This is a genomic window from Sphingopyxis soli (assembly GCF_018682675.1).
Lineage (GTDB): Bacteria > Pseudomonadota > Alphaproteobacteria > Sphingomonadales > Sphingomonadaceae > Sphingopyxis > Sphingopyxis soli.
On sequence record NZ_JAFMTR010000060.1, the window covers coordinates 1 to 57671 of the forward strand.

The window sequence follows — 57671 nt, forward strand, 5'->3', positions numbered from 1 at the left end:
CCCATGGATGCTGAAACGAGTTCAGCATGACGAGAATTGAAAGGCTGGAATCCACCCCAAAGCGGACGCCGCAGATAAATAACCCTTTCCTTCATTATCCCGCTGTGCCAGCCGTCATCCGGCTTTTCCATCTGGTCGATCAACTCCATCTGGTCGATCAACGCGGCGAGGCGGGCAAGAAAAGCGGGTTTTCCGACCAGAACAGCCCCTCTCGCCGCCCCGCCGCGCCACCGACCTCGCCGCCTTTTCCGACAAACCCAAATCCGCGTCTTTTCAGCCTTTCGTTCGCCGAACTTCATTTGACTTTCGCGCATCGTCAATGCGATGAACGTTGCCACACGGTCGATACGGGTTGCAGACGACCGGCACGGAGACAGTAATGGCAGATGAAGAGGTCGCCGCGCAGGGCGAACTGGCGATCACGCGCACCGGCGACAAGCTCCGCCTCGCGCGCGAGAAGGCGGGCCTGTCGCTCGCCGACGTCGCGACGCGCACGCGCATCACGCAGCGCCATCTCGAAGCCATCGAAAAGTCCGACTTCACAGAGCTTCCCGGCCGCACCTATGTGACCGGATTCGCGCGCGCCTACGCCCGCGCCGTCGACCTGCCCGAGGCCGAGATCGGCGCCGGCATCCGCCGCGAGCTGGAAGAGGACGCCTATGGGTCGCGTCCGCTCTACGAAGCCTATGAACCCACCGATCCTGCCCGCCTGCCCACCGCGCGCCTGACCTGGACGCTGGTGATCGTCGCGCTCCTGCTCGTGTCGGCCTATGGCGTGTGGCGCTTCCTGTCGGTCGAACCCGACGAGGCGCTGGTCGCTGCACAGAACCAGGCTGCCGACGATTCGGAAGCCCCCGCAACCAAGGCCGCGGCGCCCGCCCCGGCAAAGGCCGGGGCGGCGATCGCCGCCAATGCTCCCGTCGTGCTGACCGGCATTTCCGAAGTCTGGATCGGCTTCGACGACGCCACGGGCAAGACCGAGAATTGGCGCACCCTCGACGCTGGCGAAACCTATGAGGTGCCGCCCGCCTATATCGAGCAGTTCACGCTGCGTACCAGCATCCCGCAGGCGCTCAAGGTCACTGTCGGCGGCCGCGACGTCGGCCCGATCGGTCCCGCCGACACGCTGGTGAAGGGCATATCGCTGAAGCCCGCCGACCTCGTCGCGCGCGCCGAAGGCAGCCCGGCGGCGCCTGCCGCGGCGCCCAGGACCGGGGGCTGATCGCGCGCCGGATCGCCTCGTTCCGGCGACAACGCGCGACATCGCGCCGAAATGGGTTTGCGCGCCCGCGCTTTGCGGCGTTATGAATGGCTCCGCAGAATAGTTAATATCTCTTGGGGGCCAATCGGCACATGACGAAGCATCACATCACCCTTGCCGGCGCGGCCGCGATCGCGATCGCCGTGGCGGCGCCCGTCGCGCTGGCGCAGGACGCGACGGTTGCGAAGCGCGTCGACAAGCTCGAAAAGGAAATGCGCGCCGTCCAGCGGCAGGTGTTCCCGGGCGGTGCCCCGGCCTTCTTCGAGGGCGAGATCGCACCCGACGCGACGCCGGGTCAGGTCGTGAAGAGCAATTCGCCGGTCGCCGACCTCACCGCGCGCGTCGATGCGCTCGAATCGCAGCTTCGGGCGCTCACCGGCCAGACCGAACAAAATGCCTTCCAGCTCCGCGAGCTCGAAAAGCAGTTCGCCGCCTATAAGGCCGAAATGGACAAGCGCGTGCCGCCCGCGGCTGCCGGCGAGCCGGCCGCGACGCCCGCCAGCCTGCCGGTGGTCGCCGCGCCCAGGCCAGCCGCGCCGACGCCCGCCCCGGCGGCGACCGCCACGCCGCCGAAAAAGCCCGCGACGCCGCCCGCCGCCAGCGCCGGAAAGCCCGACGCAGCCCGCCTCGCGCTTGTGAAGAAGGTCGAAATCCCGTCGTCGGGCAACGAGCAGCAGGACGCCTATGATTATGGCTTCCGCCTCTGGTCGGCAAAACTCTATCCGGAGGCGCAGGCCCAGCTCAAGACGGTCGTCGCCAAATGGCCGAAGAGCAGCCAGGCGAGCTATGCGCAGAACCTGCTCGGCCGCGCCTATCTCGACGACGGCAAGCCCAGCCTCGCCGCGGTGGCCTTCTACAATAATTACAAGGATCGCCCCGACGGCCCGCGCGCCCCGCACAGCCTGATGTACATGGGGATCGCGCTCGACAAGCTCGGGCGCAAGGCCGACGCATGCAAGGCGTTCCGCGAACTCGACGAAGTCTATGGGACAAAAGCGCCGCAGGATGTCCGCACCGATGCAGCCGCCGCAAAAGCAAAAGCAGGCTGTTGACAGCGGCGACGCGGTCGAGCGCCTCGGCCGCGATCTCGCCGCGCTCGCCGGTCCCGACTGGCAGCGCCTCCATTATGGCGTCGCGGTGTCGGGCGGCCCCGACAGCATGGCCCTCCTCTGGCTGATGGCGACGCTGCTGCCCGGACAGGTCCGGGCGGTCACCGTCGACCACGGCCTGCGGAGGGAATCGGCCGAGGAAGCGCGCATGGTCGCGGGTTTCTGCGCGCGCGAGCATATCGCGCACGCGACCTTGACGCCCCCGGTGCCGCTTCGCGGCTCGCTGCAGGCCGCGGCGCGCAGCGAGCGTTATCGCCTCATGGAGGACTGGCGCGCGGCGCACGGCCTTGCGCACCTGCTCACCGCGCACCACGCCGACGACCAGCTCGAAACGATCGTCATGCGCCTCAACCGCAGCAGCGGGGTCGGCGGCCTGGCCGCGATCCGCGCGCGCTACCGGCTCGTCCTGCGCCCGCTGCTCGGGTGGCGCCACGCCGAACTGCTGCGCATCGCGCTCGATCACGACATTCCCTTCGTCGACGACCCCTCGAACAGCGACGACCGCTTCGACCGCGCGCGGCTGCGCCACGCCCTCGCCTCGCAGACCGCGATCGACGTGGGGGCGGCGGCGCGCTCGGCGGGCTGGCTGGCCGAGGCCGACGAGGCGATCGACTGGGCGGTCGAACGGCTGATCGCGAACTGGCCCGACGCCTCCGACATCGCGGTCATTCGCGACGAAGGCTATCCGGCCGAGATTTTCCGCCGCGTCGTCACCCAGCGCCTGCGCGCGAACGACGGTCAGCTTCGCCTGCGCGGCGCCTCGCTCGACGGGGTGATCGCGGCGATGAAGGGCGGCCGCCGCGCGATGGTCGGCGCGCTGCTGATCGACGCCGTGCCGGGGCTTCAGGGCACGATCTGGCGCATTTCCGCCGCACCGCGCCGAAAAGCCCGAAAATAGGACAATCTGGCTCATTGTCATTTAACCCAATTATCCTACATTATCGGGATTGAAGCGCGAACGTGCGCGAAGTTTGGAAAGTTTCCGATGCAGGACGACAAGGAACCGCAGGGCAATCCCTGGATGAAGAGCGTGATGATCTGGAGCGGCATCCTGCTCGCCATGCTCCTCGTCGCCTCGATGTTCGGCGGCGCCACCCAGCCCACCGGAGCGCCCCTCGCCTATTCCGAGTTCCGGCAGAAGGTTCAGGAAGGCGCGGTCAAGGAGGTCGTGCTGTCGGAGGATCGCGTAACCGGCAAGCTCGACAATGGCGAAAGCTTCACCGCGAACATCGTCCGCGACCCCGACCTGTTGAAGATGCTCAACGACAATAACGTCAAATATGACGGCAAGCCGACCGAGGTCCCCAATTTCTGGATGTATCTGCTCGTCCAGTCGCTGCCGTTCCTGCTGATTCTGGGCATCGCCTTCTTCGTCTTTCGCCAGGTGCAGAAGAACAACGGTTCGGGCGCGATGGGCTTTGGCAAGAGCCGCGCCAAGATGCTTACCGAAAAGCAGGGCCGCGTGACCTTCGACGATGTCGCCGGCATCGACGAGGCGCGCGAGGAACTTCAGGAAATCGTCGAGTTCCTGAAAGACCCCAGCAAATTCTCGAAACTCGGCGGCCAGATCCCGAAGGGCGCACTGCTCGTCGGCTCGCCCGGCACCGGCAAGACTCTGCTCGCCCGCGCGATCGCGGGTGAGGCGGGGGTTCCCTTCTTCACCATTTCGGGTTCGGACTTTGTCGAGATGTTCGTCGGTGTCGGCGCCAGCCGCGTCCGCGACATGTTCGAACAGGCCAAGCGCAATGCGCCGTGCATCGTCTTCATCGACGAAATCGACGCCGTCGGCCGCCATCGCGGTGCCGGGCTCGGCAACGGCAACGACGAGCGCGAGCAGACGCTGAACCAACTGCTCGTCGAGATGGACGGCTTCGAGGCGAACGAAGGCATCATCATCGTCGCGGCAACCAACCGCCCCGACGTGCTCGACCCCGCCCTGCTCCGCCCGGGCCGCTTCGACCGTCAGGTCGTCGTGCCGCGCCCCGACATCGAAGGCCGCCAGAAGATCCTCGAGGTCCACACGCGCAAGAAACCGCTTGCGCCCGACGTCGACTTGCGCCGGATCGCGCGCGGCACGCCGGGCTTCTCGGGCGCCGACCTGGCAAACCTTGCCAACGAGGCGGCGCTGCTCGCGGCGCGCAAGGGCAAGCGTCTGATCGCCTCGAACGAGTTCGAGGAAGCCAAGGACAAGGTGTTGATGGGCGCCGAGCGCCGCTCGATGGTGATGACCGAGGACGAGAAGAAGGCGACCGCCTATCACGAGGCCGGCCACGCGCTCGTCTCGATTCACGTCGAGGGCAATGATCCGCTCCACAAGGTCACGATCATCCCGCGCGGCCGCGCGCTGGGCGTGACGTGGAACCTGCCCGAACGCGACCGCTATTCGATGAACATGAAGCAAATGAAGGCGCGCCTCGCGCTCTGCTTCGGCGGCCGCATCGCCGAACAGCTCATCTATGGCAAGGACGAGCTCAACACCGGCGCGTCGAACGACATCCAGCAGGCGACCGACTCGGCGCGCGCAATGGTCATGGAATATGGCATGTCCGAAAAGCTCGGCTGGCTGCGTTACCGCGACAATCAGGACGAGGTCTTCCTCGGCCACAGCGTATCGCGCGCGCAGAACATGTCCGAAGAGACCGCCAGGCTGATCGACGCCGAAGTCCGCCGTCTGGTCGAGGAAGGTGAAAAGACCGCCCGCAAGGTGCTCACCGAGCATCTCGACGAGCTCCACCTGCTCGCAGGCGCGCTGCTCGAATATGAGACGCTGTCGGGCGAGGAAGCGCGCCGTGCGATCAAGGGTGAAGACATCGGCCGCGAGAACGACCAGGACAGGTCGGGTACGCCCGTATCGGGCCACGCCGGCGGCCTGCCGCAGATCAAGCGCAAGCCCCGCCCCTTCGGCGACGCCAACCCGCAAGGCGTCTGATTCAGACCTTGTTCAGTGATTTGAAGCGATTCCGGGCCGCATGACCAGCAGGGACATGCGGCCCGGATTGGCTTTGGCCGCGCTCGGCGCGGGCGTCATGCTGTGCGGCATGGCGCCCGGCGACATGAGCGTCGCCACCTTTCTCCAGCGCGCGAGCCTGCTCGAACGGCTGGGCCCGCTCGCCATCGCCACACCGGAAGCGCAACTGCTGAAAGGCGAGGTTATCGCCGCTGGCAGGCGCTACAAGGCGCGGATCGATGCCGACCGCAAGGCCGGTCGCAAAACGGCAAGCTGCCCGCCCGAAAGCGGCACGCTGACCCCGGAACAATGGCTTGCGCACCTGCGCAGCTACCCCGCCCAGTCGCGCAAAATGATCTCGATCTATTCGGCATTCGACGGGCTGATGCGGAAACGCTATCCCTGCCCGGCGCAATAGAATGGCTTCGAGGAGAGACGCATGAGGTCTTGCGGATCAGCGCTGCTTGCGGCCGCGCTCGTGCCGGGCGCATATCCTGTTGCAGCGCAAGGCACGCTGACATCGGGCGCTTGCTGTTCCGGTCGCGGGCGCCGCGCCGCTGGCCGCAACCGCCAGCGACGTAACCCACGTCCGCTGGTTGTGGAGCACCCCGGTTTCCCCCGGCACCTCGCGCGCCGTCGCCTTCTTCGGCAAAGTGAAGTGACCGGCACGGATCTGCGCGCGCGATGACCATCTATTGCGACGAATCCGGGGGGCTCAACGCCGGGGCGATGGCCTTCGCGGCGGCGATGCTGTCATCGGAGGCCGCGGCGGTCATTCACGCGCGCTTCCGCGCCGTCACCGGCTTGCGCGGCGAACTCAAGGGCAGCCGGATCAGCCTCACCGAGCGCGCCTATCTGCTCGAGCTGTTCGACCGCGCCGGTGGACGTGCCTGGGTTGCGGTCGCGAGGCGCGAGACGCTGGCGCCGCCCTCCGACGGCAAGCCGCCGAGCGACCTCGCGCTTTACACCGCCCTCCTCGATTTGGCGGTGAGCAGTTGGCTACCCGAAACCGGCGGCGTATGTACCGACGTGGTGATCGACGATGGGCGCTATGATCCGGCGATTCTCGCGGGCGTGCGCCAAACGATCCAGGCGGGGCTCGCGGGATGGGGGCAGGCCTCTCTCGCCGACAGCCGCCGTTCCGAGGGGGTCCAGATTGCCGATGTGATCGCCAACAGCCTGTTCAACGTCACGATCGGTTCGCCGCGCGCACAGCGCATCGGCGTGATCATCGAACCGCTGCTCGCCTCGCGCGCGATCCGCATCGCCGAACTGAATCGGCTTCGCTGACAGCAATGCGCGCCTGCCAACAAGAAGGGCCGCGGTTTCCCGCGGCCCCTTTGGCGATCGCCGTCGCTTCGCTTATTCGAAGTCGACGCCGCCACCCGCCGGGCTGCGCGGCGGCGCAGCGGCGGTCAGGCGAAGCGCTTCGGCCGAACGCGCGATCGAGCTGATTTCATCGGGCGTGTCGTCATCGTCGACGACGACCTTCTGCAGCGTGCCGACGAGCGCATCCTTGAGCTCGACCGGACGGATCGTCTGTTCGGCGATTTCGCGCAGCGCGACGACGGGGTTCTTGTCGCGGTCGCGATCGACCGTCAGCTCCGATCCGCCCGAGATTTCGCGGGCACGGTGCGCCGAGAGCAGCACCAGGTCGAAACGGTTGGGAACCTTGTCGACGCAATCTTCGACGGTAACGCGGGCCATGTTGTTTCCTTAAAAGTCGGAGAGGCCAGCCAATGGCATGGCGGCAAGCGCTGCGCGCTAGCAGGGGGCCATGCGAATGTCAATCAAACCGGCCTGCCGCAACCGCGCGCTTGCGGCCCTCGACGCGCCCGGCCTATGAGCAGGAGATGACCGATGCCGCCGTTCCCGTCAGCGAGCCCTCCGCGAGCGCGGGCGACGGGATGAAGGCAGAGGTTGGCGGCCACCGGCTCGAACTGATTTTCGACGGCGACCGGCGCCTCGAACGCCTGCTTGCGTTGATCAACGGCGCGATCCGCAGCATCGATCTCATCATGTACATCTTCGAGCATGACGGCGCGGGCACCCGCGTGCTGGACGCGATGACTGCCGCCGCGCGGCGCGGCGTGCGCGTGCGCGCGGTGATCGACAGCTTCGGCTCGGGCGATGTGGCCGACAGCGTCTTCGTGCCGCTGCGCGAGGCGGGGGGCACGGTGACCTTCTTCTCGCGCCGCTGGCGATCGAGCTACCTCGTCCGCAACCACCAGAAGTTGATCCTGATCGACGGGCATGTCGCGGTCACCGGCGGCTTCAATATCGCCGATGACTATCTGAGCAAGCCACGCGGCGACTGCTGGTTCGACCTCGGACTTGTGGTCGCTGGCCCGACCGTCGCGCGCGCGGTTCAATGGTTCGATACGATCCACCACTATACCGCCCACGACGACGGCAAGCTGCTGATGCTGCGGCGGCTGGTTCGCGAATGGAATATCGGCACGGGGCCGGTGCAGTGGCTGGTCGGCGGACCGACCGAGCGGCTGTCGCCCTGGGCGCGGGCCGTGCGGGCGGACCTCGACCGCGGCCGCCGCCTTGATATGGTGATGGCCTATTTTTCGCCCGGCCAGGGCATGTTGCGACGGATTGGGCGGCTGGCGCGCCGCGGCAAGGCGCGCTTCATCATGGCGGCGAAGTCGGACAATCCGGCAACGATCGGCGCCTCGCGCCTTCTCTACGGCTTCCTGCTGCGCCGCGGCGCAGACATCCGGGAATATCGGCCGTGCAAATTGCACATGAAGCTGATCGTCATCGACGACGTCACCTATATCGGAACCGCCAATTTCGACATGCGGAGCCTGTTCATCAATGTCGAGTTGATGGTGCGGATCACCGATGCCGCCTTTGCCGAAGGACTGCGCGATTTCGTCGCAGGCCTTGAGCCGCAATGCGACGTCGTCACCGTCGAATCGCACAAGAAGCGCGGAACCTGGCTGACCCGCCTGCGCTGGTTTCTTGCCTGGTTCGTCGTGGGTTTCGCCGACTACACCGTCACACGCCGGTTGAACTTCGGGCTCACCGAACACGACCCGCGCGTCGATGCGCTGCCTTAGGGTCAGGACCCGTGAATTGCTCGCTCAAGGCTTGAAGCGGTTTGGCTCAGGGCGAGGATCCGTGACCATTTCTATGGCCCTCCGGCGAAACCGTCGTCAGTGTCGGCTGAGTTCGTCGCGGCCGACGACCATGTAATGCACCTCGTCGGGACCGTCGGCGAAGCGCAGATGGCGCACGTCGGCATAGAGCTCGGCGAGAGGGGTCCAGTGGGAGATGCCGGTCGCGCCGTGGATCTGGATCGCCTGGTCGATGATCTGGCACGCGCGTTCGGGGATCATCGCCTTCGCCATGCTCACCCAGACCCGCGCCTCGCGGTTGCCGAGCAGGTCCATCGCCTTCGCGGCCTTGAGCACGATCAGGCGCATCGCCTCGATATCGCAGCGCGCGCGCGCGATGACCTCCAGATTCTTGCCGAGCTGCGACAGCGGCTTGCCGAAGGCGGTGCGCGAGTTGCCGCGCTTTACCATGAGATCCAGCGCGACCTCGGCCTTGCCGATGGTGCGCATGCAGTGATGGATACGGCCCGGCCCGAGGCGCATCTGCGAAATCTCGAACCCCCGGCCCTCGCCGAGCAGAATATTCTCGCGCGGCACGCGGACATTGTCGAACCGCATGTGCATATGGCCCTGCGGCGCATGATCGGCGCCGAACACGCGCATCGGACCGAGCACCTGCACGCCCGGCGTGTCCATCGGCACGAGGATCTGCGAATGCTGGCCCTTGCGCGATGCTTCGGGGTTGGTCTTGAGCATACAGATCAGGATCTTGCAGCGCGGATCGCCGGCGCCGCTGATGAAATATTTCTCGCCGTTTATCACCCATTCGTCGCCGTCGAGTACCGCGCTCGTTTCCAGATTGCTGGCATCCGACGAGGCGACGCCGGGCTCGGTCATCACATAGGCCGAGCGGATTTCGCCGTTGAGCAGCGGCTTCAGCCAGTGCTCCTTCTGCTCGGGCGTGCCGACCATTTCGAGCACTTCCATATTCCCCGTGTCGGGCGCCGAGCAGTTCAGCGATTCCGATGCGAGCGGCGACTTGCCGAGTTCGGCAGCGATATAGGCGTAATCGAGGTTGCTGAGCGGCGTTCCCGTGTCGCCGTGGGGCAGGAAGAAGTTCCACAGGCCAGCAGCCTTCGCCTTGTTCTTCGCGCCTTCGAGCAGCTCGAGCTGGCCCGGCGCCCAGCTCCAGCGATCGGCGCGGTTTTCGCCGAGCCGGAAGAATTCCTCGGTAATCGGGTCGACGTTCTCCGCAATGTGGCGCTTCACCGCGTCGAAGAGCGGCTGCGCCCCCTTCGACATGCGCAGGTCGTTAAGTTCGGCTTGAAGTTCGATTTCGGTCATGGACGGCGCTCCGCTGCAACTGGTGCGACGCTAGCCGCGCTCCGTCATCAAGCAAAATGATAGGGCGGAATATATGGAATTCATCTGGCGAATGATCAGTCGGGCTTGGACATTTCGTCGATGATGATCCTGCGAAGCCATTCGAGCGCCGGGTCGGCCTGCGCCGCCTGATGCCAGTAGAGGTAGGTTCCGCCGCGATCGACCGGCAGCGGCAGGTCGAGAAGTTGCATCGGCCACACCGCGTTAAGCACCTCGGCATGCGAGCGCGGCAGCGAAAAGAGCATGTCGGATTCGGCGATGATCTGCCACGCGGTAATCGCATGCTGGCAGCGCACCGCCGCGCGGCGGCCGAGCCCCATCCGTTCCAACGCCATATCCTCGATCCCCGGGCCGTGAGGACGCGCCGTCGCGACGACATGATCGAGCGCCAGATAGGTATCGAGGTCGATCGCCCCATCGACGCGCGGATGCCCCTTGCGGGCGACGACGACGAGCGGCTCCGTTCCGAGAAAATGGCGGCACAACCGCGCGTCGGAGGGAAGCGCAACATCGAGCGCAAGGTCGAGATCACCGTTCGCAAGCGCCGTCACCAGGTCGCGGCGGCGGAAGGTCACGCTGGCCAGCGCGACATGCGGCGCATCGTGCCGGACGCGGCCGACCAGCGACGAGAAGCGCGGCATTTCGCCCGACAAGCGGACGCCGATGCGGAACTCGCGCGTCGACTGCACCGGATCGAAGGATGCCGCCGCGTCGAGCGCCGCATCGAGCCCGCGCAGCGCCTCGCGCACCGGCCCGGCGATCGCACGCGCCGCGGGGGTGGGCACCAGCTTGTTCCCCTGGCGCACGAACAGCGGGTCGTCGAAGGCGTCGCGCAGTTTGGCGAGCGCATGGCTGATCGCGGGCTGCGACAGGTTCAGGTGCCGCGCTGCCGCCGACACCCCGCCTTTGGAATGGATCGCGTCGAATATCTGCAACAGGTTTAGGTCGAAGCGCGCCAGCCGCCGCATTATTTCACCTGCCGTTTCTCGAGCTTCCGCGCCAATGTGCGACGATGCATCCCCAGCCGCCGCGCGGCCTCCGAAATGTTGAAATTGGTTTCGACGAGCGTCTGGTGGATATGCTCCCACTCGACGGTCTTGATCGACGACGGCCGCGCGTCGAGAGGTGCGTCGACATTGCCCTCGGCGCGCTCGAACGCCGCTTCGATATCGTCGGTGTTCGATGGCTTGGCGAGATAGTAGGACGCCCCCAATTTGATCGCCTCGACGGCGGTCGCGATGCTGGCAAAGCCGGTCAGCACCACGATGCGCATTGCGGGATCGACAGCGCGCAGCATCTGGACGCAGGCGAGCCCCGAAGCATTGCCGAGCTTGAGATCGACGACCGCGAAACCGGGTTGCCACTCGCCCAGCAACCCCTCCGCCTCCTCGGGACTGGACGCGACCCGCACCGCATAGTCGCGCTTTTCGAACGAACGCCTCAGCGTTCGCGCGAAGACATCGTCATCCTCGACGATCAGCAATTGCCGCTGGCCGCTCACACCGACTCTCCGTCGGCGGCGACCGCCGACAGCGGCAGGACCACGCGCACCACCGCGCCGCCGGCATCGCGGTTGGCGACGCTGGCGCTGCCGCCAAGCTTGCGCAGCACGTTGACGAGCAGGAACAGCCCCAACCCGCCGCCCGGACGCCCCTTGGTCGAGCTGTAGGGTTGGCCGAAGCGCTCGATCATCTCGTCGCTGAAGCCCGGCCCGCGATCCGCAATCTCGATCACCGCCATACCGCCGTCGCGCGACGCGGTGAGGGCGATCCATTCGGGCGAGACTTCGGAGGCATTGTCCAGCACGTTACCGATCACCTGCCGCAAGGCAGGGTCCGAGATGATCGCGAGGTCGGCACCGAACAGGTCGTTGAATTCGACCGTCCCCGGCATTCGCCCCGCCCGCGCCTCCTCGACGAGGGCGGTCAGAAAGGCGCGCATTGTCGTGACCTGCGGGGCTTCGCCGCGCGCCTCGCCGGCCGACATCAATATGCCGCTGACGATCGCCTTGCAGCGCCGCACCGCCGCATCCATGTCGGCGAGATCCTGTTGCAATTCGGTATCGCGGGCGATCGCCGGAGCCGTCTTCCAGTCACCGATCAGCACCGACAAGGTCGACAGCGGGGTACCGAGTTCATGCGCCGCGCCCGAGGCGAGCAATCCCATGCGCACGATATGGTCCTCCTCCACCGCGCGCTGGCGGCTCGCGGCGAGCGCGGCGTCGCGCTCGCGCAAATTGCGGCTGATCCGCGTCACGAAGGCGACGAGCAGCACCGCGATCAGCAGGAAACAGACGAGGCTGCCCTTGAGGTAGAGCCCCATCGGATCGGCGGCATAGGGAGGCGGCAGGACGAGCGGCGTCGGGTCGACCGCAAGCACCCCGATGGCCGCAAGCGCCGCGGCGACAATCGCCCACGACGATGCCGGGGTCAGCAAAATCGCGCCGATCACGACCTGCAACAGGAACAGCGAGGCGAAGGGATTGGCGAGACCACCGCTGTGATGGAGTTGCCATCCAAGCGCGGCGACATCGAAGAGCAGCACGGCCGTCAGTTCGGCGTTGGTCACCGCGCGCCCGCGGCGGAGCAGGGCGAGACTGGCGAAATTGATCGCGATCAGGACAAGGACTGCAGCGAGCAGCGGCGCCCGCTGAAGCGAAATTCCCATCGGCCCGGTCACGATACCGATCGTCGCGAGTTGCCCGCCCACGGCGAGCCAGCGGAGCTGGATCAGCAGCGCCATGTTGCGGCGGCCGGCATTCGCTTCGGCGGGAGCCTCGGCAGCCACGGTCGGCAGGGTTGCGGGAATGGTCATCAATCCCGGATACGCCACAGCCGCCACGCAAAAAAGAGGCTGAGCGCGCAGAGCGCGAACCATGTCAGCGCGTAGACGAGGTGATTGTCGGGAAAGCGGACGATGGTAAGCCCGCCAACCGGGTAGCCGCCGCGGTTCGGCGTGCTATCGGCGTCGACGAAATAGGGCGCGGTCTCCCCAAGCCCCCTCGCCTTCGCGATCGCGGCGACGTCGCGCGAATACCAGCGGTTCGCGGCGGGATCGTTCGTGCGCAGGAAGGCGCCACCCGGTTCGGTGACGCGGAGCAATCCGGTAACCTCGACCTCGCCGGGCGGATTGCCTGTCGCCCGCGTCGCAGTTGCCTTGCGGTCCTTCGGTACAAAGCCGCGATTGACGATCAGGATGAAGTCCGGCGTCTTCAGCGGCGTCAGCACCCAATAGCCCGCGCCGCGTTCCGTAACGGCCTGTACCAGGGTTTCGCGGTCGTGAAGGAAGCGCCCCTTCGTACTCACGCGCCGATAGGCGTCGTCCTTCGCATTGATCGTCGGCCATCGGTCTGGACCGGGTGCCGCAACCGGCGGTGCATGAATGCGCGCCCCGACTGCCGCGACCAGTTCATGCTTCCACGCCCGCCGTTCGACCTGCCAGATGCCGAGCGCCGCAAGGACCGCCGCCACGATAAGCGCCGTGGCGACGAAGGCCGCCCGGCGGGCGCGCGTCACGGCAATTGGCTCACATCGTGCGGCGGCATCATGTTGGTGTTGAGATGGTGCATCACCCACAGCGAGCCCGCAAGCATGATCACCACGACGATGATCGTGAAGGTCAGCGAAGTGATCGACCAGCCGCCCTCGGCCTTTGGCGACATATGGAGGAAGAAAATCATGTGCACGACGATCTGCACCGCCGCGAAGGCCATGATGATCGCCGCGGTCGCTCCCTCGGAGAAGGGCCGCTCCATCACCAGCCAGAAGGGGACGGCGGTCAGGATCACCGACAGGACGAAGCCGATCACATAGTCGCGCATCGACGCGTGCGGCAACTCGATCTCGTCGTGGCCGACGGCGTAGGGATCGGCGCTCATCGCAGCACTCCCATCAGATAGACAATGGTGAAAACGCCGATCCAGACGACGTCGAGGAAATGCCAGAACATGCTGAGGCACATGACGCGGCGCTTGTTCGCAGCGATCAGACCATGCTTGCCGAGCTGGACCATCAGCACGAGCAGCCAGACGATGCCGAAGGTAACGTGCAGCCCGTGCGTGCCGACCAAGGTGAAGAAGCTCGACAGGAAGGCGCTGCGCTGCGGCGTCGCGCCGATCTCGATCAGATGATGGAACTCGTAAAGCTCGATGCCAAGGAACGCGAGGCCGAACAGGCCGGTGATCGCGAGCCAGAGCTGGACGCCCTTCACCTTGCCCTGCTGCATCTGCAGTACCGCGAAACCGTAGGTGATCGACGAGAAGAGCAGCATCGCGGTGTTGAGCGCGACCAGCGGCAGGTCGAACAGATCCTTTGGCGCCGGGCCGGCGGCATAATTGCCGCCGAGCACCGCAAAGCAGGCGAACAGGATCGCGAAGATGAGGCAGTCGCTCATCAGATAGATCCAGAAGCCCAGCATCGTGCTGTGCCCCTCGGGATGGGCGTGCTCGTCGAGATCGTAGAACTGGACGGGATCGCCCGCAGTGACGGTGTTTGCGCTCATCGGATCAGGCTCCGGCCGCCAGCTGGCGGGTGCGCGCCGCTTCGACTGCGGCGACCGTGGCCGCCGGAATGTCGAAGTCGCGCTTGTAGTTGAAGGTGTGGAAAATCGCATAGGCGATGGTCGCGGCGAAGCTGGCGATCACCAGCCACCAGATATGCCAGACCAGCGCAAAGCCCATCGCCAGGCAGAAACCGGCAAGGATGATCCCCGTCCCCGTATTGCTCGGCATATGGATATCGCGGAAGCCGTCGACCGGCCGCTCGTGCCCGCGCGTCTTCATGTCGTACCACGCGTCGAGATTGTGGATCACCGGCGTGAAGGCGAAATTATAGTCGGGCGGCGGCGAGCTGGTCGCCCATTCGAGCGTGCGGCCGTGCCAGGGATCGCCGCTCTCGTCGGCCAGTTCCTTGCGCTTCCAGATGCTCACGCCGAACTGGATCAGCATCGCGGCGATACCGCAGGCGATCACCCCCGCACCGATCGCGGCAATGACGAACCATATCTGCAGGCTCGGGTCGTCGAACACGCGCATCCGCCGCGTCACCCCCATCAGGCCGAGGATGTAGAGCGGCATGAATGCGAGCCAGAAACCGACCACCCAGCACCAGAAGCTGATCTTGCCCCAGACGACGTCGAGCTTGAACCCGAACGCCTTGGGCCACCAATAGTTGATCGCCGCGAACAGCCCGAACAGCACGCCGCCGATAATCACGTTGTGGAAATGCGCGATCAGGAACAGCGAATTGTGCAGCACGAAGTCGGCGGGCGGGACAGCGAGCAGCACGCCGGTCATGCCGCCGACGACGAAAGTCAGCATGAAGGCGATCGTCCACATCATCGGCAGTTCGAAGCGGATGCGGCCGCGGTACATGGTAAAAAGCCAGTTGAAGAGCTTCGCGCCCGTCGGGATCGAGATCACCATCGTCGTGATGCCGAAGAAGCTGTTGACGCTTGCGCCCGACCCCATGGTGAAGAAATGGTGCAGCCAGACAAGGTAGGACAGGATGGTGATGCACACCGTCGCATAGACCATCGACGTATAGCCGAAGAGCTTCTTGCCCGAGAAGGTCGAGGTCACTTCGCTGAACACGCCGAACAGCGGCAGGATCAGGATATAGACCTCGGGGTGTCCCCAGATCCAGATCAGGTTCACATACATCATCGGCGAGCCGCCGAGATCGTTGGTGAAGAAGTTCGTGCCCGCGTAGCGGTCGAGGCTGAGCAGCGCGAGCGTCGCGGTCAGGATCGGGAAGCTCGCCACGATCAGGATGTTCGAACAGAGCGAGGTCCAGGTGAAGACCGGCATCTTCATCAGCCCCATGCCGGGCGCGCGCAGCTTCAGGATCGTGACGATCAGGTTGATGCCCGACAAGGTCGTACCGACCCCCGCTATCTGTAGCCCCCAGATATAGTAATCGACGCCGACATTGGGGCTGTAGGCGATCCCCGACAGCGGCGGATAGGCAAGCCAGCCGGTCTGCGCATATTCGCCGACGAACAGCGAAATCATCGTCAGCGCGGCGCCCGCGGCGGTCATCCAGAAGCTGAAATTGTTGAGGAACGGAAAGCTGACGTCGCGCGCGCCGATCTGCAGCGGGACGATATAGTTCATCAGGCCGGTGATGAACGGCATCGCCACGAAGAAGATCATGATCACGCCGTGCGCGGTGAACACCTGGTCATAATGGTGGGCGGGCAGATAGCCCTCGGACCCGCCGAACGCCATCGCCTGCTGCAGGCGCATCATGATCGCGTCGGCGAAGCCGCGCAGGAACATGATGAGGCCAAGGATCATGTACATGATCCCGATGCGCTTGTGGTCGACGGTGGTGAACCATTCCTTCCACAAATAGCCCCACAGGCGATATCTGGTGATCAGGCCGAGGACGACGAGGCCGCCGACGGCGACGCCGAGGAAGGTGACGATCAGGATCGGTTCGTGCAGCGGCAGCGCCGCGAGCGACAGCTTGCCGAAGATTGGGTCGGTTGCAGGAAGCGGGGTCGGGGTCATGACAATCTCGGCTGCCTTCAGGACATCGGTCGGGGGGTGGAGGTATTCAGGGCCGTGCGCTCGGCTTCGCCCGGACGCGAGAGCCCCTCGCCCTTCAGCGGCGCCGGGTTCACCGGCCTGGCGTCGGGGCGGTCGGCCGACTTCATCTGCTGGCTGCACAGCGCCGCGACATAGCGCACGCTCCAGCCCGCGAGGCTGCCGGTGCCGCGCGCGGCAAACTTGTCGTAGGCGACCGAGCGGACATTCTGGATGCCGGCAATGCCCGCGCCGCCCCGGGCGTCGATCGCCATCATGTCGTGCATGCACATCTTGCCGGGCTCGACGCACATGTTGACCACCGCGTCGAATAGCTGCGGGTCGACGGTAGCGAAATGGCGCACCGGCTCCTTCTCGCTCGGCACCTCGAGCTTGAGATAGGTCGCGCGATCAAGGCCGCCATCGGTCGACGCCTTGGCATCGGCGACCCATTTGTCGAAATCGGCGGCCGGCAGGCTCTTCACCGCGAAGCGCATGTGCGAGAAACCGGCGCCCGAATAATTGGCGGAAAAGCCTTCATACTCGCCGGTCTTGTCGAAAATTCCGTGCAGCTTCGTTTCCATGCCCGGCATGGCATAGATCTGCCCCGCGAGCGCCGGGATGTAGAAACTGTTCATCACCGACGAGGCCGAGATGCGGAAACGCACCGGACGATCGACCGGCAGCGCCAGTTCGTTGACCGTCGCGACGCCCTGTTCGGGGTAGATGAACAGCCACTTCCAGTCGAGCGCGACCACATTGACGTCGAGCGGCTTCGCATTGGCCGCGACGACCTGTTCGGGCGTCGTCGCAAGCGGGCGATAGGGGTCGAGCAGGTGCGTCGCGACCCAGGTCAGCGCGCCGAGGCAGATGATGATCAGAAGCGGCGCCGACCAGATGACCAGCTCGAGCTGGGTCGAATGGTCCCAGTCGGGCTTGTAGGTCGCTTCCTTGTTGCTCGCCCGGTAGCGCCACGCGAAAAAAATCGTCAGCGCCATGACCGGAACGATGATCAGCAGCATCAGCACGGTCGAAATGACGATCAGATTGCCCTGCTGGCGCGCGATGTCGCCCGCGGGATCGAGGACGACCAGACCGCAGCCCGAGAGCAGCGGCAGCGCGGCGAACGGCGCAAGCCGCCGGATCCGGGCGAAGGAACGAGGGAGATTGCTTGGCATGACGCGCGCCTAGGCCTCCTTTGTTGCACTGCACATAGGACATTTTGTCCAATCCCGCGAGCGCCGATCATCGCGCAGGGGCAATTTCATACTGGGCGCTTTTGCCCTATGATCGACTCGCGCCGCAAACCGGCGCCAGCAGCAGGACGCCAACTATGTCTGCCGAAACCGCGCCTTCGACGACCCCGGCCGAACGCGATGCCCGCGCGCTTCACACCGACGGCCATCCGATTTCTCCCGCCGAAATCGCCATCGGCGTCATCATAGGCCGGACGTCGGAATTTTTCGACTTCTTCGTTTATGCGATCGCGTCGGTTCTGGTGTTTCCCAAGCTGGTGTTCCCGCATCTCGACCCGCTGGAAGGCACGCTCTGGTCGTTCGCCATCTTCGCGCTCGCCTTCCTGGCGCGGCCGGTCGGCACCTTCATCTTTTCGTGGATCGACCGGACTTATGGCCGCGGCGCCAAGCTGACGATCGCGCTCTTCCTGCTCGGCGGGTCGACCGCAGCGATCGCTTTCGTGCCGAGCTATCATTCGGCAGGCATCGGCGCGGCGCTGCTGCTCGCGCTGTTCCGCATGGGTCAGGGCGTCGCGCTCGGCGGATCGTGGGACGGCCTCGCCTCGTTGCTCGCGGTCAACGCGCCCGAAGGCAAGCGCGGCTGGTATGCGATGATCCCGCAGTTGGGCGCACCGCTCGGCCTGATCGTCGCGAGCCTGCTTTTCATGTTCCTGATCGCCGCCCTGCCTGCCGAGGATTTTCTCGACTGGGGCTGGCGCTATCCCTTCTTCGTCGCCTTCGCGATCAACGTCGTCGCGCTGTTCGCGCGGCTGCGCATCGTCGTGACGCCGGAATATGCCGAACTGTTCGAGGATCGCGAACTCGAACCGGCGACGATCACCGACACCGTGAGATCCGAATGGCGCGTCATCGCAGTGGGCGCCTTCGCGCCGCTCGCCAGCTTCGCGATGTTCCATATGGTGACGGTGTTCCCGCTGTCGTGGGTCTTCCTGTTTACCGAGGAGACGCCGATCCGCTTCCTGATGATCGAGGCGATTGCCGCGGTGGTCGGCGTACTGTCGATCGTCGCCTCGGGCTATCTCGCCGACCGTATTGGCCGCCGCACGCTTCTGGGCGGCACGGCGGCGGCGATCGCGGCGTTCAGCGGGTTCGCACCGCAACTGCTGGCGGCGGGCGAGGCCGGCGAAGCGGCATTCATGATCCTCGGCTTCCTGATCCTCGGCCTGTCCTTCGGCCAGTCGTCGGGGGCGCTGTCGTCGAACTTCTCGCCGCGCCATCGCTATACGGGCTCGTCACTGACCTCGGACCTCGCGTGGCTGTTCGGCGCGGGGTTCGCGCCGATGGTCGCGCTGTGGCTATCGAGCGAGTTCGGTCTGCTTGCGGCGGGCGGCTATCTGCTCTCGGGCGCGATCGGCACGCTCGTCGCGCTGTGGCTCAACCGCGAGCTGGCGCGCACGATTGACTGACGGGACCGGGACACGAACCGCCGGCGTCGTCCTCGCCGGCGGCCGGTCGGAACGCTTCGGCAGCGACAAGGCGGCGGCGCTGTGGCGCGGACGCCAGCTTGTCGAATGGTCGGTCGCGGCGTTGGCGCCCTATTGCGATATCATCTTCATTTCGGGACGCGATCATCCCGCATACGTCCGCGTGTCCGATCGGCCGGGACCTGACCTCGGCCCGCTCGGCGGCCTGGCCGGAGCGTTGTTCGCGGCGAAGGAACAGGGCCGCGACCGCATCCTGTCGCTTCCCTGCGACACGCCCGAACTACCGGCCGGACTGCTTGCCATACTCTGCGCGCAGGACGGTGCGGCTTTCGTCGAGTCCTGCCCCGTCATCGGCGTCTGGCCCGTCGCCGATGGCGCGCGGCTCGAAAGCTGGCTGGCGTCCGGGAAGCCGCGTGCAATGCGCGCCTGGACCGATGAAATCGGCGCCATCGCCATCCGCGCAGATAGCCCGATTCCGAACATCAACCACCCCGCCGATCTCGCGCATCTCGATCGCCGCTGACCGGTTGCCAAGCCCGCGGGCGCCCGATAGGGGCTGGTGCAGTGAACAGCAGCATCGAAATCGGAATCGACGAACGGGGAACCGCGGTTCACGTCAACGTGCAGGAACTGCTCGCGACGCGCCTGCTCGTGCAGGGCAATTCGGGGTCGGGCAAGTCGCACTTGCTGCGCCGCCTGCTCGAAGAGAGCGCGGGGCTGGTCCAGCAGGTCGTGATCGATCCCGAGGGCGATTTCGTGACCCTCGCCGACCGCTACAGCCACATCGTCGTCAACGCGGGCGACTATAGCGAGCGCGAGATCGCGGCGATGGGCGCGCGCATCCGCGAGCATCGCGCATCGGTGATCCTCGCGCTCGATACCCTCGATATCGAGGCGCAGATGAGCTGCGCCGCGATCTTCCTGAACGCGCTGTTCGACGCCCCGCGCGAGCATTGGTTTCCGGCGCTGGTCGTCGTCGACGAAGCGCAGATGTTCGCACCCAGTGCGTCGGGCGACGTGTCCGACACGGTCCGCCGCGCGAGCCTTGCCGCAATGACCAACCTGATGTGCCGCGGACGCAAGCGCGGCCTCGCCGGCGCGATCGCGACGCAGCGGCTCGCCAAGCTCGCAAAGAATGTCGCGGCCGAGGCAAGCAATTTCCTGATGGGCCGCACCTTCCTCGACATCGACATGGCGCGCGCCGCCGATCTGCTCGGCATGGAGCGGCGACAGGCCGAGGCGATCCGCGACCTTGAGCGTGGGCACTTCCTCGGGCTCGGCCCGGCGATTTCGCGGCGCCCGGTTGCGGTCAGGATCGGATCGACGCAGACTTCGACCCGCGCCGGAACGCACGGCCTGCTCCCGCTGCCGAGCGCCGAGCCGCAGGATATGCGCACGATGCTGTTCGCCGAGTTGGAGACGCAGCCGCTGCCGGCCCCGGCTGTTGCGCCGCAACCCGTTGCGGCGCAGGACCTGATCCGCCAATTTGCCGAACGGGAGGGCGACGACGAAGCGTCCGTGGCCGCGCCCACATTGTTTCCCGAGGTCGAGGCGCTCGACGCCGAGCCCGCGATCATCGCCGCGCTCGAGGAAATGCTCGCCGATCCCGACTGCGCCTTTCATCCCGAATCCTTCCTCTACCAGGATTTCTCGGTGCGTTGCCGGATGCAGCGGCTCGGCCGCGTGCCGCTCGACCTGCCGCAATTCCGGCGGCGCTTCGCGCTCGCCAAGGGCGGCGTGTTCGATCCGGCCGACGCCAAGTGGCGCGAGCTACTCGAGGCCGCAGCGCGGCTGCCCGACGACATGCTCGCGCCCTTCGTCCAGATCGCGCGCGCGGCGATGGAGGGCAGTCCCTGCCCCGACGACGACGCGCTCGGCCGCGCCTATGGCACCCGCTCTCCGGGGAGGATCCGGCGGCTCGTCGAATATATGGAAAAGCAAGGCGCGATCGTCGTCCGCTCCGATTTCGGCGGGCGGCGTTCGATCGGCATCCCCGAACTGGGGCTGAGCACCGAGGCCGAGTGATCGAGACGGCGGCCACCGCGAAGGGTCAGCCGATCCAACCCGCCGTCTGCGCCAGCACCCAAAGGCCGATCACCAGAAACAGGGCCGCCGCCGCGATCCGCACCTTCGCGAGATCGACGCGTTTCAGCAAGGCGTTGCCCAGGAATACCGCCGGTACATTGGCGATCATCATCCCCAGCGTGGTACCCGCCGTCACCAACGCCACATTGTGATACTGCGCGCCAAGCGCGACGGTCGCGATCTGCGTCTTGTCGCCCATCTCGACCAGAAAGAAGGCGACAAGCGTCGTCAGGAACGCCCCGAAACGCGGCTTTGGCGCGTCCTCATCCTCGAACGTGTCGGGGATCAGCGTCCACGCCGCCATCGCCACGAACGACAGGCCGACCGCATAGCGAAAAACCGGGCTATCGAGGAAAGCCGCCGCCTGCGCGCCCAGCAGTGCGGCAAGCGCATGGTTGGCAAGCGTCGCGACCAAGATGCCCAGGATGATCGGCAGCGGACGGTTGAACCGCGTCGCGAGTAGCATCGCGAGCAACTGCGTCTTGTCGCCGACTTCGGCGAGAGCGACGATCGCGGTCGAGGTGAACAGGGCTTCCATGAACAGACTCCGGGGCCGGGCGGCAGGCAATTCCAACGGACATCGTTCCCCGCCGCCCGGCCCGGACGGAAGGTTCGATGCCATTGGTCTCGCCCAAGCGGTGATCCGCTTCCTCCGCACCACGGCCTCTCGACCGAGCATGTTGACGCGGTGGCCCGTCCGATGCCGGACGGCTGGCTACTCCCCAGATGACGGGCGCGCGTTAGACGGCTTTGCCGCGTCTGGCAAGGCTTGCGGTGTTTCGTCGGCCGCGGCGGCCGCTTTGTCTGCCTCGGCGATATCGGCGTCCATCTGCTTCGCCCGCGCCTCGACCTCCTTCGCGGCCTTGTCATAGCGCTCGTCGAAGCTCGGCTCGTCATGGCACGCCGCCAGCAGGAGCATTGGCAGAAGGACGAGCCCCCGCATCAATAATCCTTCCGGTAGCGGATGCTGACGTTCGTCTGCCCCGAGCCGCCTGCCTGGCTGAGCAGCGACAGCGCGCGCGTCAGGCTGATCTCGAGCTGCGTCGCGGTATAGCCGCGCGCGTCGGTGATCACCTCCAGATAGATATCCTTGGTGATGTACTGCCCAGCGGCAAGCGCGGTCCCGCGTCCCGTCACATCGTCGGGGCCGAGCACGCGCAACCGGTCAATTCCCGCCGCCGATTGCAGCGCGCCGAGCGGGCTGAGCCCCCCGCCCCCGCTGCTCAGCGCATTGAGCGATGCCGCGAGCTGCACCGCCTGCAGCGGCGACAGCGACGTTATCGAATCGCCGAACAGGATGCGCGAAACGATCTCGTCCTGCGGCAGACCCGGCACGCTGGAAAAGGCGACCTGCGGATTGCTCGCGCGGCCGGTGACCGCGACGGTCACGGTCACATTGTCGAAGGTGTCGCTCGCGAGCAGGCGCAGCGCGGGGTCGAAGGCGTCACCGGTCGGGAAGGTCACGCGCCCTTCCTCCAGCTCGAACGAGCGCCCTGCGAAATCGAGCGTCCCGCGCACCAGTTCGATCTCGCCGTTGACGCGCGGCGCGACCGTCGTGCCGCCGAGCTGGACGTCGGCCTGCCATTCGGATTCGAGCCCCATGCCCTTGACATAGATCTGGTCCTTGGCGCGCATCCGGATATCGAGCCGGATCAGGTCGAACAGGCTGCCGCCGACCGCTGCGAGCCCGTCGCCGCTGATCCGCCGGCGCCCGGTCGGCAGCTTCCGCCGCACGCCGGTCAGCACCGGCACGCTCGCCGCGCCTTCGCGGACGATCCGGTAGCGCGTCTCGGGAAGGCGCAGATCGCCCGAGAGCAGCGCGGCCTGCCCCGCGACCTTTTCGAGACGCAGCGTCCCGTTTGCGCGCGCGGCGATATTCTCGCTCTTCGCGAGCCGTGCATTGTCGAGCGTCGCGCTGATATCCATCGGGTAACCGTCGGCCTGCGACAGGCTGACATATCCTTTCGCCTGCACCGTCCCTTCGCCTGCCTTCGCGGTCAATTGCTCGATTTCCAGCCGGTTGCCGGTGAACCGGCCGTTGACGACCATGTCGGTCAGGCGCGTGCCATAGGTCTGGTTTTCATAGACCATCCCGTTGCCGCGCACGACGCCCTGCAAGCAGGGATCGCTGAGCTGGCAGCTGAAATCGGCGGCGACCGCGACCGGCCCCGATACGCCCTGGTTGGCCGGGCCGGCGAATGAATAGAGCGTATCGGCAGGGCCATTGTAGCGCAGCCCGCCGCTCAGCGGCGCGGCGCGCAGCCGGGTCAACCAGTCGCCGGCGCCGGGTCCGAGTGGACGCAGCGACGCCTGCAAGCGGCCGATCACGCTGCCGCGCTTGCGCACGACCGCGCGCGCTTCGCCGCCGTCGCTCAGCAGCTTGCCCGCGAAATTGATATCGACCGGCTGGCTGACCGAGGCGGCGGTTGTGCGTGTGAAGCCGGTGACGGTCAGCCGCGCATCGGCGCGCGGGAACGCGTCGGTGTGCGCCTGTTCGAAATCGATGCTCCCCGTCGCGCGGCCGCCGAGCCCGAGACCGGGATAGATGGCGTTGACGATCGCCATATTCGCGCGGTCGAGACGGCTCTGGATCATGATCCCCTCACCGAAGCGGCCGGCGATGCGCGCGCTGCTGCCGCGTTCGAGCGCGACCGTCGTCGGCAGAAGTTCGTAATAGTCGCGATGCGGAACGATGCGCGCGGGCGAGGTGGTGCGAAAATCGACGCCCGTCGCGCGGCCGACGACCGACGCGCGCCACAATTCAGGCTGGAGATCGGCGTTGGCGGCGATGCGGAACGGCACCCCGCTCTCGCCCTCGACCAGCGCCTGCGCCTGCCCGCGCCCGTCGCGGTAATCGATCTTCACGCGCCCGACCGCGATGTCATATTGGCGGATCTGCGTGTCGGCGAGCCGGATGTCGGCGACGATATGCGGCTTGTCGTAGAGGACGATATCGGCGTCGACGACCGCCGAACCGACCGCGAGATTTGCGGCACCCGGCAGGACGACGTCGTTCGCGCGAACATTGACGGCGGCCGCCTGATATCGCCCCTGCCCGCTCAGCCGGACAAGGCCGCCAAGCCCCTGTCCCGACGCGTCGAGCCGCCCGACGAACGGCCCCGCCGCGCTCTTTTCCAGCCGCCCGCTGAATCCGATGCCCGACAGATCGCCGCGTTCGATATCGATCGCCAGCGGTCCCGCCGCCGTGAGCAGCACGACGTCCGCCGACAGTGGACCATAGTCGGTCTCCCCCGTCGCGGCGAGGCGATATCCGTTCGGCGCGCCGGTGATCCGCGCGACCAGCTTCGCGAGCCCGATGCCCAGACCCGGCCGGTCCGCGGTCACGACCGCTCGCGGATCGCTGACTGTCCCGGCGAGCTGGACCCCGACCGGTCCATAGTCGGTCGAATGCGCCCGCGCCGCGAGCTGGATCCGGCCACCCGGCGCATAGGTCCCCTGCCCGCCCGTCACGCGGAGCTTCGGCGCCGAAAGCCGCAAATTGGCGAAGCGAACGATCCCGTCGGTGCCATAGCGGACGTCACCCGACGCAGTCGCATTGCCACCGACGAAATCGCGTACTCCGGAATTGAAGAGCTTGGTCGAACGCGCCCGGACGCGGCCGGCAATCTCGAACCCGCCGCGCGGCGCGGTCTTGAGGTCGGCGTCGGTGTCGATGTCGAAGAGGCCGACGCTCTCGATCCGATAGTCGTTCACCCGCCCGTCGATCGCGCCGGTGTAGAACCCCTTGTTCAGATCGGCGATGACGATCGCTTTCGCGTCGATGCGCGGCGAGCGCAGGCGCAGATTGTCGCTGAGGATACGGCCGTCCTTGTAGGCAAGGTCGCCGTCCAGCCGCACCTGCACCAGCGTGCCGCCCGCCACCGTGTCGAGCCCGCGGATGCGCGCCGCGCGCCCCGCCACGGGCACGAAAATCTGGTCGGCATCGACGCGCGCCTTGCCGGCAAGGCTCAGCGTTTCGACGACGATGTCGTTGAACGCGAGACTGTTGGCATTCGCCTGATACGCCACCGTCGGCAGCGCGAAGGCGCCGTCAAGCGCAGCGGTCGCGCGTAGCCCGGTGCCACGCACCGATTTCGCGAGCGCATCGGGGCGCAGGATATTGAGCGCGAGCCGCAGATCCTCGTACCGGTTGTCACCCAGATCGACGCCCCCGCTGACGCCGAGCCGGAAAGCATTCGAAGACAGCCGTCCGTCGATGTCGGCCTTTCGTTTATCGAGCCGCGCGGTCAGGTCGACCGCGGTCTCGGGGCCCAGCAGTGCCGCGGTCTGCCCGGCGAACAGCCGCGACGCCTGTGTCACGCCTTTCATCGCCACCGTCCCGTCGCGCGCCGAGAGCGCGAGGTTGGCGAGCGGCCCGGCGCCGAGATTGGCGGTCAGCGCACCGTCCCAGCGCTTCCAGTCGCCGCGCCCGTCGAGCTTCGCGGTCAGCGTCTCCTTGAACCCGCCCATCGCCGCGAGCACGCCGCCCGCCGGAGCATGGAGGTCGAGTGTCATCGCCAGCCGGTTCTTGTCGGGCACGGCATCGAGAACGAGCGCGAGCTTGTCGCCCTTTGCCGTCCGGCCGATGGTCTCTGCGTTCGCCGTCACCTGCGCGCGGCGATCGGCGATTGCGATCTTGCCATCGAGCGTCGCGACCTGCCGCTCGCCGGTGATCGCCGGCTCGAACACGAGCCGGTCGACGCGCACCTTCCGCACGTCGATATCGATGTCGGGCAGCAGTGGCTCGCCGGTGTCGGGGACCGGCTTGAACGCGGGCAATCGCTCGACCACCAGCGTCTGTGCGGTCGCCGAGCGGAGGTCGATATGATTCTTCAGATATTTGAACGGCCGCCAGTCGATCCGCACTTCGGGCGAGCGGAGGAATATGCCCTTGGGATCGCCGAGGGTGAAGTCGCGGATGACCATCTCGCCGAACAGCGATCCGTCGAGCCGGCCGATGCCGATCTTCATCCCGTTCTCGAACCGATATTTCTCGACCTGGTTCGCGACGAAACGCCGCCCCGCATCGCTGTTCAGCCCGGCGAGGAACAGGCCGACAAGCGCAACCAGCCCGAGCAATGTCAGGCCAATCCATTTGGCGATCCACAGCGGCCAGGACAGGGTCGCCGTCTTGGGCGCCGACTCCTCGACCGCGATGATCGCCTCGTCGCCCATCAGAACGCCTGCCCGATCGAGACATAGACGGTGATCCGCGCTTCACCCGGACGCCGGTTGATCGGCGTTGCGAGGTCGAGCCGCATCGGCCCGAAATTGGTATAGAAGCGCCCGCCGATCCCGGCGCCGAAGCGCAGGTTCGAAAAATCGGGGGTGGAGCCACGATAGACCTGCCCGGCGTCGAGGAAGCCGACGACGCCCCAATTGCCGAAGCGATAGCGCGCCTCGACCGCCGCCTCGTTCAGGCTGCGCCCGCCGATCGGATCGTCGTTGGGATCCTTGGGACCAAGCTGCAGATAGCCATAGCCGCGCACCGACCCGCCGCCGCCGGCATAGAAACGGCGCGAAGGCGCCAGCCGCTCGCGCGCCGCGCCGATGATCGACGCGACACGAACGCGGCCAGCCAGGACTATGCTGCCGGTCACCGGATAATAGGCGCTGCCATCGATTTGCGTTCGCGCATAAGGCGAGAAGCGCCCGGCGAGCGAGCCTTCGGGCTGGACGAGCGCGGTCAGGCGAAACCCCTTCGTGGGATCGAGCAGGCTGTTGCTGCGGTCTATGCCGACCTGCCCGCTGACCCCGAAGATCGTGTAGAAATCATTGTCGCGCACGCCGCGGGTAAAATCATAATCGTCCTCGCGCGTCGCGATCAGTTCGGCGCCGAGGGCATAGGTCAGCTTCTTCTGCCAGATCGGTGTCGAGTCATAGCTCATGCGCGCCGCAACGCGCCCGGTGATTGCGTTGAACGCGTTATAACGGCTGCGCGTCGCTTCGGTGATCAGTTCGAAGGTCCGGTCGCGCCTGCCCGCGTTCGAGCGCCGCAACGTGACGCCGACGCCCTGCTCCTTGGTCCCGAGCAGCCCGCGCGCGATCAGCGCGCCCTCGGGCGGGAACAGGTTGCGATGCGTCCAGCTTCCCTCCAGCCGGATACCCTCGCCCGTCCCATAGCCCGCTGTCGCGGAAATGGTGCGCGGCGGCCCCTTCTCCTGCGTGACCAGCATCGTCACATATTCGGTGCCGTCGCCCGCGCTTTCGCCGGTCGGCTCCGGTTCGACCGAAACCGCCGCGAACAGGCCGGTTGCGACGAGCGCCTGCCGCAAATCGTCGGCCATCCGGCTGTCGTAGAGGTCGCCGCGTTTGAAGCGCGCCAGCACCCCGACATGGTCGGCATCGAAGGCAAGCTTGCCCGTCGTCTTGATCCCGCCGAAGCGACCGCGTGCGCCGACATCGACCGGCAGCGTGTAAAGCCCCTGCCCGGTGTCGCCGTCGAGCAGGATGTCGCGCTGTCCGACCTTCGCGAACGGATAGCCTTCCTGCGGAAGCTTGAGCGCGATCGCCGCCTCTGCGCCCTGCACGCGCTGCGCGACGATCGGCTCGCCGATCGCGAGCGGGAAATTATCCTCGATCAGCTTCGGCGGGATGGTGGGCTGGGCATCGATGACGATATCCGAGAAGCTGTAGCGAACCCCCGGTTTGACGTCGACGATCGCGGTGATCGGCTGGATCCGCGCCTTCGCCACTGCATCGGGGTCGTTCCGGTCGGGCCGGTCGCCGCGGTCGATCCGCGTCTCGACGACGGCGTCATAATAGCCTTCCGACGCCAGGATGCGCGACATCAGTTCGGCGTCGGCGGACAGCCGCGCGCGCAGCATCGCGATATTGTCGGCCTTTCCGTCGCCGTCGTAGAGAGCGGACAGGTCGCCGAACAGGTCGGCAAGGTCGGCGTCGGTGCTGTCATCGGGCGCCTCGAGCCCGGTGACCTTCACCGCATAGGCGATGCTGCGGCTTTCAATAGTGTCTTCGGGCTCGGCAAATTCGACCGGGGTGACGTCGAAACTGTCGAGCGGCGGCAGAGGCGCCGCCAGTTCGGCGTCGCTGATCGCGGCATCACCGATCGCCTCGACGCCGTCTCCGTCGGCAAGCGCGGGCACCGGGGTGCCATCGACCTTCGGCGCGTCGCCTTCGTCCGCAGCCGCCTTATCCGTGCCCTCGCGCGCTTTCGCGGCTTCGGCTTGCCGCCGTTCGAACTCGGCGATCGATTCGAGCGGCCTGTCGAGTTCGGGATCGTCCTCGGCGCTGATCGGCGGGATCGACGCCTTGAACTCCTCGTCCGAAATGATCGGCGCGACCTCCGGCAGCGCGACATCGGCGGGCGGCGGGGTCGGTGCTGCAATGTCGGGAACCGAAGGTTTGTCCTCAACCTTTTCCGCCGCAGGCTGCGCCGCTGCGGTCGTTTCCGCCTGCTGCGCATTCGCCGCATTCGCCGCGGCGACGCAAAGAAGCGGCGCCGACAGGATCAGGAGCCGCCGGGCCGCCACGGTCGAAGATGCGCCATATTCGCGAGGGTTTTCAATCTGTGGCATCTGTTCCCGGCCGATGCCGACTTTTGGCTTGCGTGATGTGGCTGCGCAACCCAATTCTCCCCTTCTGCACAGCCAACGCTCCGCTTATGGGACAGTTCCGGCGAAGCCTATCGCTTCACCGCAAATTGCGACGGGATTTCAGGAGTCTGCGCCAAAGAGGTCGCGGCTATAGACCTTGTCCTCCACATCGGCGAGGTCGCTCGTCACGCGGTTGGCGATGATCACGTCGGCCTCGGCCTTGAAGGCGTCGAGGTCGCGGATGACGCGCGAGTTGAACAGCCGGTCCTCCTCGATCAACGGCTCATAGACGATGACCTCGATCCCCTTCGCCTTGACCCGCTTCATCACGCCCAGGATGCTGCTTGCCCGAAAATTGTCCGACCCGGCCTTCATCGCGAGGCGGTGAATGCCGACGACGCGCGGTTGCCGCTTGATGATTTCCGATGCGATGAAATCCTTGCGCGTCGTGTTCGACGACACGATCGCCGCGATCAGATTTTGCGGCACGTCCTTGTAGTTCGCCAGCATCTGTTTCGTGTCCTTGGGCAGGCAATAGCCGCCATAGCCGAAGGACGGGTTGTTGTAGAAGCTGCCGATACGCGGGTCGAGGCACACGCCCTCGATCACCTGCCGCGAATCGACGCCGTGGGTCGCGGCATAGGTGTCGAGTTCGTTGAAGAAGGCGACGCGCATCGCAAGATAGGTGTTGGCGAAGAGCTTGATCGCCTCGGCCTCCGTATTGCCGGTCTGGAGGAGCGGCGTCGCGGGTTCGAGCGAGGCGTCGAGCAGCAGCCGGGCGAATGCTCCCGCGCGCGGATGCGTGTCGCCGACGATGATCCGCGACGGATGGAGATTGTCGTACAGCGCGCGACCTTCGCGCAGGAATTCTGGCGAAAAGACGATCGCATCGCTGCCGAGTTCGGCGCGCATCCGGTCCGTGAAACCGACCGGAATCGTCGACTTGATCACGATCAACGCCTGCGGCGCGAATTTCAGCGCGTCGGCGATCACCGCCTCGACCGTGCTGGTGTTGAAATAATTGGTGTCGGGATCATAGTCGGTGGGGGTCGCGACAAGGACGAAATTGGCGCCCGCATAAGCCTCTTCGCGATCGGTCGTCGCCACCAGGTCGAGCGGCCGGGTCGCCAGATACGCCTCGATCTCGGGGTCGGCGATCGGCGAGGTCTTTGCATTGATCATCGCGACCTTGCGCGCATCAATGTCGAGCGCGACGACGCGGTTGCGCTGCGCCAGCAGCACGGCGTTGGAAATTCCGACATATCCCGTGCCGACGACGGTGATCTTCACTGGTGCTGCTGGCAAGGGTTCGTCCTCTGGATGGTGCCGCGGGTTCCTAGCAAGCGCGGCGCGGCGGCTCAACCGGCGCGGCTCTCAGGTGCCGCAAAAGGTCTTGTAGGGGCCGAACTCGGCCGGTGCCGGCGCCTCGAACAGCGACCATTCGGGACGGCGCGCATAGGGATGGCGGACCACTTCCAGCAATTCGGACCATGGCGCAAGATCGCCCGCCTCCGCCGCGCCGAGCGCCGCCTCGACCAGATGATTGCGCGGAATATAGAGCGGGTTTTCGCGGTCCATCGCGTCGGCGCGGTCGAGCGGGCTGCCGCCGCCCTCGATCCGTTCCCACCATTCGGCGATCCACGGCGCCATCGCGTCGGGGGCCGGAAGAAGTCCCTCCAGCGCCGTACCCTCGCCGCGCAGCAGCATCGCGAGAGCGCGGAAGAAGGAGGTGAAATCGACCCTATGCTCCTCCAGCCGGTCGAACAGCGCGTCGATCAGCGCGCCATCGTCGACGGCGATGCCCTCCAGCCCCAGCTTCGCGCGCATCCGCGCGTGCCATTCGGCGCGAAAGCGCTCGGGGATCGCGTCGACCAGCTGTTTCGCGCGTTCGACACCGTCGGGGTCGACCGCGTGGATCGCGGGCAGCAGCGCCTCGGCGAAGCGTGCCATGTTCCAGTGCATGATCTGGGGTTGGCGGCCATAGGCATAGCGGCCGTTCGCGTCGATCGAGCTGAACACGGTGTTGACCGAGAAGCGGTCCATAAAGGCGCAGGGCCCATAGTCGATCGTCTCGCCGCTGATCGCGACATTGTCGGTGTTCATCACCCCGTGGATGAAGCCGACGCCCAGCCAGCGCGCGACCAGATTGCATTGCAAGCCGATCACCCGGTCGAGCAGCGCAAGGTGGGGGTTCGGCGCCTCGGCCAGGTCGGCAAAATGCCGCCGGATGCTGTATTCCGAAAGCTGCACGACATGGTCGACGCCGAAGTGCGCGGCAAAGAACTGGAAGGTGCCGACGCGAATATGGCTGCTCGCGACGCGCGTCAGCACCGCGCCCGGATGCGCCTGCTCGCGCTGCACGCGGTCGCCGGTTGCCACCGCGGCGAGCGAGCGCGTGGTCGGAATCCCCATCGCGGCCATCGCCTCCGATATCAGGAATTCGCGCAGCACCGGCCCGATCGCGGCCTTGCCGTCGCCGTTGCGCGAAAAGGGCGTCGGCCCCGACCCCTTGAGCTGGATATCGAAGCGCGCGCCGTCGGGCGCGACCAGCTCACCGAGCAACAGCGCGCGCCCGTCGCCGAGTTGCGGCGAGAAATGGCCGAATTGGTGCCCGGCATAAGCGAGCGCGAGCGGGTTGGCGCCGCCGGGCATCTCCTCGCCCGAGAAGAGCCGCGCGAGTTGATCGTCGCTCGCGTCGGCAACGTCGATACCGAGCCGGTCGGCGAGCGGCCGATTGAAGACCAGCAGCCGCGGCGCCGATGGCTTCGCGGCTTCGGCGGGGGCGTAGAAGCCCTCCATGGAATCGTGAAAACTATTGTCGAACGCAATATCCATGGCGTCTTGTCGAGCGTTGACGTCCGGAATGCAAGTGGCCGGGCGGCACCTCTTGCAGCCCGGCCAGCCCGTGTATCAGCCGTCGATATCGAGGCCGAGCGCGAGACGTCCCGCCAGCTCGAGCTGCGCCGGCTCCTGCAACGGATGGAAGCGCGCGCCCTGGATGTCGCGGAAGGCACGCTCGATCGGCGACTTGCGATAGAAGGCGCCGCCGCCTCCCACTTCGAGCGCCAGCTCGACGGTGCGGATCGCGGCGCGGCCCGCGACGGTCCGACCGGTCATCACGCGGCTCGTCGTCTCGGGACCCGGCTGCGCGGTCGCGGCGGTGGCTATCATCGCGGCAAGCGCGGTCTCGGCGGTCCAGACCGCGTTCTGCATCTCGCCGGTCAGCGCGACCAATCCCGCATTTGCCGGCTTCTTCCGCGCCGCCTCCAGCGCCGCGTCGTATGCGCCCTCGGCAACGCCGAGATAGGCCGAATAGATCAGCGGAAAGGCGATCATGCTGATGATGTGGAACAGCGGATGCCATTTGCCCTGCGGGCGGCGGCCCGACACCGCCGCGTCGGCGACGAACACCGCCTTCAGCTCGACATCGTGCGATCCGGTGCCGCGCATCCCCATCGTGTCCCAGGTGTCGAGGATCGTCACGCCTTCGGCCGAAAAGGGCACCGCGAAATGCAGCACCGTCGCGCCCGCGTCCGGATCGTCATAGACCGCGCTCGTCATCAGCAGGCTGCCCGCCTGGCACCCGCTCGAAAAGACCTTGCGCGCGTCGATCCGGAAGCCGCCCTCGACCTTGGTCGCGGTCCCCGCCCCCTGCAGCCAGTCCGACCCGCCGCTCGACACGAGCACCAGATTCTCTGCCGCAACGCCCCGCAGCAGGCCGTCGGTCGGCGCCTGCATATGCTGCCAGCGCCACGCCGCGACCGCGACCTGATGACAGTGCATCGAAAAGGCGAGCGCGGTCGATCCGCACCCCCGGCCGATCCGCCGCACCACGCCGCACAGCGTCGCATGGTCCATCCCGTCGCCGCCAAGCTCGACGGGCACCGCCGCCCCGATCAGGCCGGCTTCGCGGAGCAGGTCGTAATTCTCGGCGACAAAACTGCCCTCGCGATCGTGCGCGGCCGCGGTCTCCCCGATCTTCGCGGCGATCCGGTCCGCGATGCCATACCAATATTCCGGGGTCTTTTCTTCGGTCGCTACCAACATGTTCATCTCCATGAATGTCCCTTGATGGCGACGGGCAATGACGGCTCGCGGCGATCGGAGATAGTTCAGGAACTGAATCGGCCCCGGTACAGAAACTGAACTCGCGCCGACCGCGACTCCTGCGATATGATGCGCGCAAGAGGAGCATAGCATGGCGAATGCCAGTTACGGTCAATTCTGTCCGGTCGCGATGGCGGCCGAGATATTGTGCACGCGCTGGACGATCGTGCTGGTCCGCGAACTTGCCGCAGGTTCCACGCGTTTCAACGACTTGCGCCGCGGCGTCCCGCGCATGTCGCCCGCGCTGCTGTCGCAGCGGCTGAAGGATCTGGAGGCGGCGGGGATCGTCCGCCGCACGCCGGTGCACGGGGAATCGGGTGTATTCGACTATCGCCTGACCCGCGCCGGACAGGAGCTCGCGCCGGTGGTCGAGGCGTTCGGCATCTGGGGCAAGCGCTGGATCGACGGCGACCTCTCGCTCGAGAAGCTCGACGTGCAGCTGCTGATGTGGGACATGCGCCGCGGGCTCGTTCTCGATCCGATGCCCGACCGCAAGACGATCGTGCAGTTCCGCTACACCGACCTTCCCGCCGACCGCAGGTCGTGGTGGCTGGTTGTGGAGCCTGGCGCCGAAACCCAGCTCTGCTCGGTCGATCCCGGCCACGACGTCGACCTTTATGCCGCGACCGACCTGCGCACGATGACCGCAATCTGGATGGGTTACGACCGGGTCGCCGATGCGATCGACGATCGCCGCCTGATCCTGACCGGCGAAGACACGCTTGCCGGCAGTATCGAATCCTGGCTCGGCCTCAGCCCCTTCGCCAAGACAAAGCCGGTGATGCCCGCCGCATAATTGCAATTCATGGGCGCCAATCGTTCGAGAACGATGCCGTGGCGCGAACCAAGCAATATAGGCGATTGCAAACTATATTCATGATTAAATAGAAATTTATCTCCTATTTCGCCCGAATATTGCGTCGGTCGCATTTTTCATTGGCTTGTATTCCAATCGTCACCCCCGATACTCTCCTTCCGCTTCAAGGAGAAAATCATGACGGAAGACGACGTTATTCGCTTGATCGCCATTCACAATGGCGACCCGGACGCCCATGACGTAATCCCGCCCCCGGTCCACATCACTTTGGCTTATGACGCCTTCGAACGCGCAGACGGCGCGCTGGGCTCGCCATGGACCAGCGTATCGGGTCTGACGCTCGCGGTGATCGACGATGCCGCGATGGTATCGCCCAACGGCACCGCCGCCGGGGCTTTTCAGCCTTCGGCGCGGACGGGTACCACGATCATCACCGCCTCGATGCTCGTCGGCAATGCCGACTGCTGGCTTTACGGCTGGTTTGCATCGGGCGTCGGGTGCGTTGCGGTGCAGCGCGGCTCGGACCGGTTTCGCATCTGGACGATCAACGGCGTGACGCTGAGCATGGTCGCCGAACATCCGATCTTCTTCAAGGGGCTGCCCGAACGGGTCTCGCTGCGGCTCGACTCCGACAATCTTCGCGCGACGCTCATCGCCGATTCGGAACAGTTGCTCGATGTCGCGCTTCCCGACCAGGCCTATGGCAATTCGGTTGGCGCCCGCATCGGAGGAACCGCAAGCATCATCGACTTCGCAGCTGTTCGGGAGATTCAGCCATGACCATCACTCATGCCGGTCTTGCACCGTCGCGGGCGGGCGAACATTTCCTGCCGCTCGATCCGACCCACCCGCGCGTTGCCGCCCACCGGCCGCTCGCGCTCGATATCCTCGCCGACTATGGCAATCCGACCAGCGGCGCCGACCGCGTCAAGGCGATCGTTGACTGGGTCGCCCGTACGGCGATTCATGGCCATAGCGCGCTGCGTGCCGGAATGAGCCCGACCGACAATGTCGCGACCTTGCCGCTCGGCTCCGATTGGGACGACGTCACCGCGCATCTCACCGAGACGCAGCAGAATATCGACAATGCCTATTGGGCCACCTTCGGCCATGACGCCGCCGCGATGCTCGACGTGCTGCTCGGCACGCTCCAACCCAACGGAACGCGCCTCAATGACGGCGCCATGGAGCATGTGTCGGGCTCGCTCTATCGCTACAAGTCGATCTCCGACATCCGCAGCGTCTGGTGCAGTTGGCAGCACGACATGTGCACGCTGCTGCTGGCGACACTCGGCTATCCGTCGATGCTTTCCAGCATCATCGGGCACGATCCGATGCGCGTCCAATATGGCGATCGCGGCGAATGGGGCTATTTCTGCGCGACCTATAACGAAAGCTACGAGCTGGTCGGCGGATCGGCGCCGCTCGACCTGCTCGACCTCCGCGACCTGGGGCCCGCCGCGGTGGTATCGGCCAAGCATGGCGGCCCCGGCTGGGATCCCATGCCCTATATCACAGCAAGCTATCTCGGCGACAATCCGGGCGGGTGGCCCGAACTGGCGGTCGTGCTCGACAGCCGGATCGTACCGCTCGGCGCCGCCGACCGGCGCAAGCGCGCGGTGGAGAGCCCGACGCTCGACGCATCGGGCCTGTTCGCGGGCACGCCGCGCTGCTCGGAACGCGTCGCGCGCCCCTATCTGGGCGCCTACCTCCGCGGACTCCCCATCGCAGGGCGCTTCCGGGTGGAAAGCAACTGGCCGGGCTCGACCGGACTCGTCCGCCGGGACGGCAGCGACTGGGTCGCGTCGTCGCCGTTCGGCTTCGTCGGGCCTGACGCCGTCGAGATCGCGCCGGTCGATGCCAACGGGCAGCGCGGCCCGGCAATCCTTGTCGAACCGTAAACCCGTTTCGCGACAGGCGTGATTGCGGGGGGCGAGGGTTAACCTCATCTTTGCCGCATTGCGCGAATAGACGGCCGCGTGCACTGGTACGCGGCCGTTATCGCGTGGGCGCGAACGACCGATGGAGGATGACCGATGAAACTCTTCGTGACCGGCGGCGCCGGCTATATCGGCAGCCATGCGCTGGTCGAGTTTCTCTCGGCGGGTCACGACGTGTGCGTGTACGACAATTTCTGCAACAGTTCGCCGGATGCGCTCGATGAAGTGCGACGCCTGGCGGGCCGCGACCTGCAACTGGTCGAGGGGGACCTTCTCGACGCCGCGCGGCTGACGGAATCGCTTCGCGACTATGCACCCGATGCGGTCGTTCATTTCGCGGGACTGAAGGCGGTGGGCGAGTCGAGCGCCAAGCCCCTGCTCTATTATCGCAACAATGTCTGCGGATCGGTGAACCTGCTCGACGCCATGAACGCGGCCGGATGCCTCCGGATCGTCTTTTCTTCGTCGGCAACCGTTTACGGCGAAGCCCTATATCTTCCCTTCGACGAGAAGCACCCGATCGCACCGGCCAACCCCTATGGGCGGACCAAGGCGATGATCGAGGATATCCTGCGCGACTGGGCGCTCGCGACGCCGGGCGCATCGGCAATATTGCTTCGCTATTTCAACCCGGTCGGCGCACATGAATCGGGCCGGATCGGCGAAGACCCGCGCGGCGTTCCCAACAATCTGATGCCTTTCATCGCCCAGGTTGCCGTCGGGAGGCGCGACGCGCTGGCCATCTTCGGCGACGACTATGACACGCGCGACGGAACCGGCGAGCGCGACTATATCCATGTCGTCGACCTCGCCGCCGCCCATCTGGCGGCCCTCCACTATGGCGCGACCGCTCCCGGATGCGAAGCCTTCAACATCGGCACCGGTCACGGCATCACCGTCAAGGAGCTGGTCGCCGCCTATGAACGCGCGTGCGGCCACCCGCTGGCCGTCAAGATCGTCGCCCGGCGTCCGGGGGACGTCGCCGCGAGCTATGCCGCGACGCGCAAGGCCGAAGAGCTGATGGGCTGGCACGCAAGGCTTGGTATCGACGACATGTGCGCATCGTCGTGGCGCTGGCAATCGCAGAACCCGGACGGGTTTGCGGGCGGCGACTGACATGACCGTCCTCGTCACCGGAATCGCCGGCTTCATCGGAATGCACACTGCCGCACGGCTGCTGCGGCGCGGTGAAGCCGTGGTCGGCATCGACAATTTCAACGACTATTACCCTGCGCGACTGAAAGAGGCGCGGATCGCCGAGCTGGAAAAGCTCGGGGGAAATCTGACCGTGCACCGCGTCGACGTTGGTGACGAGCCGGTGCTGGCGTCGAGCCTTGAGGGCGCGGCTTTCGACCGCATCGTCCATCTCGCCGCGCAGGCAGGCGTGCGCTACTCGCTCGACAATCCGGCGGCCTATGTCCGCGCCAACCTTGCGGGGCATCTCAACATCCTCGAACTGGCGCGGCATCGCGGCGTCCGTCACCTGGTCTATGCCTCGTCATCCTCGGTCTATGGCGCGAACAAGACGATGCCGTTCCGGGTCGAGGACCGGGTCGACCATCCGATATCGCTCTATGCCGCGACGAAGCGCGCCGACGAACTGATGAGCGAGACCTATGCCCATCTCTTTCGGATTCCGCAGACCGGGCTGCGTTTCTTCACCGTCTATGGACCGTGGGGACGTCCGGACATGGCGCTGTGGAAGTTCACCGACGCCATTCTCGCCGACCGTCCGATCGACGTTTTCAACCATGGCGAGATGCGGCGCGACTTCACCTATATCGACGATATCGTCGACGGGGTGATCCGCAGCCTCGACAATCCGCCTGCCGACGACGGTCTCGAAAAGGCCGGTGGTTTCCGGACTCCGCACCGCCTCTACAATATCGGCAACAACCGTCCCGAACCCTTGATGGAGTTGATCGCGGCGATCGAGCGGGCCTGCGGACGGAAGGCGCGGCTCAACATGCTGCCGATGCAGGATGGCGACGTTCCCGCGACCTATGCCGACATTGCGGCGATCAGCGACGAACTCGGCTACCGGCCGTCAACGCGCATCGACGTCGGCGTGCCGCGTTTCGTCGACTGGTTCCGCGACTTCGGCCCGCTCGGCGGGCCGTCCGCCTGAACGTCAGTGGCGCGCCTGCGAGCGCGTCGGCAACACGGTCATGCCTTCGGCCACGTCGCGCAGCACCAGGCTGCCCAGCGAGACGATGACGTTGCTTCCCACGCTGCGCCCCTCGAGGACGACCGAATTGGGGCCGAGCAGGCTGTCGCCGCCGATCACCGCGGCCCCGCCGACGAAGGCGCAGGGCGCGACGATCGCGCGCGCGCCGATGATCGCGTCATGTCCGACCACCGCCGAGCTGTTCAGGATCGCATGGGCGCCGATCGTGGCATCGACGCTGACAACGACTCCGTGGGCAACAATGGCGCCCGGAGCGACCTCCGCACCGCGCGAAATCGTCGCGTGCGGCGAGACGAGCGCGACGCTGCTGAGGCCCAGTTGGTCGATCCGCCCGATCAGCTCGGCGCGGCGCGCGAGCGATTTGCGGTCGACCGCGCCGAACGCAATGACGAAATGGTCGAACTGCGCCTTCAGGTCCGCAATCGCCTCGACCGGCCCGAGATGCGGCAGCGCGGCCACCCCCGGCGCGTCCGCGACATAACCGACCACGTCATGACCATTGAGATCCGCAATTTCATGGACTTCCTTGGCGAAACCGCCGCCGCCGACCAGCAAGATCCTGCTCATAGAATAAACTCCACAATCGCGCGCTGACGGGTCACCGCGAAAACGACGTCGCGGTCGAACAGGACCGCGTGGACAGGGCCGCGCACGCGCATCAGCCGATGCTGCCGCAGATAATCGTCGATCGCATCGGCGCCGACGCCTTCGTAACAGATATGGTGGAGCCCTTCCCCCGCCCGGTCAAGATGAGCCCAGGTAAAAGCGCTTTCGCCGAGCGGCTGGATCAGCTCGATCCGCGACGCGTCGCCGACCTGATAGAGCGCGATCCGCGCATTCTGAACCGGGTCGACCACCTCTTTTTCGAGCGCCAGTCCCGGCAGCGACGCCGCATAGGCATCGAGGTCGCGAACGACATAGCCGATATGATGAACGCGGATCACAGCGACGCGCCGGCGTCGATCGTCACCGTCTGGCCGGTGATGCTGCGCGCGGCGTCGGACATCAGGAACATCGCGAGGTCGACCACCTCGGTCACCGTCGCGATACCGCGCGGGGTCGAGGCCGCGAGCTTCTCGCGGAACTCCGCATTGTACACATGCGGCTGCGCCTGTGTCATTTCGGTATCGAGCCAGCCCGGAGCGATACCGACCGCACGTTTCGGCGCGCATTCGCGCGCCAGGCCGTGGATCAACGCATCGAGCCCGGCTTTCGCCGCCGAATAAGCGAGAATGCCCGGCTCGGGTCGCTGCGCCGCGATCGACGAAATCGCGCAGAAGACCGAATCGCCGTGCGCATTGCGCGGGCTTGCAAAGGCTGCGGCGCTGACCAGCGCGCCCGTCAGGTTCACGTTGACCACATCGGCCATGTCGGCCGCCGACACGGCACGCAGCGGCTTGATGAGCTGGCGCCCGGCGCAATAGACGAAACGATCGATCTTGCCGTTCGCCGCGACCGCCGCCTTGATCGTCTCGGTCAGCGCCTCGCTGTCGCCGACGTCGCAGGCATAGGCGGTGCCGTTCGCACCCGCGAGCGCCTCCAGCCGGCCGGTCCGCCGCGCGAGCAGCGACACATGGTGGTCCGCCGCCAAACGCCCCGCCAGCGCGGCCCCGATCCCGCTCGACGCGCCAACGATCAGCGCGTGCGGGCGCGGCGCGCCCGGGTCTTCAGTCATTGACCGCACCGCCCGCGAGCGCGATCAGCTCGTCGGTGGTCTTGAGGTTGTTGATGGTGTCGATATCGACCTCGGCGCCCAGTTCTTCGAGCAGTTCGACGATCGACAGGATGCCCAGCGAGTCCCACATGTCGATATCTTCGAGATTCTGGCCGCGGGCGATGTCGCCGTCATAATCGAGCACTTCGGCGACTTTGGCGAGGAAGGTGGCGCTATCCATGGGTCAATCCTTGATTCCGGTGAAGGTCGCGGGCGCGTAGATCGCGTCGGTTTCGACGATCGCGGCCGCCCAGCTGAGGCCGATGCCGAACCCCGCGAACAGCGAGGTCAGGCGGCGAGAAGAATAGTCGTCGGACAGAAAGCCCGAGATGGTGCCGGGGATCGACGCGCTGTTCTGGTTGCCATAGACCGACTGGGTGTCGGACGGCAGCCTGGCGTCATCGACCTTCATCCGTTTCTGGATGTTCTTCAGGATATATTTGTTCGGCTGATGCAGCACGAAATAGTCGATCGCGTCGGGCTCCTTCGCTCCGAATTCCAGGATGTCGGTGATCATCGACGGCACGCGCTGCAGCGTGAAGTTGAACACCGACGCGCCGTCCATGTGCATCAGCTGCGGCATCCCCTCATCCTCGGGCGCCTTGCGGACCCCGCTGTTCGGGATGATCAGCGCGCGCTCGCCGCTGCCGTCCGAATAGAATTGGAAACTGCTGGCCGACGGCCTGCGCTCGATCAGGATCGCCGCGCCCGCGTCGCCCATGATCGGAGCGATCGCATGGTCGGTCGGATCGACGAACTTCGATGCAACATCGCCGACGCACAGCAGAACGCGATCGAGACCCGATTCCACCAGGCTGAACGCCGTCGCCAGACCATAGACGAAACCACTGCATCCGAGCCGCATATCGAACGCGAGCGAGGTGATCGGCATCCCGAGCCGTGTCGCGAGCGAAATCGCGGTCGCGGGCGCGGCATAGTCGGGGGTCTGGGTGACGAAGATCAGCCCCTGGCAATCCTGCGGCGAAATGCCGCAGCCCTCGAACAGCCGCCGGGCCGAGTGCGCGCAAAGGTCCGACGTCGTTTCGTCGCCCGACACGATCTGCCGACGGTTGAGTCCGATCGCCCGCTGCAAGCGCGCGACATCGGCTTCGCTCAGCCCCATCGACGGCGCCTCAGCCACGAAATCGACCATCCGGTCCCCGACCGTGGTGACGATGCCGCGGATCGAGGCGTTCGCGAAACGCAGTTCGGCACGCTGTTGATCAGGCTGCAATGCATTTCTCCACATAGGCATTCCACGTCGCCCAATTCTTGAGCGGCGATTTTTCGGCATCGAAGATCGTCTCGTCGGCCAACGGCACGTAGCGGCCATAGACAGCTTCGATGCGGCCCTCTGTTTCGAGCAGCAAATCGACGATTGCGAAGGAATCGACCGCGTCGAAGATGTTCGTGGAGAGGTCGAGTTCGATCGGCGCCTCGGTTTCCAGATTTTCAAGGACCGCCGCGAGCGAGTCGGACGTGATTTGTGCAATCTCGGACATCAATCAACCTCAATCAGTTCGTTCGTCAGACCATAGTCGGTTTCGTTGCCGTGAACATAGCGGCGAACATCGTCATCGCCTTCGACCAGCGAAAAGCCGACGCGATCATAGAAATCGGCGACCATCGGATTCTTGCCCGACCGGATGTAGCTCGCCCTCACCTCGCCCGCCGGTATCTTCGACAGCACATATTTGACGACGTCCTCCTCGACCTTGCGGCCGAGCGCGCGGCAGCTCATAAGGAAGGCTTCGATCTCGCCGCCCCGGACGATGACGACCGCGATGATCCCCATGTCACCGAAACGGTCGCGCACGCGAAAGTCGAAGACCTGCCCCTCCTCCATCGCGGCGAGAATATCCGCTTCCGAATAGCGCCGCGTCGTCAGGTTGAACTGGTTCGTCTTGTTCGTCAGCTGCGCGATGCGCTTCACATGGTCGGCCCGGTTGATCCCGGCTTCGAGCACCATGCCGAGCGACGCGATATAGTCCTCGATCGACGTCGCCGATGCCGCAACCTCCTGACGCTGCGCCTCCTGCCGATATTGCTCCGACTTGGCCAGATCTTCGGCCGAAGGCGACCAGGTGCCGAGGTCGGGAATGGAGGCCAGCCAGCCGAGCGCGTCCGCAGCCTCGCGAACATCGAACTGGCGGGCGGCGATCTGCGGAAATTGTGCCGTAACCTCGGCGATCTCGACGGGGTTGTCGTCGATGAACAGCATCGAATCGATTCCGACGTTGAGCTGTTCCGCGATCGACCCGATGTTGGCGCTCTTGGGTTCCCAATTGGCACGGATCGCCGCAAAGCTGTCCCAGCGCAGCGGCATGTCGCGCCGGTCGAAGGCTTCGCGCACGTCGGCTTCGTTGTTCTTGCTGACAAGGCAGAGCAATATGCCGCTGTCGCGAAGCGAGGCCAGCGCGGCCTGGAACCGGCGGAACAGGATTCCCGGATACTGGTCGTCGACCTGGATGCCCTCGACGCCGTCCTCGCCGACCACCCCGCCCCATAAAGTGTTGTCGGCGTCGAGCACAATCACCTTCTTGCGCACGACAAAGCGTTCGCGGATCGCCCGTGCATATTCGCCGACCAGCGCGGGGAGCGCATGGCTGGTATAGGGCATCCGCATCATCGCGCCATTGGTCGCGCTGATCGACTTGTCGAGCCCGTTCAGCGCCAGCACCCCCGCGACGTCGGCGATGCTCACCCACCCCGTCTCGTCGGCGCAGGCGAATAGCATCTCGTTCAGCCGCGCGGTCAGGCGAAGCTGCGCGACATGATCGCTGCCGACCAGCCGGTGCACCGGCGGCGCGAGCGTGTTGACGACGACCACTGTCCGGTTTGCGGCGGCAAAGCTGCGCAGCGCGTCGCAATATCCCTGCATCAGCGCGACCGCCTGCGCCTCGCCCTGCACCATGAAGTGATCGGGGGTCAGGTGGACGACCAGCACATCGGCCTTGCTGCCGCCCAGCAGCACCTGGATGCTCTGGTCGATCCCGTGATGGACGACCGCAACATCATCCCACGGGAGCAGACGGGCAAGGCGGCCGAAAGGTTGGGTAACGATGTTGCCGACAAACTCGATCAGCATGAAGGCGGCGCTCCGCGGTGATCAATCGCCGGCTTTCGCGCCATGCCGACGAGGTTTCCGCCCAGCGACAGCAAGGCCGACGCACGCCAGACCGACTTGAGCTTGGCGCTCGGATTGATCCGCGCATGGGCCAGCCCGAAGGTCGCATCGTCATAGGCGCTCGTCGAAATCCACGGATCTTCGAAGCCGGCATTCGCGAGCGCGTGGCGCAGCGTCTTCGAGCCATAGGCGATCATGTGATAAGGCGGAACGACCTCGCCATAGCTCTGCCCCCATTTGTTGAGCCGCCGGATGATCGCGGTCAGCCCGTCGTCGCTGGGGACGTCGACATAGATCATGCCTCCGGGCCGCAGCGCGGCAAGGGCGTTGGCAAGGAAGCGATCCGGATTGCGGACATGCTCCAGCACCTGCGACAGGAAGATGATATCGAAGCCGCCCTGCTCCGCGACGGCCGGGGTAAAGAGATCGCGCGGATCCATGGCGGCGAAATCGCCGTGCACGACATCCAGACCGCGGCCCGCCATTTCTGCGGCCATCACCGGATCGATCTCGCAGCCGCGCCAGCTTCCGCCGCGGCTTGCCACGACGGCGCTCAGCAATCCGCTTCCCGGCCCGATCTCGAGCCAGTGGCGGGGTTCGCCGCCAAGCCGTTGGGTAAAATAGCTCCAGCGGCGATCGATGAGGTCGGCGAGCGCGGCGCCCAACCGATCGGATTGATTGAGCAGCGTCGAGAAATGATGCGGGCTGGTTTCGACCGATCCCGCGTCTTCGATCGCGGTCGCCTGATCATTTTCGCCGAAATGCAGGCCGCAGGAACGGCACGCGTGCACGATCAGGTTCCGGCGCCGGATCGGCGCGGCATGAACGGTCTCGTGACATAGGGGGCAGGATGGTGACAGGTTCACCGACGACTCCGGATTAGGCGGTGCGTGATTGCACCATTGAATGGACGTTCGCAACCGCTGCAGTCCTTGAAAATTCCAGCGAATATGGACCGATTGCTCTGAAAACAAGCCGGGCTACCCGGCAACCGGCGACCGGGCTGGACCGGCGATGGACAATTGCGACGCCCGTTTCACGACCGTGCCCGCCATGCCTGGAACATCAGGATCGGCCATAGCCGGTGCTGGTGATTGCCGGCCCCGGACAGATGGCGCTGCCACAAGGCGGCGATCGCCGGCCGGTCGAAATACTCGTCGAGCGATGCCGCGCTATCGAACAACAGCCCCTCCGCCCATTCCCGCAACGGCCCGCGCAGCCAGTCGTGGATCGGTACGCCGAACCCCTGCTTCGGCCGCTCGATCAGCTGGCGCGGCACGTGGCGGTACAGCATCTCGCGTAGCGGCCATTTGCTCACGCCGTCGCGCAACTTCATGTCCGCCGGCAGGCTCCAAGCGAAGCGGATGACGTCGACGTCCAGCATCGGCACCCGCGTTTCCAGCGAAACCGCCATCGCGGCGCGGTCGACCTTGGTCAGGATATCGCCGGGCAGATAGTGAATCGCGTCCATCGCCATCATGCGATCGGGGAGCGGCAAGCCGGCGACGATTTCGAGCGCCCTGCCCTCGAAGCCGTCCTTTTCCGAAGGGTGGCGCAGAAGCTCCCGGAAATCCGGGTTCACGCTGATCAGCGTCGCGTAGAGCGCGTCGCCGTCGCGGGACGCGATCACCCCGGCGGCCTTGTGCATTTTTTCACCCACGCCGACCGCCTTGCGCGCGACCAGCGGCCCGATGGCAGCATCCCATCGCGCCGGCGAAACCGCCGTCATCGCGCGGCCCGCAAGACGGCGCAGCGGGCGCGGAATCCGCGCCAGCCGCGGCCAGCTCCGATGCGCGTGGACGTGACGATTATATCCGGCGAACAGCTCGTCGCCAGCATCGCCCGACAGCGCGACCGTCACCTGCTCGCGCGCCATGCGCGCCACCAGATAGGTCGGGATCTGCGAGGAATCGGCAAAGGGTTCGCTGTAGATTCCGGGAAGGTCGGGAATGACCGCCAGCGCGTCCTCCGGGGTGACGATCAGCTCCTGATGGTCGGTCCCTAGGTGCGCGGCCACCGCCCGAGCATGCGGCGATTCGTCATAAGCGCTTTCCGAAAAGCCGATCGAAAAGCTCTTCACCGGGCCGCTGGCATTGTGCTGCAGCAGTGCGGTTACCGCAGAGGAGTCGATCCCGCCCGACAGAAAGCTGCCGAGCGGCACGTCGGCGACCGACTGCCGCAAGACGGCGTTCCCCAAAAGCCGCTCAAGCTCGTCGACCGCCTCGATCGCATCGCCGCGGAAGCGCGCCTCGCCCGCCGCGCGGGCATATTCCGAAAGCGTATCCCAATAGACAAACGCGTCTTCGCCGCCATCGGCCGAGAGCGTCAGCCGCGTGCCGGGCGCCAGCTTTCCGACACCCCGATAAACAGACGCCGGATCGGGAACATGACCGAAGCGCAACAGCTGGCTGACGGACGCGGGGTCGATCTCGGGCCGAAAGGCGGGGTGTGCGTGCAAAGCGGCGAGATCGGAAGCGAACAGCAGCGTCCGCTGCTCGCCTTGTCCGACCCACCCATGATAGAGCGGCTTTTCGCCCATCCGGTCGCGCGCAAGCGACAGGCGCCCCTCCGCGCGGTCCCAGAGCGCGAAAGCGAACATGCCGTTGAGCGCCGCGAGCGTCCGGTCGAGGCCCCACGCGGACAGGGCGGCCAGCAACACTTCGGTGTCGGAATGGCCGCGCCATCCGGGCGCCTGCCCTGCGGCTTCCAGGTCGGCGCGCAGGTCGGCGAAATTATAGATTTCCCCGTTATAAACGATGACATAGCGCCCGTCGGCCGATTCCATCGGCTGGGCGCCGCCGGGCGACAGGTCGATGATCGAGAGCCGGCGATGCCCCAGCGCCACGCCACGATCCGTATCGACCCATGCTCCGTCGGCATCGGGGCCGCGCCGCCGGATCGCCGTCGTCATCGCCTTGAGCGTCGCAAGGGCGTGCCGATCAAGTCCCGAAGGCCGCCAAAAGCCCGCTATGCCGCACATGCCGTCCAACTCGCCACAATCTGGGGGAAGCCGCCCCTTAAACCTAAAATTTTAATTGGCCAGCCTTTTTCGGGGCGGTAAAGGCCCGCACGTGTCTTATTCAACCGGCCGAATTCCATCATGATTCCGATATTGCTGACGCCCCGCCGCTTCGGCGACGACCGGGGCTGGTTTTCCGAAACCTATCACGAGCAGCGTTTTCGCGACCTGGGCGTCGCGGCGGCTTTCGTGCAGGATAACCACAGCTATTCGAAGCAGGCGGGGACGATCCGCGGCATTCATTTTCAGCGTCCCCCGCACGCGCAGGCGAAGCTTGTCCGGTGCGTCCGCGGCCGGATTTTCGACGTTGCGGTCGACCTGCGCCCGGCTTCGCCGACGTTCGGCCAGCATGTCGCGGCGGAATTGTCCGCGGACAACGGCCACCAACTCTTCGTTCCCGCCGGGTTCGGCCACGCCTTCATGACGCTCGTCGAGGATTGCGAGGTCGTCTACAAGGTCGACGCCTATTACGCCCCCGAAACCGAAGGCGGCGTGCGCTGGGACGATCCGGCGATCGCGATCGACTGGCCGGTCATCGGCGGCGTCGCGGATGTTCCGATGCTGTCGCCGAAGGACGCGGTCCTGCCGTTGCTGGCGGACGCCGCGTTCGATTTCGCCTATGACGGCACGCCGCTCGCACCGCTCCAAGCCCGAGAAAAGAAGAAATCATGACCGCTTCCAAGACCATATTGATCACCGGTGGCGCCGGATTCATCGGCTCGGCGCTCGCGCGGCATCTGATCGAGGAGAGCGGCCACCGGGTCGTCGTGCTCGATGCGCTGACTTATGCGGGCAACCTGTCATCGCTCGCGCCGGTCAGCGGCAGCGACCGCTTCCGTTTCGTGCGCGGCGATATATGCGACCGCGCGCTCGTCGAAAGTCTGATCGCGGACGTGCGACCCGACATCATCGCGCACCTTGCCGCCGAAAGCCATGTCGACCGGTCGATCGACGGCCCCGCCGCCTTCATCGAAACCAACATCGTCGGCACCTTCACCATGCTGTCGGCCGCAACCGATTACTGGCGGGCGCTTCCCGAGGCCGACAAGGCCGGGTTCCGCTTCCATCACATCTCGACCGACGAGGTGTTCGGCGCGCTGGGTGACGAGGGCTTCTTCACCGAGACCTCGCCCTATGACCCGCGCTCGCCCTATTCGGCGTCGAAGGCGGGGTCGGACCATCTCGTCTCCGCGTGGCACCACACCTATGGCCTGCCGACGCTCGTCACCAATTGCTCGAACAATTACGGTCCCTATCATTTCCCCGAAAAGCTGATCCCGCTGATGATCATCAAATGCCTCGCCGGCGAGCCGCTGCCGGTTTACGGGCGCGGCGACAATATCCGCGACTGGCTGTTCGTCGACGACCATGTCCGCGCGCTGCGCACTGTGTTCGAAAAGGGTGTCGCGGGCCAAAGCTATATGGTCGGCGGCAACAACGAACGCACCAATCTGCAGGTCGTCGAGGTCATCTGCGACACGCTCGACGGCATCGAGCCACGCGCCGACGGCCGCAGCTACCGCGAACAGATCAGCTTCGTCGCCGACCGGCCGGGGCATGATTTCCGCTACGCCATCGACGCGAGCAAGCTGCAGTCGGAGCTCGGCTGGGCGCCGCGCGAGAATTTCGAGAGCGGCATGGCGCGGACGATCCGCTGGTATCTCGACAATCGCGACTGGTGGCGGGACATATTGTCGGGCCGCTATCGGGGCGAACGCCTGGGAATTGCGAAGTCCGCCTGATGCCGGACTTGCCGCTGCTGATCACCGGAGCCAACGGGCAGGTCGGAGGCGCGGCCGCGCGGTTGGCGCGCGAACGCGGTATCGCGTGCGAAACACCGTCGCGCGCCACGCTGGACCTGGCCGACGCGGCGTCGATCCACCGCTACATGGACGGCAGGCGCTGGCGCGCCATACTGAACTGCGCCGCCTATACCGCAGTCGATCGCGCCGAGAGCGAGCCCGAGCTCGCTCACGCCGTCAACGCGGTGGCCCCGGGGATGCTGGCCGACAACGCCGCCCGGCAGGGCTGTCCGATCATCCATGTCTCGACCGATTATGTCTTCGACGGCGCCAAGGCCGAACCCTATGTGGAAACCGACCCCGTCGCGCCGCTCGGCGTTTATGGCGCGTCGAAAGCGGCCGGCGAGGATGCGGTCCGCGCCGCCGCGCCCGCCTCGCATGTCATCGTCCGCACGGCTTGGGTATTGAGCGCCGGCGGCGCCAATTTTCTCGACACGATGCTGCGCCTGGGCGCCGAGCGCGACCAGCTGGGCGTCGTCGCCGACCAGCATGGCTGTCCGACCAATGCCGACGACCTCGCCGACGCGATGCTCGCGATACTCGCGCGGGACCGCGCCCCTGGAACCTGGCATGCGGTCAACGGCGGCGAGACGACATGGCATGGCCTCGCCTGCCATATCTTCGATCGCGCCGCTGCTGCCGGGCTCAAGGTGCCCGAGGTCCGCGCGATCGCGACCGCCGACTATCCGACGCCCGCGCGTCGGCCGGCGAACAGCCGCCTCGCGACGGGAAAATTGCACGATGATTTTGGCCTGACGCTGCGCCCATGGCAGGATGCGGTCGACGCGATCCTGGCCGAGCGGCTGGCACGATAGGGGGAAGACAAGATGCGCGGAATCATTCTGGCCGGCGGATCGGGAACGCGGCTCCACCCCGCGACGCTGGCGATCAACAAGCAGTTGCTGCCCGTCTATGACAAGCCGATGATCTATTATCCCCTGTCGACGCTGATGCTCGCCGGAATTCGCGAGATATTGATCATCTCGTCGCCCGAATATCTCGACAATTACCGCCGCCTGTTCGGCGACGGCAGCGACCTCGGCCTCGCGATCGAATATGCGCTGCAACCGCGCCCCGAAGGGCTCGCGCAGGCGTTCCATATCGGGGCCGACTTCATCGGCGACCAGCCGGCGGCGCTCGTCCTCGGCGACAACATTTTCTTCGGTGCCGGTTTCCAGAAACTGCTCGCGAATGCCCGCGACCGGCGGGCGGGTGCGACCGTTTTCGCCTATCAGGTCGCCGACGCCCGCGCCTATGGCGTCGTCGAGCTCGACGACGACGGCCGCGCGCTCGGCATCGAGGAGAAGCCGGCGCAGCCGCGGTCGAACTATGCCGTTACCGGCCTCTATTTCTATGACAACCGGGTCGTCGACCTTGCACGGCAAATCCGCCCCTCGGCGCGCGGCGAACTGGAAATCACCGACCTCAACCGCCTCTATATGGAGGCCGGCGACCTCTATGTCGAGCAGATGGGACGCGGCTATGCCTGGCTCGACACCGGTACCCACGACAGCCTGGTCGAGGCATCCGAATTCGTTCGCGTCATCCAGAAGCGCACGGGCCAGATGATCGGCTGTCTCGAGGAAATCGCCTACAGGCAGGGCTTCATCGATCGCGACCAGCTGATCGAACGCGGCAAATTCTTCGCCAAAACCGACTATGGTCAATATCTGCTCGCTCTGGCCGAATAGGCATCGATGAGCGACCCGCTCGCCATGAATCCGGTCAAGCGGTTGCTGCGCCGTTTCGGCGACGCGCAGTGGAAGGTCAGCGCCCAGAAACTTCTGGGCGCGAACCTTCTGGCGCAGATCATCAATCTCGTCTTCATTCCTGTCCTGACGCGCATCTATCCCCCGACGGATTATGCGGTGCTGGCGACATTGATGGCGGTCTCCGTCATCCTGTCGCTCGTTGCGGCGCTTGGCTTCGACTATGCGGTGCCGATCGTCGACGATGACGACGAGGCAACATGCCTGACGCAGGCCGGGGCCTGTTCGGCGATCGGCGTCGCGGCCGCGGTCAGCCTCGCCGCGATCGCGGTCCCGACCGAGCGCCTCGCCCCGGTGCTCGGCGACCGCCTGGCGGCGACGGTGCCATGGGCGATCGGCCTGATCGTCCTGTCGGCCAGCCTTTCGACGACGCTGGAAGCGCTGCAGATCCGGCATCGCCGCGTCGACGTGATCGGCTGGGCGCGTGTCGCTCAGGCGTGCGTCGGGGTCACCGCGCAGATCGGGCTGGGGCTCGCGGGCGCCGGGGCGGCCGGCTTGGTCATCGGCTACGGCTTGTTTCTGCTGACCCCCGCCGTTGTCCACATCGCCTATCTGGCGGCCACCCGCCAGCTACGCCTCCACGGCCCGAAACGGGTCTGGGAGGCGGCGGCGACCAACCGCAAATATCTTCACTACACGGCGCCCGAAGCGCTGTTCAACGCGCTGTCGGTGCACGGTCCGTTCATGATCATCAGCTATTTCGGATCGAACCCGGTCATTGCCGCGCATCTCAGCCTGGGCCTGCGGCTGTTGCAAGCGCCCAGCTTTCTGGTCGCAAAGATCGGCTCGCAGCTCGTGCAGGGGTCGGCGCGCGACTGGCATGCGGGCGGCAGTCTTGCAGACAACAGCCGCAAGATTACGCTCGGCCTCGGCGCGATCGGCGTCGTCGCCGGGGTGCCGACCATCATCCTCGCGCCACTGCTCGCAACACCCGTGTTCGGTCCCGAATGGACGGGCGTCGGCTGGGTCATCGCGATGCTGGTTCCCGGCGTGGTCCTGCACATGGTCAGTTTCCCGCTGATCCCCGTCGCCTATCTCAAGGGCCAGAATGCGGGCATCATGATCCTGACCGCGAGCGCCGCCGTCTTTCGCAACGGACTATGCGCGATTGCCCTCGCGTCGGGCGGTTTTGCGACCGCGGTGGCTTTCAGCGGCGGCGCAATCGTGCAATACGCGATCCTCACCGCCTATCTCTACCGGCTGAGCCGCGCGGTTCGCCAAACGGAACACAAGAATGTCCAATAATCGGAGCGCTCCGTCGGCCCAGCTCCGGCCTACCCTGCCGCAAACTCTCGCCATCATCCCGTCGGCCTACGGGCTGCTGGCGTGGGTCGCGACGCTCGCGCTGCTTCCCGTCTCGACCTCGCCGATCAATCCGATGTCGGAGGTGACGCAGCTGATCGTCATCTATGCGATCTTCTGTTTCCTGATGTCGACGGTGATCCACGTCCGCTACGCGCAGCGGGCGCTGGTCGAATTTACGGATCGGGGTATCGATACGGCGACCTTCGTCGCCTTTCTCGTCTCGGGCGCGATCGGTTCGCTGGGCCTGATGATCTACCTCAACGATATCTCCTCCTTTGCGGGCGGCATCGGGGTTCTGGTCTATGCCATCGTGTCGCAGGATCTGCTCGCGATCCGCGCCTTTTCCGGCGAGCTCGACAGCATCGGGACGCAGCTCAGCTATTTCAGCTGGATCGCGATTTTCCTCGGGACCATGATCGTCTTCCGGTCGAAATATCATCCGCTCATCAAACTCGCGGTTCTGGGCTTTTCGATCGCGCTGCTGTTCGGAAACCTGTTTTTCATCGACCGGACCCGCCCGCTCTGGATTCTCCTGCCGGTCATCTTCACGCTCAGCTTTGCCAAGCCGTTCTGGAAATTCAGGGTGGGCCGCGTTGCCGGGGGCGTTCTTGCCTTCGGGCTGGGGCTTTTCTTTCTCTTCATGACGCTGACCGGGAAATATTCTTCCTACGGCCAGCTCGACTCGCTCTTCGTCTATGCGACGGGCGGCTTCGGCTACCTCGATTCGATCGTCAGCAGCAACGCGCATCAGGACACGACCTTCGTGCGCTCCTTCTACTGGGCGGCCAAGGTGATCGAGTTGACCGGCGCCGATCTCCATATTCCGAACCAGGTTCTCGACTTCCGCTACGTTCCGTTTCCGACCAATGTGGGGACGTTCATCGAGCCCATCTATTCGGACGGCGGGCTCGATTTCGTCTTCCTGTTCATCCCTGTCCTCACGCTCGCGCTCGACCGGCTGGCGCTCTACATGTACCGGCGGTCGGACTATCTCTCGCTGCTCGTATGGGGCAATATTCTCTTCACCCTGCTGATCAGCTTCTTCGTTCCGAAGTTCAACCAGCTACCGCTGTGGCTGTTCCTCTTCATCGCCCTGGCGGCCGGTCCCTTTCTGACGCCGAAGCAGAGCGCAACGCGGTGAAATCGGTGCTCGCGCTGACCCGCTACGGGTCGCTGGGGGCGAGTAGCCGTGTCCGCTTCGCCCTCTATGAGGAGCAGCTGCGCCAGGCAGGCTATTCGCTGACGCTGTCGCCCTTTTTCGACGACGAGTATCTGCGAAACCTCTATGCGGGTCGCCCGCGGTCGAGTGCGGCCGTTGCCGCCGCCTTTCGCCGCCGCCTCGGCGCGCTTCGCGGCGCGCGCAATTTCGACCTGCTATGGATCGAAAAGGAGCTGTTTCCCTTTGCGCCCGGTTTCGTCGAGCGCCTCGCCCGCCGCCCCTATGTGGTCGATTTCGACGACGCGATCTTCCACAATTATGATCGGAGCAGCAATCCGGCGGTCCGCGCGCTGTTGGCGAACAAGCTCGACGCGCTGCTGAAGCGGGCCGCGGCGGTGACCGCGGGCAATCGCTACCTTGCCGACTATGCGGCGGCGCACGGGGCGCGCGACATATTGATCCTGCCGACCGTCGTCGACACCGGCGTCTATCGCCCACACCCCGCCGGGGCGGCGCCGTCGCACGATCTGCTGCTGGGATGGATCGGCTCGCCTGCAACCCGCCATCTGCTCCAGAACATCGTGCCGGTGCTGAACGAAGCCGCCCGGCAGATGCCGCTGCGACTGGTCACCGTGGGCATCGCGCCGCTCGACGACGCGACCTTTCCGGTCATAGCCGAAGACTGGACGCCGGAACGCGAGACCGAGCTGCTCGCACAGATCGATGCGGGGATCATGCCGCTGACCGACTCCCCGTTCGAGCGCGGCAAATGCGGCTACAAGCTCATCCAGTATATGGCGCTCGGCAAGCCGGTCATCGCGTCGGACGTGGGCGTGAACGGCGAGATTGTCACGCCCGAGGTCGGGCACCTCGCACGCAGCGACGCCGAATGGATCGCGGCGATCAAGGCGGTCGCCGCCGATCGGGACAAGAGCCGCGCAATGGGCGTCGCGGCGCGTGCGCGCGCCGAGAGCCATTATTCGCTGAACGCCAACGCCCCCCGGCTCATCGAGCTGTTCGACCGGATAACCGCGCGTCAGAGCCCGCGATAGCGACGGGCGCCCGCCAGCGCGGCGCTGCCGTTCGCAAGGTCGGGCCACAGCCGCTTCAGATCGAACAACAGCCCGTCCTCGCGTAGCAAGGCGTTCAGCGCGTCGATCGACAGCGCCCCATATTCGCGGTGCGGAACGGCGGCGAACACGGCGTCATATTGTCCCGCGAGCGCGTCGGGCACCAGCGTGATTCCATATTCGTGCACCGCTTCCGCCCCGTCGGCGTGCGGATCATGGACGATGATCTCATGCCCCAGCCATTTCAGACGGGCGATGACATCGGCGACCTTCGAGTTGCGCAGGTCGGGGACATTCTCCTTGAAGGTCAGTCCGAGCACCAGGATCTTGCCGTCGCGGCGGCCGAGTTCGTCGTGCAGGCGATCGGCGATCCAGCGGCCCATATCGTCGTTGATCGACCGGCCCGCCAGGATGACCTGCGGGTCATGGCCCAGCATTTCGGCCCGGTGCGACAGATAATAGGGATCGACACCGATGCAATGTCCGCCGACCAGGCCGGGCGTGAAGGGCAGGAAATTCCACTTGGTCCCTGCGGCGTCGAGGACGTCCCAGACGGAAATGCCGTCGCGCGCGAAGATACGCGTCACTTCGTTCATGAAGGCGATATTGATATCGCGCTGGGCATTCTCGATCACCTTCGCCGCCTCGGCGACGCGGATGCTCGGCGCTTCGTGCAGCCCTGCCTCGATGATCGCGCCATAGACGGCCCGCACCCGGTCGAGCGCCTGCGGGGTATCGGCGGCAACGATCTTGGTGATCGTCTCCAGCCGGCGGACCTTGTCGCCCGGGTTGATCCGCTCGGGGCTATAGCCGAGGAAAAAATCGGCGCCGGCGCGCAGGCCGGATTGCTCGGCGAGCAACGGACCGCAGATATCTTCGGTGACCCCGGGATAGACCGTCGACTCGAACACCACCACCGCGCCCTTCGCCAGACGCGGGCCGATCAGCCGACACGCGCTTTCGATCGGCCCCAGGTCGGGCCGGCGCATCGCGTCGATCGGCGTCGGGACGGTCACGATGATGAAGCTCGCCCCGTCGAGCGCCGCCGGATCGTCGGAAAAACGGAGGCCGCAGGCCTGGAGGTCGGCGTCGGCCACCTCGCCCGTCCAGTCCGACCCGGCCGCCAGCGACGCCACACGGCGGCTCGAAATATCGAAGCCGGTGACGTCGAACCCCGCACGCGCCAGCGCGACAGCCACCGGCAGGCCGACATAGCCAAGGCCGAGGACGACGATCTTTTCATTCTGGGGAGCAGGCGCAGCGGCCATGGTGGACATATCCTTTTCAATTCAATCTTGGCGGGCCGGTCGGGCCGTAGTCCGGAAATGCTCGATATACCACGGCACGGCGGCGGCTATCCCGTCGGCGAGACGGTGGCTCGGGCGATAGCCCAGAACCGCCTCGGCGTGCGAAATATCGGCCAGGCTGTGACGGACGTCGCCAGCCCGGAAATCCCGATAGAGCGGCTCGCGGGCATAATGGATCTGGTGCGTCGCAAGCGCGTCGCGCAGCAGCGCAAAGAGCTGGTTCAGCGTCGTCCGGTCACCGACCGCGACGTTGCAAACGTCGGCCGTCCCCGCCGTACACGCCCGCGCGGCGCGCAGGTTCGCCTGCACGGCATTGGCAACGAAACAGAAGTCGCGGCTCGTCTCGCCGTCGCCGTTGATCGCGACCTCTTCCTGACCGATCATCGATGCGGTCCATTTCGGGATGACCGCGGCATAGGCGCCATCGGGATCCTGCCGCGGCCCGAATACGTTGAAGTAGCGCAGTCCAACGCTGCCGAAGCCATAGGTGCGCGCATAGACACCGGCATAGAGTTCGTTCACCAGCTTGGTGACCGCATAAGGTGACAGGGGGTTGCCGATCCGATCCTCCCGCTTGGGCAGGTTCGGCTCGTCGCCATAGGTCGAACTGGACGCTGCATAGACGAAACCGGCGACGGCGGCGCGCCGCGCCGCATCGAGCATGTTGAGAAATCCGGTGATATTGGCCGCGTTGGTGGTCGCGGGATCGGCGATCGACCGCGGCACCGAACCGAGCGCCGCCTGGTGCAGCACATAATCGACCCCTGCGACCGCCGCGTCGCATGTCGCCGCATCGCGAATGTCGCCCTCCACCATGTCGAAGCGCGTCCACGCCGCATCGCCGACGAGCGACCGCACCTCATCGAGATTGCGCTGATATCCGGTCGCGAAATTGTCGAGCCCGCGCACATGCTGCCCGTGACGGAGCAGTGTCTCGACAAGGTTCGAACCGATGAAGCCGGCGGCACCCGTCACCAGCCAGCGGCGCGGTTGCGCAAGAAAGTCCAGCATCGCGGCGTCAAACCGGACATCGCCATTCCCAGTCACCCAAATCGTCCTTCCTCGACGCTCATCTGCCCGAACCAGCAGCAAGCGCGTCGATAATCGCATCATTGACCTTGTCCACCGCGAAACGCGACCGCGCGCGATCGAGCGAACGGGCGCCCATCGTGGCGCGCAGATCGGGATCGCGCGCGAGCGCGATCATCGCTTCCGCCAGCGGCTCGACCGTGCCGACCGGGACCAGAAAGCCGTTCTCGCCGTCGATCACGGTTTCGCGGCATCCCGGCGCGTCGGTCGTGACCACCGGACGACCCATCGCCATCGCCTCGAGCGACGATCGCGGCGTTCCTTCGCGATAGCTGGGCAAGACATAGACGCTGGCCCGCGCGATCGCCGGCCGCACATCGTGCAGAAGGCCCAGATACTCGATAGCGCCCTCGCAAAGCTGCAGCACCTCCGCTTCGGCGACCCCGTCGGGGCCGTCGTCGGTGACCCCGACCAGCAGGCACTCGGCCTCGGGAACCGCAGCGCGCACACGGGCGCAGGCCGCCGCATATTCGCGAATCCCCTTCGCGCCGAGCAGGCGGGCGATCATCAGGAAACAGGGTCCGGGCGGCAACGGCGCGGGGGCATAGTGGACCAGGTCGACGCCCGACCCGTGGATCATGCGAACCTTCGACGGATCGTGGAGCGCTCCGGCGGCCGCGAAGTCGCGCACGTCGTCGGGATTCTGGAACAGGATCGCATCATTGCTCCGCAGCGCAAAGCCATAGAGACGGCGCGCAAGCCATTTGACCGCGCGCTGTATCCCGTTCCCCGATGCGGCAAAGGCATAGCCGAGCCCGGTGACCATCGACACCGCGGGGACACCCTTCGTCCGCGCGGCCAGACTGCCCCAGATGTTCGGCTTGATCGTGTAGTTCAGGACGCGATCAGGCGCGATCCCTGCGATCAACCGGCGAAGCGCGGCGAAATAGCGCAGGTCGCTTCCCAGTCCCAATCCGGTCCGTTCAAGCGGCAGCTCGTGCGGTGTGGCGCCCAGCGCCACGATGCGGTCGCGATCGGCGGCGTCGATCGTCGGGGCCGAGACGTGGACCTCGTGACCGCGCGCAATCATCTCCCGGATCAACGGCCCGCGAAAATTGTAAAGGGACGGCGCAAGCGACGCGTTGATCAAAATTCTGGCCAACCGTTCATTCCCTTAGCGTGCGCCGCGCGCCCCCTAGCAAAGCCATCCGGCCCAGTCTATAGGCGCCCCAATGCTGAACTCCCCCGTTGCTCCATGGCCTTGTTTCTCGCAGGAAGAGGCCGACCGCGTTCGCGAGGTCCTGCTTTCCAACCGCGTCAATTACTGGACCGGCCAGGAGACCCGGAGCTTCGAAACGGAGTTCGCCCGCTGGACGCAAAGCCGACATGCGATCGCGCTGACCAACGGCACCGTCGCGCTCGACCTCGCCCTTCAGGCGCTCGGGATCGGCCCCGGCGACGAAGTCGTGGTTACCCCCCGAACCTTCATCGCTTCGGTGTCCTCCGTGATCAATATCGGCGCCACGCCGGTGTTCGCCGATGTCGACTATGACAGCGGCAATATTTCGCCGGCGACCATCGCCGCCGTGCTCACCGACCGCACGCGCGCGATCGTCCCGGTGCACCTCGGCGGCTGGCCCGCCGATATGGACGGCATCATGGCTCTTGCCGCCGATCGGCGGATCAAGGTGATCGAGGATTGCGCGCAGGCGCACGGCGCGCTCGTCGGCAACCGCAGCGTCGGGTCGATCGGGCATGTCGGCGCATGGTCCTTCTGTCAGGACAAGATCATGACGACCGGCGGCGAAGGCGGCATGGTCACCACCGACGACGACGATCTGTGGTCGGCGATGTGGTCGTACAAGGACCACGGCAAGAGCTGGGACGCCGTCTATAACCGCGAGCACCCGCCCGGTTTCCGCTGGGTTCACGAAAGCTTCGGGACGAACTGGCGAATGCTGGAAATGCAGGCGGCGATCGGCCGCATCCAGCTCGGACGCATGGCGGAATGGACCGCGCGCCGGACCGAAATCGCCGACGCGATCCGCGAGGCGCTGGCGCCCTTCCCCGCCGCCGTTCGCGTTCCCGTCGCGCCGCCAGGCATGACCCACGCCTACTACCGCCAATATGCATATGTCCGGCACGACGGGCTCAAAGCCGGCTGGGATCGCGATCGCATCGTCGCCGAATGCAACGCGCGCGGCGCTCCCGTCCTGCATGGCAGTTGCTCGGAAGTGTATCTGGAAAAGGCATTCGACGGAACGCCGTGGCGCCCGGCGCAGCGGCTGGCGGTGGCCCGCGAGCTGGGCGAATTCAGCCTGATGTTCCTCACGCATCCGAGCCAGAGCGACGAGGACGTCGCGATGGTCTGCTCGGTGGTGGCGGGCGTGATATCCGACGCGGCCCGTTAAAGGGCGGAACCGTCCATCGAGCTGTCCTCGCGCTTTCCCGATCCGGTGAAAGCCGGCATCGTCGCGTCGCCGGCCGCGCTGATCCCGTCGCGCCGCACCACCTTGAGCGCGGTCAGCGCGAGAATCCTGAGATCGAGCCCGAACGACCGATTGTCGACATACCAGACGTCCAGCGCGAATTTCTCTTCCCAGCTCAGGGCATTGCGGCCGTTGACCTGCGCCCAGCCGGTCACGCCGGGCCGCACCAGGTGTCGCCGCGCCTGCTCGGGCGAATAGAGCGGCAGATATTGCA

54 protein-coding genes (1 of these 54 running past the window's edge) are annotated in these 57671 nt (G+C 65.9%); 23 read left to right on the top strand and 31 right to left on the bottom strand.

Annotation, left to right across the window (positions count from 1 at the left end):
- Positions 1-338, bottom strand: a 338-nt coding sequence (locus tag J1N50_RS09190; RefSeq protein ID WP_215353214.1) for a hypothetical protein, incomplete at its 3' end; no start/stop codon positions are given.
- A gap of 41 nt (positions 339-379) precedes the next feature.
- Between J1N50_RS09190 and J1N50_RS09195 the strand changes: the two genes are divergently transcribed.
- The 6 genes from J1N50_RS09195 to J1N50_RS09220 all read left to right on the top strand — a co-directional run bounded on the left by J1N50_RS09195 (position 380) and on the right by J1N50_RS09220 (position 6607).
- Entirely contained in the window at positions 380-1222 is an 843-nt protein-coding gene (locus tag J1N50_RS09195) for a helix-turn-helix domain-containing protein (protein WP_215353215.1), read from the top strand.
- Between the two features lie 131 nt (positions 1223-1353).
- Positions 1354-2313, top strand: coding sequence for a tetratricopeptide repeat protein (locus tag J1N50_RS09200; protein WP_215353216.1), 960 nt, complete (start codon positions 1354-1356; stop codon positions 2311-2313).
- On the top strand, positions 2267-3268 hold the full coding sequence (gene tilS, locus J1N50_RS09205; RefSeq protein WP_215353217.1) for a tRNA lysidine(34) synthetase TilS: 1002 nt from the start codon (positions 2267-2269) through the stop codon (positions 3266-3268). Before J1N50_RS09200 ends, tilS begins: the two co-directional genes overlap by 47 nt.
- Before the next feature lie 87 nt (positions 3269-3355).
- Positions 3356-5299 carry an ATP-dependent zinc metalloprotease FtsH gene (gene ftsH / locus J1N50_RS09210; RefSeq protein WP_215353219.1) on the top strand — a complete coding sequence of 648 codons (1944 nt, stop codon included), beginning with the start codon at positions 3356-3358 and terminating at the stop codon, positions 5297-5299.
- A gap of 40 nt (positions 5300-5339) precedes the next feature.
- Entirely contained in the window at positions 5340-5735 is a 396-nt protein-coding gene (locus J1N50_RS09215; RefSeq protein WP_215353221.1) for a hypothetical protein, read from the top strand.
- Between the two features lie 266 nt (positions 5736-6001).
- Positions 6002-6607 carry a DUF3800 domain-containing protein gene (locus tag J1N50_RS09220; protein ID WP_215353222.1) on the top strand — a complete coding sequence of 202 codons (606 nt, stop codon included), beginning with the start codon at positions 6002-6004 and terminating at the stop codon, positions 6605-6607.
- A gap of 72 nt (positions 6608-6679) precedes the next feature.
- Here the strand turns inward: J1N50_RS09220 and rpoZ are convergent, their stop codons facing one another.
- Positions 6680-7024, bottom strand: a complete 345-nt coding sequence (rpoZ, locus tag J1N50_RS09225; RefSeq protein ID WP_215353223.1) for a DNA-directed RNA polymerase subunit omega — start codon at positions 7022-7024, stop codon at positions 6680-6682.
- A 146-nt stretch (positions 7025-7170) separates the two neighbouring features.
- On the opposite strand from rpoZ, the gene J1N50_RS09230 reads away from it, so the two are divergent.
- Positions 7171-8388 (top strand): phospholipase D-like domain-containing protein, encoded by a 1218-nt coding sequence (locus J1N50_RS09230; protein WP_215353224.1) that lies wholly within the window; start codon positions 7171-7173, stop codon positions 8386-8388.
- 96 nt (positions 8389-8484) lie between these two features.
- Here J1N50_RS09230 and J1N50_RS09235 read toward each other — a convergent pair whose 3' ends face one another.
- From J1N50_RS09235 to cyoA, 9 genes are all read right to left on the bottom strand, one after another.
- Positions 8485-9729 (bottom strand): acyl-CoA dehydrogenase family protein, encoded by a 1245-nt coding sequence (locus J1N50_RS09235; protein ID WP_215353225.1) that lies wholly within the window; start codon positions 9727-9729, stop codon positions 8485-8487.
- Between the two features lie 95 nt (positions 9730-9824).
- Entirely contained in the window at positions 9825-10736 is a 912-nt protein-coding gene (locus J1N50_RS09240) for a LysR family transcriptional regulator (RefSeq protein WP_215353226.1), read from the bottom strand.
- Complete coding sequence (locus tag J1N50_RS09245; protein WP_215353227.1) at positions 10736-11269, bottom strand: response regulator transcription factor; 534 nt, start codon at positions 11267-11269, stop codon at positions 10736-10738. The genes J1N50_RS09240 and J1N50_RS09245 overlap by 1 nt, the downstream gene beginning before the upstream one ends.
- Positions 11266-12582 carry an ATP-binding protein gene (locus J1N50_RS09250; protein WP_246553293.1) on the bottom strand — a complete coding sequence of 439 codons (1317 nt, stop codon included), beginning with the start codon at positions 12580-12582 and terminating at the stop codon, positions 11266-11268. The genes J1N50_RS09245 and J1N50_RS09250 overlap by 4 nt, the downstream gene beginning before the upstream one ends.
- Complete coding sequence (locus J1N50_RS09255; protein ID WP_215353228.1) at positions 12582-13283, bottom strand: SURF1 family protein; 702 nt, start codon at positions 13281-13283, stop codon at positions 12582-12584. Before J1N50_RS09255 ends, J1N50_RS09250 begins: the two co-directional genes overlap by 1 nt.
- Positions 13280-13645 (bottom strand): cytochrome o ubiquinol oxidase subunit IV, encoded by a 366-nt coding sequence (gene cyoD, locus J1N50_RS09260; protein WP_215353230.1) that lies wholly within the window; start codon positions 13643-13645, stop codon positions 13280-13282. The genes J1N50_RS09255 and cyoD overlap by 4 nt, the downstream gene beginning before the upstream one ends.
- Entirely contained in the window at positions 13642-14268 is a 627-nt protein-coding gene (cyoC, locus tag J1N50_RS09265; protein ID WP_215353232.1) for a cytochrome o ubiquinol oxidase subunit III, read from the bottom strand. The genes cyoD and cyoC overlap by 4 nt, the downstream gene beginning before the upstream one ends.
- A gap of 4 nt (positions 14269-14272) precedes the next feature.
- Positions 14273-16279, bottom strand: a complete 2007-nt coding sequence (gene cyoB, locus J1N50_RS09270) for a cytochrome o ubiquinol oxidase subunit I (RefSeq protein ID WP_215353234.1) — start codon at positions 16277-16279, stop codon at positions 14273-14275.
- A 17-nt stretch (positions 16280-16296) separates the two neighbouring features.
- Complete coding sequence (gene cyoA / locus J1N50_RS09275) at positions 16297-17472, bottom strand: ubiquinol oxidase subunit II (RefSeq protein ID WP_215353236.1); 1176 nt, start codon at positions 17470-17472, stop codon at positions 16297-16299.
- A gap of 155 nt (positions 17473-17627) precedes the next feature.
- Between cyoA and J1N50_RS09280 the strand changes: the two genes are divergently transcribed.
- Genes J1N50_RS09280 through J1N50_RS09290 form a run of 3 tightly spaced genes read left to right on the top strand, consistent with a single transcriptional unit; the run spans position 17628 to position 20999 of the window.
- A complete protein-coding gene (locus tag J1N50_RS09280; protein ID WP_215353237.1) occupies positions 17628-18956 on the top strand; it encodes an MFS transporter in 1329 nt (442 codons plus the stop codon).
- Positions 18949-19497, top strand: coding sequence for a molybdenum cofactor guanylyltransferase (gene mobA / locus J1N50_RS09285; RefSeq protein ID WP_215353238.1), 549 nt, complete (start codon positions 18949-18951; stop codon positions 19495-19497). The genes J1N50_RS09280 and mobA overlap by 8 nt, the downstream gene beginning before the upstream one ends.
- 41 nt (positions 19498-19538) lie before the next feature.
- Positions 19539-20999 carry a helicase HerA domain-containing protein gene (locus J1N50_RS09290; RefSeq protein WP_215353239.1) on the top strand — a complete coding sequence of 487 codons (1461 nt, stop codon included), beginning with the start codon at positions 19539-19541 and terminating at the stop codon, positions 20997-20999.
- Between the two features lie 25 nt (positions 21000-21024).
- Here J1N50_RS09290 and J1N50_RS09295 read toward each other — a convergent pair whose 3' ends face one another.
- The 7 genes from J1N50_RS09295 to J1N50_RS09325 all read right to left on the bottom strand — a co-directional run bounded on the left by J1N50_RS09295 (position 21025) and on the right by J1N50_RS09325 (position 32662).
- Positions 21025-21597, bottom strand: a complete 573-nt coding sequence (locus tag J1N50_RS09295; RefSeq protein WP_215353240.1) for a TMEM165/GDT1 family protein — start codon at positions 21595-21597, stop codon at positions 21025-21027.
- Positions 21598-21774: 177 nt separating this feature from the next.
- Positions 21775-22002 (bottom strand): hypothetical protein, encoded by a 228-nt coding sequence (locus tag J1N50_RS09300; protein ID WP_215353241.1) that lies wholly within the window; start codon positions 22000-22002, stop codon positions 21775-21777.
- Positions 22002-26234, bottom strand: a complete 4233-nt coding sequence (locus J1N50_RS09305; RefSeq protein WP_215353242.1) for a translocation/assembly module TamB domain-containing protein — start codon at positions 26232-26234, stop codon at positions 22002-22004. Before J1N50_RS09305 ends, J1N50_RS09300 begins: the two co-directional genes overlap by 1 nt.
- Positions 26234-28597: an autotransporter assembly complex protein TamA gene (locus tag J1N50_RS09310; RefSeq protein WP_215353243.1), complete on the bottom strand. Its 2364-nt coding sequence runs from the start codon at positions 28595-28597 to the stop codon at positions 26234-26236. Before J1N50_RS09310 ends, J1N50_RS09305 begins: the two co-directional genes overlap by 1 nt.
- Before the next feature lie 138 nt (positions 28598-28735).
- Entirely contained in the window at positions 28736-29905 is a 1170-nt protein-coding gene (locus J1N50_RS09315; protein WP_215353297.1) for a nucleotide sugar dehydrogenase, read from the bottom strand.
- Positions 29906-29989: 84 nt separating this feature from the next.
- Positions 29990-31450 carry a protein adenylyltransferase SelO gene (locus J1N50_RS09320; RefSeq protein WP_215353245.1) on the bottom strand — a complete coding sequence of 487 codons (1461 nt, stop codon included), beginning with the start codon at positions 31448-31450 and terminating at the stop codon, positions 29990-29992.
- Between the two features lie 75 nt (positions 31451-31525).
- Complete coding sequence (locus tag J1N50_RS09325) at positions 31526-32662, bottom strand: acyl-CoA dehydrogenase family protein (RefSeq protein WP_215353248.1); 1137 nt, start codon at positions 32660-32662, stop codon at positions 31526-31528.
- A gap of 151 nt (positions 32663-32813) precedes the next feature.
- Here J1N50_RS09325 and J1N50_RS09330 point away from each other — a divergent pair, with 151 nt between their 5' ends.
- The 5 genes from J1N50_RS09330 (at position 32814) to J1N50_RS09350 (ending at position 37607) form a co-directional block, all read left to right on the top strand.
- Positions 32814-33518, top strand: coding sequence for a winged helix-turn-helix transcriptional regulator (locus J1N50_RS09330; RefSeq protein WP_215353250.1), 705 nt, complete (start codon positions 32814-32816; stop codon positions 33516-33518).
- 198 nt (positions 33519-33716) lie between these two features.
- The gene (locus J1N50_RS09335) at positions 33717-34319 is read left to right on the top strand and encodes a hypothetical protein (RefSeq protein ID WP_215353252.1); all 603 of its coding nucleotides are present in this window, start codon (positions 33717-33719) and stop codon (positions 34317-34319) included.
- Positions 34316-35440 carry a hypothetical protein gene (locus tag J1N50_RS09340; protein ID WP_215353254.1) on the top strand — a complete coding sequence of 375 codons (1125 nt, stop codon included), beginning with the start codon at positions 34316-34318 and terminating at the stop codon, positions 35438-35440. Before J1N50_RS09335 ends, J1N50_RS09340 begins: the two co-directional genes overlap by 4 nt.
- Before the next feature lie 135 nt (positions 35441-35575).
- Positions 35576-36595, top strand: a complete 1020-nt coding sequence (gene galE / locus J1N50_RS09345; protein WP_215353256.1) for a UDP-glucose 4-epimerase GalE — start codon at positions 35576-35578, stop codon at positions 36593-36595.
- 1 nt (position 36596) lies between these two features.
- Positions 36597-37607, top strand: a complete 1011-nt coding sequence (locus tag J1N50_RS09350; RefSeq protein ID WP_215353259.1) for an NAD-dependent epimerase/dehydratase family protein — start codon at positions 36597-36599, stop codon at positions 37605-37607.
- Between the two features lie 3 nt (positions 37608-37610).
- On the opposite strand, the gene J1N50_RS09355 is transcribed toward J1N50_RS09350, so the two are convergent.
- The 9 genes from J1N50_RS09355 to asnB form a co-directional block, all read right to left on the bottom strand.
- On the bottom strand, positions 37611-38234 hold the full coding sequence (locus tag J1N50_RS09355) for a PglD-related sugar-binding protein (RefSeq protein ID WP_215353261.1): 624 nt from the start codon (positions 38232-38234) through the stop codon (positions 37611-37613).
- Complete coding sequence (locus J1N50_RS09360) at positions 38231-38611, bottom strand: VOC family protein (RefSeq protein WP_215353263.1); 381 nt, start codon at positions 38609-38611, stop codon at positions 38231-38233. Before J1N50_RS09360 ends, J1N50_RS09355 begins: the two co-directional genes overlap by 4 nt.
- Positions 38608-39342, bottom strand: coding sequence for an SDR family NAD(P)-dependent oxidoreductase (locus J1N50_RS09365; RefSeq protein ID WP_215353264.1), 735 nt, complete (start codon positions 39340-39342; stop codon positions 38608-38610). Before J1N50_RS09365 ends, J1N50_RS09360 begins: the two co-directional genes overlap by 4 nt.
- Entirely contained in the window at positions 39335-39562 is a 228-nt protein-coding gene (locus tag J1N50_RS09370; protein ID WP_215353265.1) for a hypothetical protein, read from the bottom strand. Before J1N50_RS09370 ends, J1N50_RS09365 begins: the two co-directional genes overlap by 8 nt.
- A gap of 3 nt (positions 39563-39565) precedes the next feature.
- Entirely contained in the window at positions 39566-40615 is a 1050-nt protein-coding gene (locus tag J1N50_RS09375) for a ketoacyl-ACP synthase III (protein WP_215353266.1), read from the bottom strand.
- The gene (locus J1N50_RS09380) at positions 40605-40883 is read right to left on the bottom strand and encodes a hypothetical protein (RefSeq protein ID WP_215353267.1); all 279 of its coding nucleotides are present in this window, start codon (positions 40881-40883) and stop codon (positions 40605-40607) included. The genes J1N50_RS09375 and J1N50_RS09380 overlap by 11 nt, the downstream gene beginning before the upstream one ends.
- The gene (locus tag J1N50_RS09385) at positions 40883-42469 is read right to left on the bottom strand and encodes an HAD-IIIC family phosphatase (RefSeq protein ID WP_215353268.1); all 1587 of its coding nucleotides are present in this window, start codon (positions 42467-42469) and stop codon (positions 40883-40885) included. The genes J1N50_RS09380 and J1N50_RS09385 overlap by 1 nt, the downstream gene beginning before the upstream one ends.
- The gene (locus tag J1N50_RS09390; protein WP_215353269.1) at positions 42463-43374 is read right to left on the bottom strand and encodes a class I SAM-dependent methyltransferase; all 912 of its coding nucleotides are present in this window, start codon (positions 43372-43374) and stop codon (positions 42463-42465) included. The genes J1N50_RS09385 and J1N50_RS09390 overlap by 7 nt, the downstream gene beginning before the upstream one ends.
- A gap of 170 nt (positions 43375-43544) precedes the next feature.
- Positions 43545-45488, bottom strand: a complete 1944-nt coding sequence (gene asnB, locus J1N50_RS09395) for an asparagine synthase (glutamine-hydrolyzing) (protein WP_215353271.1) — start codon at positions 45486-45488, stop codon at positions 43545-43547.
- 120 nt (positions 45489-45608) lie between these two features.
- On the opposite strand from asnB, the gene rfbC reads away from it, so the two are divergent.
- The 7 genes from rfbC to J1N50_RS18020 are packed head-to-tail and all read left to right on the top strand — an operon-like array spanning position 45609 to position 52614.
- Positions 45609-46199: a dTDP-4-dehydrorhamnose 3,5-epimerase gene (gene rfbC, locus J1N50_RS09400; RefSeq protein WP_215353273.1), complete on the top strand. Its 591-nt coding sequence runs from the start codon at positions 45609-45611 to the stop codon at positions 46197-46199.
- Positions 46196-47269, top strand: coding sequence for a dTDP-glucose 4,6-dehydratase (gene rfbB, locus J1N50_RS09405; RefSeq protein ID WP_215353275.1), 1074 nt, complete (start codon positions 46196-46198; stop codon positions 47267-47269). The genes rfbC and rfbB overlap by 4 nt, the downstream gene beginning before the upstream one ends.
- Positions 47269-48144, top strand: coding sequence for a dTDP-4-dehydrorhamnose reductase (gene rfbD / locus J1N50_RS09410; protein WP_215353277.1), 876 nt, complete (start codon positions 47269-47271; stop codon positions 48142-48144). The genes rfbB and rfbD overlap by 1 nt, the downstream gene beginning before the upstream one ends.
- Positions 48145-48156: 12 nt before the next feature.
- A complete protein-coding gene (rfbA, locus tag J1N50_RS09415) occupies positions 48157-49020 on the top strand; it encodes a glucose-1-phosphate thymidylyltransferase RfbA (RefSeq protein ID WP_215353279.1) in 864 nt (287 codons plus the stop codon).
- A gap of 6 nt (positions 49021-49026) precedes the next feature.
- Positions 49027-50343, top strand: coding sequence for a lipopolysaccharide biosynthesis protein (locus J1N50_RS09420; RefSeq protein ID WP_215353280.1), 1317 nt, complete (start codon positions 49027-49029; stop codon positions 50341-50343).
- Positions 50333-51544 carry an oligosaccharide repeat unit polymerase gene (locus J1N50_RS09425; RefSeq protein ID WP_215353281.1) on the top strand — a complete coding sequence of 404 codons (1212 nt, stop codon included), beginning with the start codon at positions 50333-50335 and terminating at the stop codon, positions 51542-51544. The genes J1N50_RS09420 and J1N50_RS09425 overlap by 11 nt, the downstream gene beginning before the upstream one ends.
- Positions 51541-52614: a glycosyltransferase family 4 protein gene (locus tag J1N50_RS18020; protein ID WP_215353282.1), complete on the top strand. Its 1074-nt coding sequence runs from the start codon at positions 51541-51543 to the stop codon at positions 52612-52614. Before J1N50_RS09425 ends, J1N50_RS18020 begins: the two co-directional genes overlap by 4 nt.
- Here J1N50_RS18020 and J1N50_RS09435 read toward each other — a convergent pair.
- Genes J1N50_RS09435 through J1N50_RS09445 form a run of 3 tightly spaced genes read right to left on the bottom strand, consistent with a single transcriptional unit; the run spans position 52599 to position 56130 of the window.
- Positions 52599-53900 (bottom strand): nucleotide sugar dehydrogenase, encoded by a 1302-nt coding sequence (locus J1N50_RS09435; RefSeq protein ID WP_246553298.1) that lies wholly within the window; start codon positions 53898-53900, stop codon positions 52599-52601. The two genes, J1N50_RS18020 and J1N50_RS09435, sit on opposite strands and share 16 nt — an antisense overlap.
- A 21-nt stretch (positions 53901-53921) precedes the next feature.
- On the bottom strand, positions 53922-54986 hold the full coding sequence (locus tag J1N50_RS09440) for an SDR family oxidoreductase (RefSeq protein ID WP_343227862.1): 1065 nt from the start codon (positions 54984-54986) through the stop codon (positions 53922-53924).
- Positions 54987-55008: 22 nt separating this feature from the next.
- A complete protein-coding gene (locus J1N50_RS09445) occupies positions 55009-56130 on the bottom strand; it encodes a glycosyltransferase family 4 protein (protein WP_246553299.1) in 1122 nt (373 codons plus the stop codon).
- 70 nt (positions 56131-56200) lie between these two features.
- Here J1N50_RS09445 and J1N50_RS09450 point away from each other — a divergent pair, with 70 nt between their 5' ends.
- Positions 56201-57379 (top strand): DegT/DnrJ/EryC1/StrS family aminotransferase, encoded by a 1179-nt coding sequence (locus J1N50_RS09450; protein WP_215353284.1) that lies wholly within the window; start codon positions 56201-56203, stop codon positions 57377-57379.
- On the opposite strand, the gene J1N50_RS09455 is transcribed toward J1N50_RS09450, so the two are convergent.
- Positions 57376-57671, bottom strand: partial view of a sugar transferase gene (locus J1N50_RS09455; protein ID WP_215353285.1) — the 3' end only. It continues 334 nt past the right edge of the window; the window shows 296 of its 630 coding nt (coding positions 335-630); the start codon falls outside the window, past its right edge; it ends in the stop codon at positions 57376-57378. The two genes, J1N50_RS09450 and J1N50_RS09455, sit on opposite strands and share 4 nt — an antisense overlap.

Coding starts and splice junctions, on each gene's coding strand:
- J1N50_RS09220 (WP_215353222.1), top strand. CDS start 6,002: ATGACCATCTATTGCGACGAATCCGGGGGGCTCAACGCCGGGGCGATG.
- J1N50_RS09330 (WP_215353250.1), top strand. CDS start 32,814: ATGGCGAATGCCAGTTACGGTCAATTCTGTCCGGTCGCGATGGCGGCC.
- J1N50_RS09280 (WP_215353237.1), top strand. CDS start 17,628: ATGTCTGCCGAAACCGCGCCTTCGACGACCCCGGCCGAACGCGATGCC.
- ftsH (WP_215353219.1), top strand. CDS start 3,356: ATGCAGGACGACAAGGAACCGCAGGGCAATCCCTGGATGAAGAGCGTG.
- J1N50_RS09310 (WP_215353243.1), bottom strand. CDS start 28,597: ATGCCACAGATTGAAAACCCTCGCGAATATGGCGCATCTTCGACCGTG.
- J1N50_RS09250 (WP_246553293.1), bottom strand. CDS start 12,582: ATGACCATTCCCGCAACCCTGCCGACCGTGGCTGCCGAGGCTCCCGCC.
- J1N50_RS09295 (WP_215353240.1), bottom strand. CDS start 21,597: ATGGAAGCCCTGTTCACCTCGACCGCGATCGTCGCTCTCGCCGAAGTC.
- rfbD (WP_215353277.1), top strand. CDS start 47,269: ATGCCGGACTTGCCGCTGCTGATCACCGGAGCCAACGGGCAGGTCGGA.
- J1N50_RS09240 (WP_215353226.1), bottom strand. CDS start 10,736: ATGCGGCGGCTGGCGCGCTTCGACCTAAACCTGTTGCAGATATTCGAC.
- rfbC (WP_215353273.1), top strand. CDS start 45,609: ATGATTCCGATATTGCTGACGCCCCGCCGCTTCGGCGACGACCGGGGC.
- J1N50_RS09215 (WP_215353221.1), top strand. CDS start 5,340: ATGACCAGCAGGGACATGCGGCCCGGATTGGCTTTGGCCGCGCTCGGC.
- J1N50_RS09425 (WP_215353281.1), top strand. CDS start 50,333: ATGTCCAATAATCGGAGCGCTCCGTCGGCCCAGCTCCGGCCTACCCTG.
- J1N50_RS09320 (WP_215353245.1), bottom strand. CDS start 31,450: ATGGATATTGCGTTCGACAATAGTTTTCACGATTCCATGGAGGGCTTC.
- cyoB (WP_215353234.1), bottom strand. CDS start 16,279: ATGACCCCGACCCCGCTTCCTGCAACCGACCCAATCTTCGGCAAGCTG.
- J1N50_RS09335 (WP_215353252.1), top strand. CDS start 33,717: ATGACGGAAGACGACGTTATTCGCTTGATCGCCATTCACAATGGCGAC.
- J1N50_RS09305 (WP_215353242.1), bottom strand. CDS start 26,234: ATGGGCGACGAGGCGATCATCGCGGTCGAGGAGTCGGCGCCCAAGACG.
- cyoA (WP_215353236.1), bottom strand. CDS start 17,472: ATGCCAAGCAATCTCCCTCGTTCCTTCGCCCGGATCCGGCGGCTTGCG.
- cyoC (WP_215353232.1), bottom strand. CDS start 14,268: ATGAGCGCAAACACCGTCACTGCGGGCGATCCCGTCCAGTTCTACGAT.
- asnB (WP_215353271.1), bottom strand. CDS start 45,488: ATGTGCGGCATAGCGGGCTTTTGGCGGCCTTCGGGACTTGATCGGCAC.
- rpoZ (WP_215353223.1), bottom strand. CDS start 7,024: ATGGCCCGCGTTACCGTCGAAGATTGCGTCGACAAGGTTCCCAACCGT.
- rfbB (WP_215353275.1), top strand. CDS start 46,196: ATGACCGCTTCCAAGACCATATTGATCACCGGTGGCGCCGGATTCATC.
- J1N50_RS09200 (WP_215353216.1), top strand. CDS start 1,354: ATGACGAAGCATCACATCACCCTTGCCGGCGCGGCCGCGATCGCGATC.
- J1N50_RS09350 (WP_215353259.1), top strand. CDS start 36,597: ATGACCGTCCTCGTCACCGGAATCGCCGGCTTCATCGGAATGCACACT.
- J1N50_RS09380 (WP_215353267.1), bottom strand. CDS start 40,883: ATGTCCGAGATTGCACAAATCACGTCCGACTCGCTCGCGGCGGTCCTT.
- J1N50_RS09235 (WP_215353225.1), bottom strand. CDS start 9,729: ATGACCGAAATCGAACTTCAAGCCGAACTTAACGACCTGCGCATGTCG.
- J1N50_RS09365 (WP_215353264.1), bottom strand. CDS start 39,342: ATGACTGAAGACCCGGGCGCGCCGCGCCCGCACGCGCTGATCGTTGGC.
- J1N50_RS09450 (WP_215353284.1), top strand. CDS start 56,201: ATGCTGAACTCCCCCGTTGCTCCATGGCCTTGTTTCTCGCAGGAAGAG.
- galE (WP_215353256.1), top strand. CDS start 35,576: ATGAAACTCTTCGTGACCGGCGGCGCCGGCTATATCGGCAGCCATGCG.
- J1N50_RS09300 (WP_215353241.1), bottom strand. CDS start 22,002: ATGCGGGGGCTCGTCCTTCTGCCAATGCTCCTGCTGGCGGCGTGCCAT.
- J1N50_RS09435 (WP_246553298.1), bottom strand. CDS start 53,900: ATGGCCGCTGCGCCTGCTCCCCAGAATGAAAAGATCGTCGTCCTCGGC.
- cyoD (WP_215353230.1), bottom strand. CDS start 13,645: ATGAGCGCCGATCCCTACGCCGTCGGCCACGACGAGATCGAGTTGCCG.
- J1N50_RS09355 (WP_215353261.1), bottom strand. CDS start 38,234: ATGAGCAGGATCTTGCTGGTCGGCGGCGGCGGTTTCGCCAAGGAAGTC.
- rfbA (WP_215353279.1), top strand. CDS start 48,157: ATGCGCGGAATCATTCTGGCCGGCGGATCGGGAACGCGGCTCCACCCC.
- J1N50_RS09370 (WP_215353265.1), bottom strand. CDS start 39,562: ATGGATAGCGCCACCTTCCTCGCCAAAGTCGCCGAAGTGCTCGATTAT.
- J1N50_RS09230 (WP_215353224.1), top strand. CDS start 7,171: ATGACCGATGCCGCCGTTCCCGTCAGCGAGCCCTCCGCGAGCGCGGGC.
- tilS (WP_215353217.1), top strand. CDS start 2,267: ATGTCCGCACCGATGCAGCCGCCGCAAAAGCAAAAGCAGGCTGTTGAC.
- J1N50_RS09385 (WP_215353268.1), bottom strand. CDS start 42,469: ATGCTGATCGAGTTTGTCGGCAACATCGTTACCCAACCTTTCGGCCGC.
- J1N50_RS09325 (WP_215353248.1), bottom strand. CDS start 32,662: ATGTTGGTAGCGACCGAAGAAAAGACCCCGGAATATTGGTATGGCATC.
- J1N50_RS09420 (WP_215353280.1), top strand. CDS start 49,027: ATGAGCGACCCGCTCGCCATGAATCCGGTCAAGCGGTTGCTGCGCCGT.
- J1N50_RS09195 (WP_215353215.1), top strand. CDS start 380: ATGGCAGATGAAGAGGTCGCCGCGCAGGGCGAACTGGCGATCACGCGC.
- J1N50_RS09340 (WP_215353254.1), top strand. CDS start 34,316: ATGACCATCACTCATGCCGGTCTTGCACCGTCGCGGGCGGGCGAACAT.